Origin of the sequence: Actinoplanes sp. NPDC026619, from assembly GCF_040638295.1 — a bacterium.
GTDB lineage: Bacteria > Actinomycetota > Actinomycetes > Mycobacteriales > Micromonosporaceae > Actinoplanes.
In genome coordinates, this window is the sequence record NZ_JBEZYA010000048.1 from 1 (window position 1) to 54,032 (window position 54,032).

Annotated in this window: 44 protein-coding genes and 1 pseudogene; 13 read left to right on the forward strand and 32 right to left on the reverse strand. The window is 71.0% G+C overall.

Going from position 1 to position 54,032, the window contains the following annotated elements:
• Nucleotides 1-40: 40 nt before the first annotated feature.
• Complete coding sequence (locus AB0E90_RS49005; RefSeq protein WP_360420268.1) at nt 41-604, reverse strand: hypothetical protein; 564 nt, start codon at nt 602-604, stop codon at nt 41-43.
• A 75-nt stretch (nt 605-679) separates the two neighbouring features.
• Nucleotides 680-1,213, reverse strand: a complete 534-nt coding sequence (locus AB0E90_RS49010; protein WP_360420270.1) for a DUF4240 domain-containing protein — start codon at nt 1,211-1,213, stop codon at nt 680-682.
• Nucleotides 1,214-1,267: 54 nt separating this feature from the next.
• On the opposite strand from AB0E90_RS49010, the gene AB0E90_RS49015 reads away from it, so the two are divergent.
• Both AB0E90_RS49015 and rpsT read left to right on the forward strand, forming a co-directional pair.
• Nucleotides 1,268-2,224: a phosphotransferase gene (locus AB0E90_RS49015; RefSeq protein ID WP_360420272.1), complete on the forward strand. Its 957-nt coding sequence runs from the start codon at nt 1,268-1,270 to the stop codon at nt 2,222-2,224.
• Nucleotides 2,225-2,346: 122 nt separating this feature from the next.
• Entirely contained in the window at nt 2,347-2,613 is a 267-nt protein-coding gene (gene rpsT, locus AB0E90_RS49020; protein ID WP_360420274.1) for a 30S ribosomal protein S20, read from the forward strand.
• 1,331 nt (nt 2,614-3,944) lie between these two features.
• Here rpsT and AB0E90_RS49025 read toward each other — a convergent pair.
• The 5 genes and pseudogenes from AB0E90_RS49025 to AB0E90_RS49045 form a co-directional block, all read right to left on the reverse strand.
• Nucleotides 3,945-4,187: pseudogene (locus AB0E90_RS49025) on the reverse strand (hypothetical protein); the annotation flags it as partial.
• A complete protein-coding gene (holA, locus tag AB0E90_RS49030; protein WP_360420344.1) occupies nt 4,184-5,167 on the reverse strand; it encodes a DNA polymerase III subunit delta in 984 nt (327 codons plus the stop codon). The pseudogene AB0E90_RS49025 and the gene holA, both read right to left, overlap by 4 nt.
• 195 nt (nt 5,168-5,362) lie before the next feature.
• Complete coding sequence (locus AB0E90_RS49035) at nt 5,363-5,908, reverse strand: GNAT family N-acetyltransferase (protein WP_360420276.1); 546 nt, start codon at nt 5,906-5,908, stop codon at nt 5,363-5,365.
• 21 nt (nt 5,909-5,929) lie between these two features.
• A complete protein-coding gene (locus tag AB0E90_RS49040; protein ID WP_360420278.1) occupies nt 5,930-8,656 on the reverse strand; it encodes a ComEC/Rec2 family competence protein in 2,727 nt (908 codons plus the stop codon).
• Nucleotides 8,653-9,561, reverse strand: a complete 909-nt coding sequence (locus AB0E90_RS49045; protein WP_360420280.1) for a ComEA family DNA-binding protein — start codon at nt 9,559-9,561, stop codon at nt 8,653-8,655. The genes AB0E90_RS49040 and AB0E90_RS49045 overlap by 4 nt, the downstream gene beginning before the upstream one ends.
• Nucleotides 9,562-10,926: 1,365 nt before the next feature.
• On the opposite strand from AB0E90_RS49045, the gene AB0E90_RS49050 reads away from it, so the two are divergent.
• On the forward strand, nt 10,927-11,694 hold the full coding sequence (locus tag AB0E90_RS49050; protein WP_360420346.1) for a putative protein N(5)-glutamine methyltransferase: 768 nt from the start codon (nt 10,927-10,929) through the stop codon (nt 11,692-11,694).
• A 35-nt stretch (nt 11,695-11,729) separates the two neighbouring features.
• A complete protein-coding gene (locus AB0E90_RS49055; RefSeq protein ID WP_360420282.1) occupies nt 11,730-13,238 on the forward strand; it encodes a hypothetical protein in 1,509 nt (502 codons plus the stop codon).
• 234 nt (nt 13,239-13,472) lie between these two features.
• Here the strand turns inward: AB0E90_RS49055 and AB0E90_RS49060 are convergent, their stop codons facing one another.
• The 7 genes from AB0E90_RS49060 to pepN form a co-directional block, all read right to left on the reverse strand.
• The gene (locus AB0E90_RS49060; RefSeq protein WP_360420284.1) at nt 13,473-14,321 is read right to left on the reverse strand and encodes a DegV family protein; all 849 of its coding nucleotides are present in this window, start codon (nt 14,319-14,321) and stop codon (nt 13,473-13,475) included.
• Nucleotides 14,322-14,384: 63 nt separating this feature from the next.
• On the reverse strand, nt 14,385-14,789 hold the full coding sequence (locus tag AB0E90_RS49065; RefSeq protein WP_360420286.1) for a hypothetical protein: 405 nt from the start codon (nt 14,787-14,789) through the stop codon (nt 14,385-14,387).
• Nucleotides 14,790-14,841: 52 nt separating this feature from the next.
• A complete protein-coding gene (locus AB0E90_RS49070; protein ID WP_360420288.1) occupies nt 14,842-15,471 on the reverse strand; it encodes a histidine phosphatase family protein in 630 nt (209 codons plus the stop codon).
• Nucleotides 15,468-15,857: a ribosome silencing factor gene (gene rsfS / locus AB0E90_RS49075; protein ID WP_360420290.1), complete on the reverse strand. Its 390-nt coding sequence runs from the start codon at nt 15,855-15,857 to the stop codon at nt 15,468-15,470. The genes AB0E90_RS49070 and rsfS overlap by 4 nt, the downstream gene beginning before the upstream one ends.
• Before the next feature lie 39 nt (nt 15,858-15,896).
• A complete protein-coding gene (gene nadD, locus AB0E90_RS49080; RefSeq protein ID WP_360420292.1) occupies nt 15,897-16,502 on the reverse strand; it encodes a nicotinate-nucleotide adenylyltransferase in 606 nt (201 codons plus the stop codon).
• Nucleotides 16,503-16,561: 59 nt separating this feature from the next.
• The gene (locus AB0E90_RS49085; protein WP_360420294.1) at nt 16,562-18,055 is read right to left on the reverse strand and encodes an ATP-binding protein; all 1,494 of its coding nucleotides are present in this window, start codon (nt 18,053-18,055) and stop codon (nt 16,562-16,564) included.
• A gap of 36 nt (nt 18,056-18,091) precedes the next feature.
• Nucleotides 18,092-20,557, reverse strand: a complete 2,466-nt coding sequence (gene pepN, locus AB0E90_RS49090) for an aminopeptidase N (RefSeq protein WP_360420296.1) — start codon at nt 20,555-20,557, stop codon at nt 18,092-18,094.
• 220 nt (nt 20,558-20,777) lie between these two features.
• Here pepN and trpS point away from each other — a divergent pair, with 220 nt between their 5' ends.
• Nucleotides 20,778-21,737 carry a tryptophan--tRNA ligase gene (gene trpS / locus AB0E90_RS49095; RefSeq protein ID WP_360420298.1) on the forward strand — a complete coding sequence of 320 codons (960 nt, stop codon included), beginning with the start codon at nt 20,778-20,780 and terminating at the stop codon, nt 21,735-21,737.
• Here the strand turns inward: trpS and AB0E90_RS49100 are convergent.
• The 11 genes from AB0E90_RS49100 to AB0E90_RS49150 form a co-directional block, all read right to left on the reverse strand.
• Entirely contained in the window at nt 21,718-22,218 is a 501-nt protein-coding gene (locus AB0E90_RS49100) for a GNAT family N-acetyltransferase (RefSeq protein ID WP_360420300.1), read from the reverse strand. The two genes, trpS and AB0E90_RS49100, sit on opposite strands and share 20 nt — an antisense overlap.
• Before the next feature lie 57 nt (nt 22,219-22,275).
• On the reverse strand, nt 22,276-23,772 hold the full coding sequence (gene obgE, locus AB0E90_RS49105) for a GTPase ObgE (RefSeq protein ID WP_360420302.1): 1,497 nt from the start codon (nt 23,770-23,772) through the stop codon (nt 22,276-22,278).
• A 69-nt stretch (nt 23,773-23,841) separates the two neighbouring features.
• On the reverse strand, nt 23,842-24,099 hold the full coding sequence (gene rpmA, locus AB0E90_RS49110) for a 50S ribosomal protein L27 (RefSeq protein ID WP_360420304.1): 258 nt from the start codon (nt 24,097-24,099) through the stop codon (nt 23,842-23,844).
• Nucleotides 24,100-24,113: 14 nt separating this feature from the next.
• Nucleotides 24,114-24,428, reverse strand: coding sequence for a 50S ribosomal protein L21 (gene rplU / locus AB0E90_RS49115; protein ID WP_203733915.1), 315 nt, complete (start codon nt 24,426-24,428; stop codon nt 24,114-24,116).
• A gap of 151 nt (nt 24,429-24,579) precedes the next feature.
• A complete protein-coding gene (locus AB0E90_RS49120) occupies nt 24,580-25,083 on the reverse strand; it encodes a hypothetical protein (RefSeq protein WP_360420306.1) in 504 nt (167 codons plus the stop codon).
• 162 nt (nt 25,084-25,245) lie between these two features.
• On the reverse strand, nt 25,246-28,458 hold the full coding sequence (locus AB0E90_RS49125) for an Rne/Rng family ribonuclease (protein ID WP_360420308.1): 3,213 nt from the start codon (nt 28,456-28,458) through the stop codon (nt 25,246-25,248).
• Nucleotides 28,459-28,617: 159 nt separating this feature from the next.
• Entirely contained in the window at nt 28,618-29,364 is a 747-nt protein-coding gene (locus AB0E90_RS49130; RefSeq protein ID WP_360420310.1) for a TIGR03936 family radical SAM-associated protein, read from the reverse strand.
• Between the two features lie 32 nt (nt 29,365-29,396).
• Complete coding sequence (locus tag AB0E90_RS49135) at nt 29,397-31,340, reverse strand: TIGR03960 family B12-binding radical SAM protein (RefSeq protein WP_360420312.1); 1,944 nt, start codon at nt 31,338-31,340, stop codon at nt 29,397-29,399.
• Between the two features lie 22 nt (nt 31,341-31,362).
• Complete coding sequence (locus AB0E90_RS49140; protein WP_360420314.1) at nt 31,363-31,704, reverse strand: STAS domain-containing protein; 342 nt, start codon at nt 31,702-31,704, stop codon at nt 31,363-31,365.
• Nucleotides 31,701-34,202 (reverse strand): SpoIIE family protein phosphatase, encoded by a 2,502-nt coding sequence (locus AB0E90_RS49145; RefSeq protein ID WP_360420316.1) that lies wholly within the window; start codon nt 34,200-34,202, stop codon nt 31,701-31,703. Before AB0E90_RS49145 ends, AB0E90_RS49140 begins: the two co-directional genes overlap by 4 nt.
• A 16-nt stretch (nt 34,203-34,218) precedes the next feature.
• On the reverse strand, nt 34,219-35,016 hold the full coding sequence (locus AB0E90_RS49150; RefSeq protein WP_360420348.1) for an alpha/beta hydrolase: 798 nt from the start codon (nt 35,014-35,016) through the stop codon (nt 34,219-34,221).
• Nucleotides 35,017-35,189: 173 nt separating this feature from the next.
• Between AB0E90_RS49150 and AB0E90_RS49155 the strand changes: the two genes are divergently transcribed.
• On the forward strand, nt 35,190-36,437 hold the full coding sequence (locus tag AB0E90_RS49155; RefSeq protein WP_360420318.1) for a hypothetical protein: 1,248 nt from the start codon (nt 35,190-35,192) through the stop codon (nt 36,435-36,437).
• On the opposite strand, the gene AB0E90_RS49160 is transcribed toward AB0E90_RS49155, so the two are convergent.
• The 3 genes from AB0E90_RS49160 to AB0E90_RS49170 form a co-directional block, all read right to left on the reverse strand.
• Nucleotides 36,434-37,105, reverse strand: a complete 672-nt coding sequence (locus tag AB0E90_RS49160) for a lysophospholipid acyltransferase family protein (RefSeq protein WP_360420320.1) — start codon at nt 37,103-37,105, stop codon at nt 36,434-36,436. The genes AB0E90_RS49155 and AB0E90_RS49160 overlap by 4 nt on opposite strands.
• Before the next feature lie 145 nt (nt 37,106-37,250).
• The gene (gene ileS, locus AB0E90_RS49165; protein WP_360420322.1) at nt 37,251-40,367 is read right to left on the reverse strand and encodes an isoleucine--tRNA ligase; all 3,117 of its coding nucleotides are present in this window, start codon (nt 40,365-40,367) and stop codon (nt 37,251-37,253) included.
• A 247-nt stretch (nt 40,368-40,614) separates the two neighbouring features.
• Entirely contained in the window at nt 40,615-42,138 is a 1,524-nt protein-coding gene (locus tag AB0E90_RS49170; protein ID WP_360420324.1) for an alkaline phosphatase D family protein, read from the reverse strand.
• Nucleotides 42,139-42,197: 59 nt separating this feature from the next.
• On the opposite strand from AB0E90_RS49170, the gene AB0E90_RS49175 reads away from it, so the two are divergent.
• Genes AB0E90_RS49175 through AB0E90_RS49190 form a run of 4 tightly spaced genes read left to right on the forward strand, consistent with a single transcriptional unit; the run spans nt 42,198 to nt 45,765 of the window.
• Complete coding sequence (locus AB0E90_RS49175; protein ID WP_360420326.1) at nt 42,198-43,208, forward strand: helix-turn-helix domain-containing protein; 1,011 nt, start codon at nt 42,198-42,200, stop codon at nt 43,206-43,208.
• Between the two features lie 30 nt (nt 43,209-43,238).
• Entirely contained in the window at nt 43,239-44,216 is a 978-nt protein-coding gene (locus AB0E90_RS49180; protein ID WP_360420328.1) for an ABC transporter ATP-binding protein, read from the forward strand.
• Nucleotides 44,213-44,983: an ABC transporter permease gene (locus tag AB0E90_RS49185; RefSeq protein ID WP_360420330.1), complete on the forward strand. Its 771-nt coding sequence runs from the start codon at nt 44,213-44,215 to the stop codon at nt 44,981-44,983. Before AB0E90_RS49180 ends, AB0E90_RS49185 begins: the two co-directional genes overlap by 4 nt.
• The gene (locus AB0E90_RS49190; protein WP_360420332.1) at nt 44,980-45,765 is read left to right on the forward strand and encodes an ABC transporter permease; all 786 of its coding nucleotides are present in this window, start codon (nt 44,980-44,982) and stop codon (nt 45,763-45,765) included. Before AB0E90_RS49185 ends, AB0E90_RS49190 begins: the two co-directional genes overlap by 4 nt.
• Nucleotides 45,766-45,830: 65 nt before the next feature.
• On the opposite strand, the gene ndk is transcribed toward AB0E90_RS49190, so the two are convergent.
• Nucleotides 45,831-46,247, reverse strand: coding sequence for a nucleoside-diphosphate kinase (gene ndk, locus AB0E90_RS49195; protein ID WP_360420334.1), 417 nt, complete (start codon nt 46,245-46,247; stop codon nt 45,831-45,833).
• 1,781 nt (nt 46,248-48,028) lie between these two features.
• Between ndk and AB0E90_RS49200 the strand changes: the two genes are divergently transcribed.
• Entirely contained in the window at nt 48,029-48,454 is a 426-nt protein-coding gene (locus AB0E90_RS49200) for a pentapeptide repeat-containing protein (protein ID WP_360420350.1), read from the forward strand.
• Between the two features lie 62 nt (nt 48,455-48,516).
• Entirely contained in the window at nt 48,517-48,861 is a 345-nt protein-coding gene (locus tag AB0E90_RS49205; protein WP_360420352.1) for a VOC family protein, read from the forward strand.
• 3 nt (nt 48,862-48,864) lie between these two features.
• On the opposite strand, the gene AB0E90_RS49210 is transcribed toward AB0E90_RS49205, so the two are convergent.
• From AB0E90_RS49210 to AB0E90_RS49220, 3 genes are read right to left on the reverse strand one after another with little or no spacing between them, the layout of a single operon-like run.
• Entirely contained in the window at nt 48,865-49,251 is a 387-nt protein-coding gene (locus AB0E90_RS49210; RefSeq protein ID WP_360420336.1) for a DUF4233 domain-containing protein, read from the reverse strand.
• The gene (locus tag AB0E90_RS49215) at nt 49,248-50,573 is read right to left on the reverse strand and encodes a folylpolyglutamate synthase/dihydrofolate synthase family protein (protein WP_360420338.1); all 1,326 of its coding nucleotides are present in this window, start codon (nt 50,571-50,573) and stop codon (nt 49,248-49,250) included. Before AB0E90_RS49215 ends, AB0E90_RS49210 begins: the two co-directional genes overlap by 4 nt.
• Nucleotides 50,570-53,200 carry a valine--tRNA ligase gene (locus AB0E90_RS49220; RefSeq protein ID WP_360420340.1) on the reverse strand — a complete coding sequence of 877 codons (2,631 nt, stop codon included), beginning with the start codon at nt 53,198-53,200 and terminating at the stop codon, nt 50,570-50,572. Before AB0E90_RS49220 ends, AB0E90_RS49215 begins: the two co-directional genes overlap by 4 nt.
• A gap of 77 nt (nt 53,201-53,277) precedes the next feature.
• Between AB0E90_RS49220 and AB0E90_RS49225 the strand changes: the two genes are divergently transcribed.
• Nucleotides 53,278-53,901: a hypothetical protein gene (locus AB0E90_RS49225; RefSeq protein ID WP_360420342.1), complete on the forward strand. Its 624-nt coding sequence runs from the start codon at nt 53,278-53,280 to the stop codon at nt 53,899-53,901.
• The last annotated feature ends 131 nt before the right edge of the window (nt 53,902-54,032 follow it).

Below are 54,032 nucleotides of genomic sequence, written 5' to 3' on the forward strand. Positions count from 1 at the left end.
CGCCGGCCTCGCGCACCCCAGCTCCCCGAGAGAGCCTGGATCAACCAGCCAACAACTGAGGCACAAACCGTCTCAATTTGACTTGACAAATTCCGTCTCCCCGATCGCGCTCGGCTGCCGCCGCGATCGCGCCCACCGTGTTCGCATTGCCCGGCGTGAGGCTGGTCGCCGCCGCGACCTCCAGCACTCCCGCCAGCGCCCCGGCCGCCGTCTCCCCAGCGGCCGGCTGCCCAGCGGTCCCTGCTGCGTCCACCCGCCCGCCCGCGCCATCGGGCGAGCCGAACCGGAGGATCGTCCCCCGCGGCAACTCCAGCAGATCGATGCCGCTGGTGGTCACGTTCTCGCCGAGGTTGCCGGCCCCGACGTCGTAGCCCTTCTCCCCGACCTCGTCGAAGAGCTCCCGCTGAATCAGGTGCACCTGCCGGAAGTTCGGCTGCGTCGGGTCCCGCCACACCCGGCCACGGTGCTTGACGAACAAGCCGGAGTGCACGTCCCCCTCCACCCCGATGCCGGCGATCAGGAGAATCTCGTCCCGAACCGGCTTGGTGAACGAGTAGGTGCCGTTACAACTGACTCCCGCGACCGTCCCCTGCATTGCCTCCATGCCTCTGATTCAAGGCGAGCTGCTGCCATCCCCGCGACCCCGTTTCCCACTCATCGAGTCACCGCGCGGCTCGAGTCACTCCGGCGGCGCGAGGAAGAGGGCCGACAAGCGCGGCAGTCGCCTCTGCATCTCCTCCTCGTTGTCGAAATCCCACAGGTCGGCGGAGTCGGGCCTGGTCGCCGGCGCCTCCCAGGCCGGCATCTCGGACCCGGTCGCCTGCCGATAGGCCTCGGCCGCGATGGTCAGCACCTCTTCCGCCTCGAAGACGGCGCCGTTGTCCGCGGCGGCCTGCACGGCCGGCATGTCGGCCAGCGCGTCGGGCGACTTGACCGAGCCCGCCACGGCATCCCGCCCGTGTGCGATCAGCCAGCCGCGGAAGTTGTCGAATCCCTCGTCGGAACACCCGCCATTGATCAGATAGGCCGCCGCCCACAGATCCTGTGTGCCGGAGGCGACCATCACCTTGTCGAGGTGGCGAGCCCAGGCGACGATCTCCTCCGGGTCGTGGGTGGCCAGGTCGGCGGCGGCACGCTTGGCCACCTCGGCCGGAGTGGCGGGCCGATCGGCGGTCGCGCGGCCGATCACCGCCCAGAAGTCGTCGGTTCTCATGGGGAGGATCCTGCCAGCCGGGTACGACAAAAATCGGGACGGCAGGATGGTCCGGTGCGGCCAATTTCACTTCCCGATGTCCCGTACGGCTCGACCGCCGTACGCCCGCTTTGGTCAGATCTGCCGGCCGGCCTCCGGAAAGCGGTGGAAAAGCGCCTCGGCGCGCCGATCGCCGAGGCGCACAGCGCCGGCGGCGGCTTCACCCGGGCCTTCGCCGCCCTGGTCAGGACGGAGGCGGGCGAGAGCGCGTTCCTCAAGGCCGCACCCCGGCAAGATCCGAACTCGCAGTGGTACGCCCGGGAGGCCGCGATCACCGCGGCCCTCCCCCGGGAGATCGACGCGGCCCGCCCGCGCTGGACGATGGAGGATTCCGGCTATTTCGTCCTCTGCCTGGAGGCGATCGACGGCCATGTCCCGGCACTGCCGTGGCAGCCGGCCGAGCTGGCGACGACGCTGGCGGCCTGGTCACATGCCGCCGAGGCGCTGACCACCCCCAGCACTCCGGGTCTGCCACCGCTACCGGCGATCATCCAGGCGGAAATGTCCGAGTGGTCGGAGATAGCGGCCGGACGGGAACGAATGCCGCGTACCGCCCGGAACACCGTCGCGCCCGCCCATCTGCCCGAACTGGCCGCCCTGGAACAACGCCTCCCCGGCCTGGTCGAGGGCCCCGGCATGATGCACGGCGACCTGCGCATCGACAACGTGATGATCGACCGGACCGGCCGCGCCCGCCTCTGCGACTGGACCTGGCCCGTCCTCGGCGCGCCCTGGTTCGACACCATCACGCTGCTGACCAGCGCCTTCGCCAGCGGCCTGGACGCGGACGCCTACCTGGCCCCGTGGGACCCACCGGCCGAGGGGGTCGACGGCGCCCTCGCCGCCCTGGCGGGATACTGGTTGAGCAGAGCGGACGGCGGCCCGAGCAGCGCTTCCCCGCACAGCCGCCAGCACCAACGCTTCAGCGGCGAACAGGCCCTGGCCTGGCTCGCCGACCGCCGCGGCTGGTAGCTCGTTTTGGCGGGTGGAGATGGTGCTGGTAGTCTGGGCCATCGCGTGTGGTGACGCGCTGCTGTTCGCTGCTCCACCGCTAGAGACCAGTTTCCCGAACCTAGTCAGGACAAGGCTGTCGCGTGGCGAACATCAAGTCCCAGATCAAGCGCAACCGGCAGAACGAAAAGGCCCGGCTGCGCAACAAGTCGGTCAAGTCGTCGCTGAAGACCGTTATCCGCAAGCTCAACGAGGCGAGCGAGGCGGGCAACGTCGACTCGGCCACGACCCTTCTGCGTGCCGCCTCGCGTCAGCTCGACATTGCTGTCAGCAAGGGCGTCATCCACAAGAACCAGGCGGCCAACCGCAAGTCGGCCATCGCCAAGCGGGTCGGCGCACTGTCTGCCTGATCCACCAGGCCAGGCGCGGCAGCACGGAAGCCGCCGCGCCACCGCTCGCGAAGCGAGCCGGTCACCGACCATACCCGGGCACCGCCGGACATCTGTCCGAGCCGGTGCCCGAGTCGTTTCCCTGCGCGACCACAGCACAAAAGCGTCAAATTCAAGTTCAAGAACTTGATGTCGTGCCCGGGCGGGTGGCACAGACCGCAGCTCCCGCCGAGGCCGGGCCGGGGCCCAGCTCCGCCGGCCCTGGCCCTTCATTCTGCGTGAATGGCACACCCATGGCCGCTGCGCGCCCACCAATCCCAGCGTCCCCGCCCGGCCCACCCTGCATCGGCCGATGGGCGCAGGGACCCACGCCCCTCGGCCGTAGTGACCGAAGATGGCCGCCCCGACCGGCCACAGAGCTGCTCCCGCGCGAAGGCGCTGGCGCCTCGGCACGGAACAGCCGCACGGCTGTGTGATTACTCGTAGCGGCGGCTGGCGGACTGGCGGACTCGCTGCTGCTGGGCCTCGGCTTCCTCGGCCCAAGGTCGCATGATCGGAGTGCCCTGGTCGCGGTTGATGACGCCCGGGAGACGCGTGGTGGCTTCGCCGGCGATGCCGGTCGGTGGCATGACTCCACTGTTCGCGGAATGTGGATCGCCCAGGCCCGCCGGACCACCCAGAGGCGCCGGACCACCCAAAACCGCCGGACCGACAGGAGCCGCCGGGCCGTATTGAGCCCCCGGGCCGTAGGAAGCCGCTGAGCCGGGTTGAGCCGCCGGGCCGTAGGAAGCCGCTGAGCCGGGTTGAGCCGCCGGGCCGTAGGAAGCCGCTGAGCCGGGTTGAGCCGCCGGGCCATATAGACCGGCCGGGCCATTCTGAACCGCCGCGCCATGCTCAACCGCCGAGCCGCACTGACCCGCTGGGTCATGCTCAGCCGCCAAGCCGTACTGAACCGCCGGGTCATGCTCAACCGCCGCGCCATACTGACCCGCCGCGCCATACTGACCCGCTGGGCCGTGCTGAACCGCCGGGTCATGCTCAACCGCCAAGCCGTACTGACCCGCCGCGCCATACTGACCCGCTGGGCCGTGCTGAACCGCCGGGTCATGCTCAACCGCCAAGCCGTACTGAACCGCCGCGCCATACTGACCCGCTGGGCCGTGCTGAGCCGCCGGGCCGAACTGACCCACCGGGTCATGGTTAGCCGGCAGGCCGTACTGAATCGCTGGGTCGAGTTCGAGCGCCAAGTCGTGCTGGGCCAGGTCGCTCAGCAGGGCGGAATCGCGGAGCCCGGCCGGGCTGGTGGCGCTGGAAGGACGGAACGTCTGCGCTCGGGGGAAGGCGGCGGCCGGTGCGGTCGAGCGGCTGAGTGCGCCGGCGATGACGTCGTTGAGCTTGACCATGGCGGCGACGCAGAGCGGCAGAACCGGGACGCCCCACCAGCTGACCAACTCGGCCAGGGCCAGCAGGATGCCGAGCGCGACCGCGCCCTCGAGGAAGACGAAGCACAGGAAACCGCTGGGCGCGACGTGCCGCAGCCGGAGCAGCCGAGCGTAAAGCGGGCGGTGTGGCTCGTCGGGCCGGCCGGACCTCATCGCGCCCCGTTTCCACGACGGGCCGCGGCGACGGCGAAGACGGCCTGTTCCAGGGCGAATCCGCGGTCCTCGGCGCCGCCCTTGACGGCGGCATTGCAATCCGCGGCCGCGCGCATCGCGTCGACCAGGCCCTCGGGCGTCCACCCGCGGCTGCGCTCCTGGGCTCGCTGGATCTTCCAGGCCGGCATGCCGAGCGAACTGGCCAGCTGATAGGGATTGCCCCGGCCCGCCGCGGCGACCTTGGCGACCGTGCGGACGCCGTCGGCGATCGCGTCGGAGATCGGCACCGGATCGACGCCGACGTGCAGTGCCCAGCGCAGCGCCTCGAGCGCGCCGGGCAGGTCACCGACCATCGCGGCGTCGGCCACGGTGAAGCCGCTCACCTCGGCGCGACCCTTGTAGTAGCGGGCCACGACGCCTTCGGTGATCTTGCCGTCGGTGTCGGCGAGCAACTGCGAGCAGGCCGCCGCGATCTCCCGCAGGTCGTTGCCCACGGACGCGAGCAGCGCGGACGCGGCCACCTCGTCACACCGGCCGCCGTTGCGGCGGAACTCGTCACGGACGAACGCGATGCGCTCCCGATCGCCCTTGAGCTTCGCCGCAGGCACCACGGTGGCGCCGGCCGAGCGCAACCCGTCGGCGAGCGCCTTACCCTTGGCGCCGCCGAGGTGCGCGACGATCAGCGTCACCTCGGGGTCGGGATTCTTCGCATACGCCAGCAGGGCGGTGATCAGGTCTTTTCGGGCATCCTGTCCACTGCGGATCACCAGCACCCGGCGACCGCCGAACAGCGACGGGCTCAACATCTCGGCCACCTCGCCGGCCGCGATGGCGCCTCCCTCATACTCCCGGACGTCGGCGCCGGGCTCGGCCGCCCGGGCCGCATCGACCGTCGCGGTGATCGCGCGGGCGGCGAGAAGCTCCTCGTCGCCGAGGACGAGCACTAGCGGATCGGGAGCTGCCGTGTTCACGTCCAATATCGTCGCACGAAGGGCTGACGTTTCCGCGAGGCTCACTCCTTCGCGCAGATCGCCGATCACCGAATGCGAAAGCAGACATATTGGCGTCTCGCCATGCGCCGGGGAACGTAAAGTCGCTCGATCAGGCTGAATGTCTGCACGGGTCACCGCCCGGGTCGCAACGCCCATCGATCCCACCGAATGCCATCAATCGACCTAAGCCGGGCGTGTCGACAGCTCCCCCGGCAGCATCGATCCGATCCACGCATCCACCCGCACACCTCGGTGCCGCAGGCGGTGCCTCAGCGTCGCCTCGAAGCGGAATCCGGCCTTCTCCGCCACCCGTCGTGAGGCGATGTTGCCCACCTCGGTCCGCCACTCGACGAGATCGAGCCCGAGCCGCTCAAATCCCCACCCGCAAAGCATCAGGACGGCGGCCGTAGCCACCCCACGCCCGCGCGCCGCCGGGTCGAGCCAGTATCCGATCTGCGCCACCCCGCGCCCGTCCAGCCCGAGTCCGGCCCGCCCGAGCCGCTCCCCCGCCCTGCCCTCGATCAGGAACTCGGCCCGCGAGCGGTCGTCCCAGGCCGCGATCGCCATCTGCCGCACGAAGTACTCGGCATCCGCCATCCGATACGGAATCGGGATCTCCAGGAACCGCTGGACGGCCGGGTCGAGCGACACCTCGTACACCCAAGGAATGTCCTCGACCACGAACGGCCGCAGCCTCAGATCCCCGGCGCTGATCGTCTCTCGCTCCATCCGAGCATTCTGATCGACCGGTCAGTGATCCGGCGGATCGCCGCGAGCGACCACCGCGAGGCCGTGCCCGGTGGCGACCGCGGCAAGGTTACCCGCCTGGTCGGTACGCAACACGCGCGCACCGCCACGAACCAGCCGGGCCAGGAGCGGGGCGTTCGGATGCCCATAATCGTTGTCCTTTCCCACCGATACGAGTGCCACCGCCGGATCGGTGGCGTCGATGAAGGTCGGCGACTGGTAGCCGCTTCCGTGATGCGCCACCTTGAGCACGTCGGCCCGGAGCGCCTCCGGGCCCAGGTGGCGCAGGAGTTCGTCCTGCTCCTCGGTCTCCGCGTCGCCAGGCAGCAGCACCACCTCGCCGCGCACTTCGGCCCGCAGGACCAGCGAGTTGTTGTTCGGATCCGAGTTGGTGCCGTGCAGCGGTTCGAACGGACCGATCGCGGTCAGCCGTAGTCCGCCGACCTCGTAGGACCAGCCCGGGGCGATCGCATGCAGCGGCAACGGCGCGGCCGCGGCCGCTACCGAGGCCCGGCCGGCCGGCGGCTCGGGCCAGTCGGGCCCGGCGACCGCACTGACCCTCCGGCCACGGAACACCCCCGCCACCCCGCCGATGTGGTCGACGTGGAAGTGGCTGACCACGAACAGCGCCACCTGCCGCACCCCGAGCCGCCGTAGGCAGTGGTCGACCGGATCGGCCTCCGGCCCGGCGTCGATCACCACGGCCCGCGAGGGCCCGGCCGGCAGCACGATCGCGTCGCCCTGCCCGACCGCGCAGGCCACCACGACCCAGTCAGCGGGCGGCCACCCCGAGGCGAGCAGCCGCACCGGCATCGCGCCCAGCATTCCGGCCAGCGTCGTCACCAGCGCCAGCCGCCGGAGCACCGGGCGGCGCGCCGCGAACAGCAGGGCCACCGTGATCACGGCGAGCAGAAGCGCACCCCAGACACCATCGGGCCAGGGCAGCGCGCCGGCCGGCACCCGAGCGCCGTACCGCGCCACGATCACCAGCCACCTCGCCGGCCAGTCACCGAGCCAGGCCGCGAACTCGGCCCCTCCGGCCCACACCGGCGACAGCAGGGCCGCGCCCACGCCGAGCAGAGTGGCCGGGGCGATGGCCGGCACGACCACGAGGTTGGCCGGCACCGCGACCAGGCTGATCGTGCCGGACAGGCCGGCCACGACCGGGCCGCAGGCCACCTGGGCGGCCGCGGGAACGGCCAGCGCCTCGGCCGCGCCCGCCGGCCAGCCGCGGCGGCGCAGCGCGTCCCGCCAGGCCGGCGCCAGCAGGAGCAGCCCGGAGGTGGCCAGCACGGACAGCGCGAAACCGGGATCGGCCGCCAGCTCCGGGTCGTAGAGAATGAGTGCCGCTACCCCCGCCGCCAGCGCCGGCAGCGCCGCCCGGGGACGGCCGGAGGCGAGACCGATCAGGCCGATCGCGCCCATCGCCGCAGCACGCACCACACTCGGCGACGGCCGGGCCAGGATCACGAAGCCGACCAGCACGACCGCGCAGATCACCGCCTGCAGCACCGGCCCGGCCCGGGCCCGCCGCACCACGAAAAGCACGACACCCAGGATGATCGCCACGTTCGCCCCGCTCACGGCCATCAGATGAGTCATTCCGGTGGTGCGGAAGTCGTCGCTCAACGCCGGATCGAGACGGCTGGTGTCCCCCACGACCAGGCCGGGCAGAAGTCCGCCGGAGTCGTCCGGCAGCGGCTCGCAGGCGCGCTGCAGCCCCGCTCGGAGCACACCGGCCGCCCGCTGCGCCCAGGACGGCCGGCCGATCGGCTCCGGCGCTTCCTTCACCGAGACCACCACGGCCCGCAGATCTCCGCCGCGCGGCGGCATCAGCTTGCCGTGGGCCCTCACCCGCTGGCCGGGCAGCAGACCCTTCCAGCCGGGATCGCCGCCCAGGACGAGGGCGCGCGCCTTCAGCCGCAACGGGGCGGCGTCCTCGGCCCCGACGACCAGCAGGTCGACCGCGACCAGGTAGGTCGGCGGCATCGCCGGCGAGCTACGCAGGGCACGCGGGTCGTCACTGACGATCGCCTCGACCCGCACCGGATCTCCGGCCCGGATCAGGGCGACCAGCGGCCCCGACTCCCGCGCCGTCACCCGAGCCCCGGTCACGACGGCTCCGCACCCGGCCCCGAGCAGTACTGTGATCCCGATCCACCGCGCCGCTGTCATCGCTGCCCCGGAGGACGCGGGCTTCGCCGCTTTCCGCCGTGACTCGAACATCGCCGCAGCCGCCTGCGGCCCCGACGCCGACCTCGCCGCCCGCCCCTCCGAGATCGGCACCGCCTGCGCCCCAGAAGCCCGCACCGCCGCCCGCCCGTCCGAGATCGGTGCCGCCTGCGCCCCAGAAGCCCGCACCGCCGCCCGCCCCTCCGAGTTCAGTGCCGCCTGCGCCCCAGAAGCCCGCACCGCCGCCCGCGCGCCGGCGGGTGCCGCTCTGCTCCGCACCGACACCGGCCACAGCCGGCCGGCAGCGGGAGCCGCGGACGATCCATCGGCCGGCGAGGCCGCCGCCGACCGGCCCGTGGCGGAGGGTGCGGCCGGCCGGGGTGCCGGGGCCCGGGTTGAACGGCGGGCCACGAAAACCGCGACCAGGGCCGCACCTCCGAGTGCGCCGGCGCCGAGCAGGATGCCGGAGCGGGCCGAGAGGTAGAGCGCGGCCAGCGACGACAGCCAGGTCGCCACCGCGAACCCGGCCAGCCGCAGGTCCGGCACTCCGCCGGTCACACCGTCACCAGGTCTTTCAACTGCTCGTAGCGGGCGTCGCCGATGCCGTCGACCTTGCGCAGATCGCTCACCGCCTTGAAACCGCCCTGCGCGTCCCGGGCGTCGAGGATGCGCTGGGCCAGGACCGGGCCGACCCCGGGCAATGTGTCCAGGTCGGCGAGGGTGGCGGTGTTCAGGTTGACCAGGCCGCCCGCCGGCGCGGCGCCGGCGGGACCGGTCACGGCCGGGCCGGTGGGCAGGACGACGCCGGGCGACGGCGTGACGCCGACCAGGATCAACTCGCCGTCGGCGACCTTGCGGGCCAGATTGAGCATGGCCACGTCGACGCCGGGGTCGGCGCCGCCGGCCGCGGCCAGCGCGTCGGCGACCCGAGCACCCGGCGGCAGGCGCACCAGACCCGGTTTGCGGACCTTGCCACCGACGGCGACCACCACCTCGGCCGCCGGGACGCTCGCCGTAGCAAGCGGTCCGGCGCCCGGCCCGCCGCCGTCACCGCCGGGAGCGGCCGGGGAGGCGGTCGTCTCGAACGACGGGGGTGCGACCGTGTCGACCTGCGGCCGGGCCCGCCAGGCCAGGAAGGCCGCGACCGCGATCACCACCAGAGCGACCGCGGCCAGCGCCTTGACCCCACGTCGCCCCGGATCGAAAGCGCCGAGGCCGAACCTCCGGCCGCCATCGGAGCGATCGCCGCCGAACGCACCGGAGGCGCTGAGCCGCGGCTCCTCGTCCTCGGGGTACATGTCCACGCCGGCCGGGCCGGGCGAGATCGGCCAGGCCGGGTCGGTGTCCGGCGGGTCCTCCGGCTCAGGCAGCACCCACGCCGGGGGCGGCAGCGGACGTCGCTCCGGACCTGCGGTCCGGACGGTGGGTGTCCGGTAGGACCGGAACGGCTCGGCGTCGTCCATGAAGTCTCCGAGATGAGCGGGGAACGGGTCGGTATGGCTGTCCAGGGGCGGGCCGCCCGCCGACGGCGGCCGGTAGAACGCCGCAGCTTGCGGCAACCGGCTACCGACCGGCACGGCCTCCACGGGCGTACGCCCGACGGGCGCGGCCACCATTGGCGGACGCCCAACCGGCACCGCCTGCCCGTGCAGACGGCTCGCTGCCGGGGCGTCCGCTGACGGGTGCCCGGCAGAGACTCCGCCGGTCGGCGAAGGACCTACCGGCACAGCCTCGGCAACTGCAGGGCCGCGCGGCTCGGCCTCCGTCGCCGGGCGGCTTGCCGGGATGGCCTCCGCCGACGAAGACCCCACTGGCATTCCGCTCGTCGACCGAAGCCCGAGGGGCACAGCCCCTAGCGGCGTGCGAACCACCGGCGCGGCCGCCGTCGACGGACGGCTCGCGGGCGCTGCGTCCGCCGGCGGGGATCCGGCATGCACTGCACTCGTCAGCGAAGGCCCGACCGACACAGTCGCCGGGGTTGTACGAACTGCCGGCGCGGCCTCCGTCGACGGACGGCCGACCGGCGGGAGCCCGACCGGCAGGAGCCCGACCGGCGGGGATGTGCGAACTGAGGGCGCGGCCTCCGTCGACGGACGACCGGCAGGCGCGGTGCCCACCGGTGGGAGCCCGACCGGCACAGCCGCTGGCGATGTGCGAGCTGCCAGCGCGGCCTCCGTCGACGGACGGGCTGAAGGCGAGGTGCCTACCGGTGAGGGCCCGATCGGCACAGCCGCTGGGGGTGTGCGGACTGCGGGTGCGGCCTCCGTCTGCGGGGCGACTCTTGGCAGAGGCCTCGCGGGCGGGCGGTCTATCGGCACGGCACCTGGCGGCGACGCCCAGGGCGTGCCCAGCTGGTATCCGCCCGTGATCTCCGATGCGGGACTGCGCGGGGTGCTGCCGAGCTCGGTTCGTGAGGTGCTGCCCGGCTCGGTGCGCTCCGGCGGCTCCGTCTCCTCCGGCGGGTCGGGCATCGGGCCGAGATCGACGTCGTCCGGCCAGCCGGTCACGACGTCCGACCAGTTCAGCGGCTCGCCGACCTCAGCGAGATCGCCCAGGGCCGACTCGTATCGAGAGTGGGGCGCTGCGCTCGGCGGCTGTGGGCGGCCACGAATGGCGGCGGTCTGGTCGCGCCCTCGCACTGGCGTCGCGGCCATGACCGACCGCAGCCGTTCCGCTACGACGTGGTCCTCTCGCACGCCAGGCACGCTAGGGATTTCGCCGGGCCGGTGCCGGGCGCCCTGTGGACAACCGCGAACTGTGGATAACTCCCACGGCCGGCCCCGCTGTGCTAAGGACTCCGTGTGACAACGGGAATCTCCGCGCCGGCGATGGCCGAGGCGATCGTGCGGCTGCGGGCCGCGGGCTGCGTCTTCGCCGAGGACGAAGCAACCGTGCTGGCCGGCACCGCGGCCGACGGGACCGAGCTGGCCGCGCTGGTCGGCCGGCGGGCGCTGGGCGAGCCGCTCGAGCAGGTCGTCGGCTACGCCGACTTCTGCGGCGTCCGGGTGCGCTTGCGGCCGGGCGTCTTCGTTCCGCGCGTACGCAGTGAGCTCCTGGTCCGTGTCGCGGCGGACACGGCCGGCCCCGGCGACGTGGTGGTCGACCTCTGCTGCGGATCGGGCGCACTGGGCCTGGCCGTCCGCCACCGGCAGCCGGCAATCGACCTGTACGCGGCGGATCTCGACCCGGTGGCGGTCGCCTGCGCCCGGGACAATCTGGACAGCCACGTGTATCAGGGAGATCTCTTCGACGCCCTGCCCACTTCGCTGCGCGGCCGGATCGCGGTGCTGCTGGCGAACGTGCCGTACGTCGCGACCCGGCATATCTCGCTGCTCCCGGCGGAGGCGCGCGATCACGAGCCACACACCGCGCTGGACGGCGGCGCCGATGGGCTCGACGTCTTCCGGGCCGTGATCGCCGGCGCCGCCGACTGGCTCGCCCCCGGCGGGATCGTGCTCTCCGAGATCACCGAAGCGCAGGCCGGGGCGGCCGCCGCCGCTATCCGGGCCGCTGGTCTCGACGCTGAGCTGCGATCCGATGAGGATCTTGAAGCGAGCGTCGCCCTGGGGCGGAAACTTGTCACCCGGTTGCGATAAGGTCGGCGACCTTCAGGGAGAGAAGAGGCGTCGGGGTGGGCCTGCTGCGGAGGGTTGCCCGGGCACGACTGGCCGGCCTGGTCATCCGGCGGTTACGCCGCGCTGGGTTCACCGACGCCAGATACGACGCGCGCGCATTCCGGGTTCGCTTCACCACGGACGGTCACGAGGCGCCGACGATCCTGGAGCTTGCCCCGCTGCTGGCCACGCGGGGCGGGCGCCGGCGGGAGCGGGTCGATCGGTTCGTCGCCGGCCTGGTGCGGTCGCCCGGGCTGCCGCTGGATTGGGAGCAGGCGCGGCCGTTGCTGCGCCCGGTGCTGCGCGGCTGCACGCCGGGCACACTGCTGCGGCGCCCGGTCCTGCCGTTCCTGTCCGAGTTCGTAGTGGTCGACAGCCCGGACACGATGACGTATGTGGGGCCGGATCAGCCGGCCGGCTGGGGGGTGAGCGCGGAGGAGGTCTTCGAGGCAGCCCGGGCGAACCTGTCCGGGGCGGTGCTGCACGGGGTCGCGAGCGAGCCCGTGGTGGTGCGGTTCGTGGATGACGGCGATGCCTACTGGACGTCGCATCTGCTGCTGCAGCACTGGCTCGAGCGGCTCGCCGGGCAGGTCGGTGGCGCGCCGGTGGCGTTCGCGCCGGAGCGCGGCACGCTGCTGGTCACGGCGGACGGGAGCGACCACCTGGCCGGCTTGTTCGCGCAGGCGGAGGAGATCTACGCGGCATCGTCGCGGCCGATCACCCCGATGGCCTACGCGAGTGACGAGAACGGCTGCACGGTGCCCTACGAAGCGCCACCCGGCCATCCGCTGCACCATGCGGCCGCGCGGGCCGAGCGGCTCCTGGCCGTCCACGAGTACGCCCGCCAGGCCGCCCTGACCACCGCCCATCCCGAGGCGGCCGGCGCGATCGAGGCAGGCGACGCGGCGAGCACGACCGACGACGCGACAGGCCCCGCCGATGGCTCGCCAACCCCGGCCGAAGGCACGGCAGGCACGGCAGATGGCACGGCAGGCACGGCAGATGGCACGACAGGCACGGCAGATGGCACAACAGGCACCGCCGAGGGCACGGCAGGCACGGCAGATGGCACGGCAGGCACGGCAGATGGCACGGCAGATGGCACGGCAGGCACCGCCGAGGGCACGACAGGCACCGCCGAGGGCACGACAGGCACCGCCAAAGACACTCCAAGCCCGGCCCACGGCACGGCAGGCGCGGCCGACCGAACACCAGGCCCGACCTATGGCCCGGCGAGCCCGGGGGTGGGTCGGCTCGGCGGAAAGCGCGGGTCCCGAAAAGGCGGTTCGGCGGATGCTGAGGCGGGACTGCCCGGCTTGGCGGAGTTGCGGCTGGCGGGCTCAGCCGAGCTGGGCTGGCGCACCCGCGCGGTCTGGGAGCGCGACGAGCCGATCCTGCTACCTGCGGCCGACGAGGTGCAGGCCGGCGCGGACATATGCGCTTGGGCGGAATTGGCCGCGCACCTGAGGCTCGCACCGGGATTCGAGCCGGCCCGTTGGGCGGCCGACAGCTGGCCGCGCAGGTAGCGAGTCGTCAGGCAACCGCCAAGACAGCGCGGCCGGATCACTGCCGCACGAGGACTGCCGGGTCGCGACCGCACGAGCACCGCCGGATCACTACCGCACGAGCGCGGGAGATTGCCACCGCACGAGCACCGCCGGATCACCACCGCACGAGCGCGGACGATCGCTGCGGCGCGGGCGCTCACTGATGCGCGGGCTCGGATGCGGCGCTTCTGCCGTGGGTGGCGGGGGCGGTGGTCAGGAGCGGCGGTGGACCACGACGCCGGCCAGGCCGGGGCCGACGTGGGCGGCTACCACGGCGCCGATCTCGGTGATGTAGCAGTCGCGCAAGCGGTCGGCCAAGCGCATCGAAACCGCGTCGGCCAGGGCGGTGGCGCGGTCCGGAGCTTCCAGGTGGTGCACGGCTATGTCGACCTCGCCGTCGCCGCTTGCCTCCACCGCCAGGTCGACCAGCTTGGCCAGGGCCCGGCCGGCGGTGCGCACCTTGTCCCGCACGACGATGGCGCCGTCCACCACGTGCAGGATCGGCTTCACCGAGAGGGCGGTCCCCAACAGGGCCGAGGCGGCGCCGATCCGGCCGCCGCGACGGAGGAACTCCAACGTGTCGACGTAGAAGAGCGTGCTCACGCGGGCGGCGTGGTCGGCTGCTTCACGGCGTACGTCATCGAGGTCTTTGCCGTCGCTTGCGGCCTTGGCCGCGGCCAGCGCCGCGAACCCCAGCCCCATGCCGGTCGTTTCGCTGTCCACCACCCGGACTTGATCGCCTACCTCGGCCGCCGCCAGGCAGGCCGCCTCGAACGTGCCGGAGAGTTTCGCGGACAGGTGCACCGAGACGATGCCGTCGGCGCCCTCGGCGAGGAGGCGGCGGTAGGTCTCGGCGAACTGGGACGGCGCCGGACGGGACGTGCTCACCGCGGACCGGCGGGCGGTCAGCGCGCGGGCCACCTCGGCCGGCTGGATCTGCAGACCCTCCAGCCCTTCGGCGCCGTTGATCACCACGGTCAGTGGCACGACGGTCAGGTCATACGAGCCGCTCAGTTCGGCGGGCAGGTACGCGGTGGAGTCGGTGACGACCGCGACGGGCATGCGGGCACGTTAACCGATCGGCGCCCGTCCGGCCGCACAGGAGCCGATCAAGCGGCAAAACAATCAGCCGGCGGTCACCGACGTGACGATGAACGGGATGCCCTGCTGGCAGGTGGACATCTGGCTCGGCTCGGAGCGGCCGGTCAGGGTGACCTTCTTGCCGACCGTGGCGTCGGCGCGCATCGAGGCATCGTCGAAGACCAGCAGATGGGAGCCCTTGGTGTCCTGCAGGAGCAGGCAGTTCGGCTCGACGCCGGCCTCGACCGTGCCGGTGATCGTCTCCGCGCCGGTGGCGGTGGGCTTCGCGCCGCTCGGCTCGGCAGTGGGCGCGGCCGATTCGGCTGAAGAGGAAGCCGAAGAGGAAGGCGCGGAGGAAGCCGGGGAAGACGTGGAAGTGGAGCTCTGGTTGGCGCAGCCGGCGAGGCACACCATCAGGGCCAGGCCGGCGGCAGATCGACGGATCAGCATGATGGTTGGACGCTACCGGATCAAGGAGGGTTCCGACGCCCGCGACAAAGCCTCAGACCGGGGGCGGAACCGGGTGGTCGGTGAACGGGCCGACGTTGTACGCCGCCACCTGCCAGCCCCGCTCCCGGTCGTGGGTCAGCTCGACCCAGTGGCAGTTCTGCAGCGCCCGCAGCGTGCGCAACTGCTCCAGCGGCCACCCGAGCAGATGCCCGATGCCCTGGCGGGCCGCCGCGCCGTGCGTGGCCACCACCACCGTGCCGCCGGGTGGGGCGACAGCAGCCGCCGCACTCAGCGCTTCGGAGACGCGTTTCCCCAGGTCGTGCAGGGTTTCGACCTCACCGCCGACTTCCTGGCCGTGCGTCCACCGATCGTATTGATCGGGGTAGAGCTCGGCCACCTCGGTCATGGTGAGGCCCTGCCAGTTGCCGAAGTAACGCTCGCGGAGCCGCTTGTCGTAGCTGATCGACAGCCCGCTAAGCGCGGCGAGCGACGCGGCCGTGTCGGCGGCCCGATGCAGGTCGCTCGACACGATCGCGTCGGGCTTCATCTTGATCAGCAGCTCGGCCGCGTCGACGGCCTGCTGCCGGCCGAGCGCGTTCAGCGCCACGTCGGTCTGGCCCTGGACGCGGTGGCCGGCGTTCCAGTCGGTGTTGCCGTGGCGCCAGACGATAAGCCTGCTCACGACGCTTCGGCGTCGACCATGTCGCGGTCGACGAACGGAATCGTCGGGCAGTCCTTCCACAGCCGGTCGAGCGAGTAGAACTCCCGCTCCTCGGTGTGCTGGATGTGCACGACGATGTCGACGTAGTCGAGCAGCACCCACCGGCCCTGCCGTTCGCCCTCGCGGCGCACGGGTTTGGCCTTCTCCGGCAGGTTGGTCAGCGCTTCCTCGACCGCGTCGACGATGGCGATGACCTGCCGCTCGTTCGACGCGGAGGCGATCACGAAAGCATCGGTGATGTAGAGCTGCTCGGCGACGTCGATGACGACGATGTCCTGAGCCTTCTTGTCGGCGGCGGCCTGAGCGGCTGTCATCGCCAGTTCAAGAGCGCGTTCGGTGACGGGCAAGAGCGTCCCCTCGATCGGTGTTCCAGGACCACAAGCGTCTCACACCGGTGTGACATTTCCCGAGCCGCGATAGAGGCCCCGCTTGTTGATGTACTGCACAACACCATCAGGCACCAGGTACCAGACCGGATCGCCGGCGGCCACCCGGGCCCGGCAGGCGGACGAGGAGATGGCCATGGCCGGCACCTCGACGAGGGTGACCGAGTCGGCCGGCAGATGGTCGTCGGTGAGCTCGAAGCCCGGCCGGGTTACCCCGACGAAGTGCGCCATGGTCAGCATCTCGAGCGCGTCCTTCCAGCCGAGGATGCGGGAGAGCGCGTCCGCGCCGGTGATGAAGAACAGCTCGGCCGACGGGGAGGAGCCGTAGATCGCCCGCATGTCACGCAGGGTGTCGACGGTGTAGGTGGGGCCGTCGCGGTCGACGTCGGCCCGACTGACGTGGAAGCGCGGGTTGGACGCGGTGGCGATCACCGTCATCAGGTAGCGGTCCTCGGCCGGCGAGACGCGGCCCTTCTCGTACGGCTGGCCGGTGGGCACGAAGACCACCTCGTCAAGGTTGAACCGCGCCTGCACCTCGCTGGCCGCCACCAGGTGCCCGTGATGGATCGGATCGAAAGTTCCACCCATGATCCCGATCCGGCGCATCAAAGAAATATAGATCGCATTCCGGTTAAGGGTGGCGGGCGGGGCGGCCTGGACGTAGATCAGACATCAAGGCGATTGCGTACGGCGGCGAGCAGGTCCGACGCCGTGAACGGCTTCTCCAGCAGCGCCACGCCCGGGTCGAGCGTGCCCTGCGAGTGCAGCACCGGCTGGGCGTACCCGGACATGTAGAGCACCCGAGTGCCGGGCCGGGCGTCGACGAGCCGCTCGGCGAGCTCCTTGCCCAGCATCCCGGGCATCACCACGTCGCTGACCAGCAGATCGATGACGCCGTCGTGCCGCGCGACCAGTTCCAGCGCCTCGGCCCCGCAGGAGGCGGAGAGCACCCGGTAGCCGGCCCCGGCGAGGATCCGCCCGGCCACCTCGCGCAACGCCTCCTCGTCCTCGACGACCAGGAGCGTCTCGCCACGCCCGGGCGCGGGCTCGGAAGGGTCCGACGAGTCCGGCAGGCTGCCGGATGACATGGGCAGAAGCACCGTCACGGTCGTGCCGACGCCCGGCGTCGAAGCGATGCTCACCTCGCCCCCGGCCTGGGTGACGGTGCCGTAGACGGTCGCCAGGCCCAGCCCGGTCCCGCCGCCCTTCGTGGAGAAGAACGGCTCGAAGACCCGCTCGACCACGTCCGGCGGCATCCCCGATCCGGAATCGGAGACGCGGAGCCGCACCTGCGACCCGTGCCGCGAGGTGTCGACCACCAGCTCGCCGCCGTCCGGCATCGCGTCCCGGGCGTTCAGAGCCAGGTTGACCAGCACCTGCTCGATCTGCCCGGGGTCGCAGAGCACCGGCGGCAGTTCCGGCGCCGGCGCGACGATCAGATCGATGTGCGACCCGATGGTGCGGCGCAGCATCTCCTCCACGTCCGCGATGACCTGGTTGAGGTCGAGGACCTGCGGCCGCACCACCTCGCGCCGGGCGAAGGAGAGCAGCTGGTGGGTGAGGTCGGTGCCGCGCTTCCCGGCCCGGACGACCTGCTCCGCGTCGGCCGCGATCGCCGCGACGTCCGGCGCATCGGACGACGCCTCCTCGATCACGAAGTTCGCGTAGTTGACGATCACGCCGAGCATGTTGTTGAAGTCGTGCGCGATGCCGCCGGCCAGTTGCCCGAGGCTCTCCAGCCGCTGGTTGCGGTCCACCTGCGCCTCGGCCCGCAGCCGGGCCTTCTCCTGGTCGGCGCGGGCGCGCTCGCTGAGGTCGCGGACGACGCAGACGGCGAGCCGCCCCTGCGGGGTGTCGACGAGCGAGACCGACGACTCGACCGGGATCTCGGTGCCGTCGGGCCGGCGGAGCGTCGTGGTGACCGCGCCGATCGGCCCGGGGCGCCCCTCCTCGATCTTGCGGCGGCGGGCGGCCATCATGATCCGCGCGTCGGCGGTGACCAGCATCTCGATCGATTTGCCGAGCAGCTCGTCGCGGGCGCGGCCGTACAACTCGACGGCCCGGTCATTGGCGAGCACGATGGTCTCGCCGTCCATGACCAGGATCGCGTCCGGCGCGGCCTGCAAGAGACCGCCGGCGAGTTCCTCGGACCACTCCACGCACGAAGGATAAGTCCGAAAAAGCGCGAGGAACCCCTAAAAGCGGGCTGAAAGGGCGCGACGCATGTCGTCGTCCGCGTCCTGCACCACGCGGCGCAGAATCGGCTCAAGATCTTCGCGGGCCAGCAGGTCAGCGGCCAGCTGCCGGGTCTGTGCAGCAACCGCGAGCTCCGGGTACGCGTACCCGACCGTCTTCTCCGCGCTCATCCCGGACCGGACCCGCATCATCTCCGGCATCTCCGCGAAGTACCGGGACACGTACGGCGCGGTCAGCTCGATCTGCTCGGGGTGCCAGAAACCCGACGCGGTCATCTCGACGAGCCGGTTGGACAGCTTCACGTCCGACACGATGGCCCGCCAGGCCGCGGCCTTGGCCTCCGCAGTGGGCACGGCGGCGCGCGCCCGGGCCGCCCACTGCTGCCCGCTCGCGCTGCGGTCCCGGGCGAACTCCTCGTCGATCTCGGCGACACCGGCCCCGCCCAGCACGACCAGCCGGTAGAGGATCAGCCAGCGCAGGTCGGCGTCGATGGCCAGCCCGTCCGGCACCTCCGCGCCGGCGAGCCAGCCACGCAGCCGCGCGGTGTCGACGGTGGCGCCGATCAGGCCACGGGCGGCGGCCAGTTGCCGGGAACCGCCCGGCTCGGCCACGGCGAGCAGGCGGTCGGCGGCCTGGGTGACGAGTTCGAGCGCGGCCGGCCGGGTCTCCGGGGTCGAGTAGCGGTCGACCAGGCTGCGGGTGGCCCGCAGCACGTCCTCGATGATCACCACCTCGGATTCCACCGGCAGCGCGGTCAGCACGAGCGTGACCAGCTCGGCGACCGGCCGTTCGCCGTCGACCACGGCGTCGAGGGTGGCGGCCCAGAGCACGGCCCGGGCCAGGGAGTCGGAGATCAGGGGCAGGAGGGTGGGCACGGCGGCGGTGGAGACCTCGTCGAGACGGATCTTCGCGTACGTCAGGTCGCCGTCGTTGAGCAGCACGAGGTCGGCGGTGAGATCGGCGTCGACGGCGGTGTTCTCGACGGCGTCGACATCGACGAGGACCGACGAGCGCCGCACCACCATGCCGTCCGCGGCCTGGTCGAACAGCCCGATGCCGATCTTGTGCGGGCGCAGCGTCGAGTAGGCGTCCGGCGCGGTCTGGATCACGGCGGGGGCCGGCGACAACGACAGGCGCAGCGTGTTGACCTGCGCGCGGCGCAGCCACACCTCGGCCCATGCGGCGAGATCGCGCCCGCTCGCCTTGGTCAGCGCGCGGAGCAGGTCGGCGAGCGTGGCGTTGGCGTACGAATGCGCGGTGAAATGCTCGTTGAGCCCGGCCAGGAACGCCTCGTCACCGACGAACGCGACCAGCTGCTTGAGGGTGGCGGCGCCCTTCGCGTACGAGATGCCGTCGAAGTTCAGCAGCGCCTGATCGGTGTCGCTCACCTCGGCCGGGGCGACCGGATGGGTCGAGGGGTGCTGGTCGGCGCGCAGGCCCCAGGCCTTGCGCTGCATCGCGAACGTGGTCCACGCGCCGGCGAAGCGGGTGGCCTCGGCCGCGACCCGGGTGCCGAGGTATTCCGCAAACGACTCGTTCAGCCACAGGTCGTCCCACCAGGCCATGGTGACCAGGTCGCCGAACCACATGTGCGCCATCTCGTGCGCGATCACGGTGGCCCGGCTCTCCCGCTGGCTCTCGGTGACCGCCGAACGGTAGATCATCTCGTCGCGGAACATGACCAGGCCCGGGTATTCCATGGCGGCGAAGTTCAGCTCCGGGGCGAACGCCTGCTGGTAGTGCCCGAAGGGGTACCGGATGTCGAACATCTCGTGGAAGCGGTCCAGGCACTGCTTGGTGACCGTGAAGATCTCCGCGGCCTCCCGGTCCAGGTGCTCGGCGAGGGCGGCGCGCACGTACAGCGCGAGCGGGATGCCGTCGTGCGAGTCGGTGACCGCGTGGAACGGCCCGGCGAACAGCGACGCGAGGTACGTGGAGATCGGTTTCGTCGCCGCGAACCGCCAGACGCCGTCGGCCGCGGACACCAGCTCGCCGTTGGTCGCGACCTTCCAGTGCGCCGGCGCGGTGACCGTGACCTGCCACGACGCCTTCAGGTCGGGCTGGTCGAAGCAGGGCAGCACCCGGCCGCCGTTGTTGATGAACAGGTGCTGGTAGAGATATACGTTCCCGTCGGCCGGGTCGATGTACCGGTGCAGGCCCTCGCCGTCGTTCGAGTACCGCATCGTGGCCGCCACGACCAGCTCGTTCTCCTCGGCCAGCCCGGTCAGGGCGAGCCGGCCGCCGGAATCCGCGCCCGGCGCCACCGATGATCCGTTCAGCGTGACCGAGGCGACCGCGACCGGCTCGAACTCGAGGAACGTCGACTCGCCCGGCCGTGCCCCGAACCGCACCACGGTGCGCGACTCGAAGGTCTCCCCCTCCGCGGTCACGTCGAGGTGCACCTCGTAGGAACGGACTTCGACGGTGGCGGCGCGGGCGGTGGCCTCGGCACGGGTCAGCGGCATGTTGACCATCATGCCGGTCCGCCGGGTCGGGCACATGGCCGCCCCGCGGTACCATTACCCGCATGCGCGTAGCGAACCTTTGCTGGTGGCTGCCCTGACGGGCGGCTCACCCCAACGCGCATGACCTCATCGCGGCCGCCCCTTCCGGGCGGCCGTCGTGCTTTTCACGGCCGGTTTCCGGCGGGGCGCCACACCCACCCCGTACGGAAGGAAAATCGCCATGATCAAGCAAATCTCCGGCTTCCAGCCGACCGGAAACCTGCATCTCGGCAACCTGCTGGGCGCCATCCGCCCGCTGGTCGAGGCGCAGGCGACCGCCGACTCGATCGCCATGATCGTCGACCTCCACGCGCTGACCATGGAGCATGATCCGGCGGCGGTGCGGGCCAACACCCTCGAGGTGGCGACCCTGCTGCTGGCCGCCGGCGTCGATCCGCGGCGCACTGCGATCATCGCGAACTCGCAGGTCCCCGAGCACACCGAGCTGCATTACCTGCTGGAGTGCACGACCGGCTTCGGCGAGGCGGCCCGCATGATCCAGTTCAAGGAGAAGTCGGCGGGCGGCGGTCCGGTGCGGCTCAGCCTGCTCACCTACCCGGTGCTGATGGCGGCCGACATCCTGGTGCACGGCGCCGATCATGTGCCGGTCGGCGAGGACCAGAGTCAGCACCTGGAGCTGGCCCGCACGATCGCGATACGCTTCAACGCACGCTACGGGGAGACCTTCACCGTGCCCGAGGGCATTCGCCCCGAGTCGGCCGCGCGGATCATGGACCTGTCCGATCCGACCCGGAAGATGAGCAAGAGCGCGCCGTCGGCGGCCGGTCGCATCGGGCTGCTCGACCCGCCCGAGACCATCCGCAGGGCGATCTCCCGCGCGGTCACCGACACCGCAGGCGTCGTCCGGCACGACCCGGAGCACCAACCCGGCGTGACCAATCTGCTCGAGATCCTGGTCGCGTGCACCGGCGAGAAGCCGGGCGGGTTCAGCTCCTACGGCGCGCTGAAACGCGAAGTCGCGGATGTGGTCGTCGCGCTTCTCGAGCCGATCCGGGCGCGCTACCGGGAGCTTGATCCCGGCTACGTCCGCGAGACCTTGGCGGAGGGCAGGACCAGGGTGCGGCCTGCGGCGCTTGCGACGGTACGGCGTGCCAGAGCGGCTATCGGACTCTGTCTTTAGTCCGGTCAAGGGCGGCGGGGTGGTTGGACGGGTGGACTAACGCCGCCAGCCTTTTCTCGAAGCACACGCTGTAGGGGTTACCCACGTACGGCCCGTAGGCCGGGATCTGGTGGTAACCCGACGATTGGTAGAGCGCGATCGCCGCGGGCAGGTAGTTGCCGGTCTCGAGCCGGATGACGGGCCGGCCCGCGGCCAGCGCCTCCTCCTCGATCGCGACGATCAACTGGCGAGCGATGCCCCGGCCCCGGAAGGCCGGCCGCACGTACATCCGCTTCAGCTCGGCCGCTCCCGACTCCATGCCCTGCCACGCACCACACGCCACGACTCGCCCGTCGACAACCGCCACCATGAACGCAGCGTCATCGCCGGGCACGAACGCCGCCGCGTTCGTGCCCCCGTCGATCTCCCTGATCTCGTGCTGCTGGGCCGTGATCAGCGCAGCCAGTTCCGGGTCCAGGGAGGGGCGGGATTCGATGAGCACGGCGGTGACTCTAAGCGAGGACCATTTCCGGATGGTTGCGACAAGCTGGACGACGTCCTATTCGCCGGTGTCGTCCTCGTCGGTAACAAGGACCGGCCGGGACGCGTTCGCGAGGCTGCTGACGGTGCCGTCCGGCGCCATGTGCAGCAGTTCGTCGTCGGAGCGGACCCGGCGGGACTTGCGGGCCGCGAGCCGCTGCGACGCGCTGGCCCGGCCGCTCTCGTCCTCGAGCCGGGCGTCGGCGCCACGCGGTCCGGCGACGAACTCGCCCGCGTTGGGCTGCCAGTCGAACTCCATCTCGCCGATGCGCACCGGGTCACCGGGCTTCGCGCCCTTCTTGCCCAGTTCGCCCTCGACGCCGAGCCGCTCGAGCCGGTCGGCAAGGTAGCCGACGGCCTCGTCGTTGTCGAAGTTGGTCTGCTTGATCCAGCGCTCGACCTTGGTGCCGCGCACCACGAACACGCCTTCTTCGTCCTGCTCGACGGTGAAGCCGCTCTCGTCGACCGCCTTGGGCCGCACGATGGCCCGGGTGGCCTCGACCGGCGGGTTCGCAAGCCGGTGCTCCTTGACGGTGCCGGCCAAGGCGTACAGCAGCTCCTTGAGCCCTTCCCGGGTGATCGCGCTGACCTCGAACACGCGGTAGCCGCGCGCCTCGAGGTCGGGCCGGACCATCTCGGCCAGGTCCCGGCCGTCCGGGATGTCGATCTTGTTGAGCACCACGAGCCGCGGGCGGTCCTCGAGACCGCCGTACGCGGACAGCTCGGCCTCGATCGCGTCCAGGTCGGCGAGCGGGTCGCGCTCGATCTCCGGCGTCGCCGCGTCGAGCACGTGCACCAGCACCGAGGTGCGCTCGATGTGCCGCAGGAACTGCATGCCGAGGCCCTTGCCGGTGGCCGCGCCCGGGATCAGGCCGGGCACGTCGGCGACGGTGAACGTCAGGTCGCCGGCCTGCACCACGCCCAGGTTGGGCACGAGCGTGGTGAACGGGTAATCGGCAATCTTCGGCTTGGCCGCGGAGATCACCGAGATCAGCGACGACTTGCCGGCCGACGGGAAACCGACCAGGCCGACGTCGGCCACGCTCTTCAGCTCGAGGACCACGTCGAGGTGGTCGCCGGGCTCGCCCAACTCGGCGAAACCGGGCACCTTTCGCCGGGTGTTGGCCAGCGAGGCGTTGCCCCGGCCGCCGCGGCCGCCGCGGGCCACCTCGAAGGTGGCGCCCTCGCCGATCAGATCGGCCAGCACCTCGCCGCCCTCGCCGTGCACGACCGTGCCGGCCGGCACCTGCACGATGAGGTCCTTGCCGTTGGCGCCGTCGCGGTTGGCGCCCGCGCCGCTGACGCCGTTGGGCGCCTTGACATGCGGGTGGAAGTGGAAGTCGAGCAGAGTGTGCTGCTGCGGGTCGACGACCAGCGTGATGCTGCCGCCGTGCCCGCCGTTGCCGCCGTCGGGGCCGCCGAGCGGCTTGAATTTCTCCCGGCGCACCGAGACGCAGCCGTGCCCGCCGTCACCCGCCTGCAGGTGCAGCACGACCCGATCGACGAACGTGGTCACTTGCTCAACTCCTAAAAACAACAGCGGGCCAGCGGACCCAAAGGGTCCGTGGCCCGCTGAGGTAAAGAACTACTTGGAGACCGGGACGATGCTGACGGTCTTGCGGCCACGGTTCGTGCCGAACAGCACGTTGCCGTGGGCCAGCGCGAACAGCGTGTCGTCGCCGCCACGGCCGACGAGCTCGCCCGGGTGGAACTTCGTGCCGCGCTGGCGGATCAGGATCTCGCCGGCGTTGACCAGCTGGCCGCCGAACCGCTTGACGCCGAGCCGCTGAGCGGCGGAGTCACGGCCGTTGCGCGAGCTTGACGCACCCTTTTTGTGAGCCATGAGTGATCCGCCCCTTACTTCCCGCTCTTGATTCCGGTGACCTTGATCTTGGTCAGAGGCTGACGGTGCCCCTGGCGCTTGTGGTAGCCGGTCTTGTTCTTGAACTTGTGGATCCGGATCTTCGGACCCTTGGTGTGCTCGGCGATCTCGCCGGACACCGTAACGTTGGCAAGCTTGGCCGCGTCGGTCACCAGGTTGTCACCGTCGACGAGGAGGACTGCGGCGAGCGTGAGCGCATCGCCGGGCACGCCCGCGAGCTTCTCGACCTCGATCACGTCGCCCTCGGCAACCTTGTACTGCTTGCCGCCGGTCTTGACGATCGCGTACATCGGACGCGGACTCCCTGAGACTTACGCAGCGATGACCGCTGCTTGGCGGATGGTGCTCTCCCGGGCCAGGATCTCGCACCGGGGTAGGACGCAAGAAAAGCGCCGTCGGCAAGCGTACTTCATGCGAGTCGCCCAACCCAAATTGGGTAGCTCAGCTCTTTCCGCAGGCCTTGTCGAGCGTAGTCGTGAGCTCCGACATCTTGTCCGCGTTGAGTTTCGTGACGTCACCCTTGAGCGCCTTGACCTGCTTGCTCATCTGGGTGAGGGCAGACTTGAGCGCCTTGTCGTCGGCCAGGCCGGCCATCTGCGACAGCGCGACCGAGTAGTTCTCCACATCCCGGTCGATCTTCTGCTGCGCCTCGCTCTTGGCGGCTGCGTCCTTGGCCGCCGCGTCGATCTGCAGCTTCAGGTCGGCGATGAAGGTCTGGCCGAAGCTGGTGCTCGCGCGCCCGGCCTGGTCGCAGATCGCCTTGGTGTTGCCGGTGAGCGCCTTGTCACCGGCGGCCGCGGCCGACGGGTCGACCGGCGTGGATGACGCCCCATCACCGACGACCGGGGTGGCCCCACCGGACGTGGTCGAGGTGTCGTCGCTGCTGGAGCAACCGGCAGCGATCGCGAGGAAGGGCAGAACTATGAGGGCGGCGAGGCGTCGCACGGGAGGTATCTCCTCAGGGGAAAGCCGACAGCCTTCAGTCCGCTCAAGGGCGGCGGCGGGGCGGTCGGAAGGGCGATCCCAGGGAGGGTAGCCGACTTCGATGAAGATGAGCGGATCAGCTTTTAACTTTGTTTACTGATCCGCTCACCGTCACGTCAAGACCTACGGACGCGTACGCCGCCGGGCGCCACCGCGTCGCGACCGCCGGCGGCCCGCACCCGCGCCCACCGGCTCGTCGTCCCCGTCCCCGTCCTCGGCCTCGTCCTCGTCATCCTCGTCGTCGTCGACCGCGTCCGGGTCGTCCGTGCCGGTCAGCCGCAACGGCTCGGCCGGCGGCTCGGGCTCACCCGGAGACTCGTAACGGGACAGGTCGTAACCGCTGATGTCGTAGTCGCCGGTGTCGGACTTGCTCGCCACCACCGGGGTGATCGACACGATGCCCGAACCGACGACCGGCGGCAGGTCCGCCGCGATCGCGATCGGGCTCTCCACCTCGATCACCGTTTCGACCACCGGCTCGAGCGGCGCGATCGGCGCCCCGTCGGCAACGACGACGGCGGCGGCCTCGGCCGCGGCTGCCTCGATCGACGCCGCCTCGGCGCCGCCACGACGCCGGCGTGACCGCGACGACGTCTGCGGCTGCGGCTGCGGCTGCGGCTGCTGCTGCTGCTGCTGGACCGGCGGCTGCTCGGTCCGCGTCGCCGCCGCCACCGCCTTCACCTGAGTGCTGGCCGCGTTGCCATTGCCGTTGCCGTTACCGTTGCTGCGCTTCTCCGCCACCGGCTCGGTGTGGATCAGCAGGCCCCGGCCCTTGCAGTGGTCACAGGTCTCGCTGAACACCTCGAGCAGGCCCGACCCGATCCGCTTACGGGTCATCTGCACCAGGCCGAGCGACGTGATCTCGGTGACCTGGTGCTTGGTGCGGTCGCGGCCCAGGCACTCGGTGAGCCGCCGGAGCACGAGCTCGCGGTTGCTCTCCAGCACCATGTCGATGAAGTCGATCACGACGATGCCGCCGAGGTCGCGCAGCCGCAGCTGCCGGACGATCTCCTCGGCCGCCTCGAGGTTGTTACGGGTGACCGTCTCCTCGAGGTTGCCGCCCGCGCCGGTGTACTTACCGGTGTTGACGTCGACGACCGTCATCGCCTCGGTGCGGTCGATGACCAGGTGGCCGCCCGAGGGCAGGAACACCTTGCGGTCGAGACCCTTGAGGATCTGCTCGTCGATCCGCTTGTCGGCGAAGACGTCGGCGACCCCGGTGTACCGGTGCAGGCGCTCGACCAGGTCCGGCGACACCGAGTTGAGGTAGTTCTCCACCTCGGCGTACGCCTGGTCGCCCTGCACCACCAGCTCGCGGAAGTCCTCGTTGAAGAGGTCCCGGACCACTCGCAGGACCAGTTCGGGCTCCTCGGAGAGGGCGGCCGGCGCGTGGCCATCGGCGGCCCGGCGCTGGATCTCCTCCCACTGCGCCTGCAGCCGCTTGACGTCGCGGGCCAGCTCGTCCTCGCTGGCGCCCTCGGCGGCGGTGCGCACGATGACCCCGGCGCCGTCCGGCACCATCTTCTTCAGCACGTCACGGAGCCGCTTGCGCTCGTTGTCAGGCAGCTTGCGGCTGATCCCGGACGCGTTGCCGTTGGGCACGTAGACCAGGTGCCGGCCGGAGAGCGCGATGTGGCTGGACAGCCGGGCGCCCTTGTGCCCGATCGGGTCCTTGGTCACCTGCACCAGCACCGAGTCACCGGACTTGAGCGCCTGCTCGATCGAGCGGGCACGGCCCTCCAGGCCGGTCGCGTCCCAGTTGACCTCACCGGCGTAGAGCACCGCGTTGCGGCCCCGGCCGACGTCGACGAACGCGGCCTCCATGCTCGGCAGGACGTTTTGCACCTTGCCGAGGTAGACGTTGCCGACCATGGTGCCGGAGGTGGCCCGGGCCACGTAGTGCTCGACCAGGATGCCGTCTTCGAGCACGGCGATCTGGGTGCGGTCCGACTTCTGCCGCACGACCATGACCCGGTCGACCGCCTCGCGGCGGGCCAGGAACTCCGACTCGCTCAGGATCGGCGGGCGGGTCCGGCGCTGCTCGCGGCCATCCCGGCGGCGCTGGCGCTTGGCCTCGAGCCGGGTCGAACCGGAGACGCCCTGCACCTCGTCGCTGGTGCGGCGCGGCTCGCGCACCCGCACGACGGTGTGCACGCCGTCCTCGATGCCGCCGGTGTCCGCGTCGCCGCTGGACCCCTTGCGACGCCGGCGACGACGACGGCGGGTCACGCCGTCACCCTCGTCGGGCTCGTCCTCGCCGTCCTCGGCGTCGTCCTCGGCGGTCGCCGCGATCGGCTCCTCGTCGCCGTCCTCGTCGCCGTCCTCGGCCGGGCCCTTGCCGCGACCACGGCCACGGCGGCCACGACGGCGGCGGCGACGGCCGGCGGCCAGGTCGTCCTCCGACTCGTCCTCGATGCCGTCCTCGACGTCATCGGCGGTCTCGTCGGCCTCGTCCACGAGCGGCTCGGCGACCTCGGCCACGGCCTCGAGCGGCTCGGCGGTCTCCTCGGCAGCCCCGCCACGACGGCGGCGACGGCTGCGACGACTGTTGTCCGCGGGCTCCTCGGCAGGCAGTTCGGCGACCTCGGCCACGGCCTCGGAGATCTCCGGCTCGGCCTCCGCGACCGGAACGATCGACGGAACGGCGACGGCCGCCGCGCGCCGCGAGCGGCGGTTGGTGGGCGCCGGCTCCTCGGTGGCCTCCGGCGGCATGAAGAGTACGGCGGGGGGCAGTGCCGCCCGGCGGCCACGCCGAGCCGGCTTCTCCTCCTCGACGAAGTCGTCGTCCAGGGGCAGCACGCCGATGATCGGCGCCGCCTCCCCGTCCGGCTCCTCTTCCTCCTCGACGACCGGCTCCTCGGCGACCGGCACGGCCGCGACCAGGTCGGCGACCGGCACGGCCTCGACCACCGCCGCCTCGACCGGCTCGGGCAGGGCGGCGGGTGCCGCGGCCTTCTTCCGGCGGGCCCGGGTCGCCTTGACCGGGGGAACCTCGGCCTCGGCGTCGGCCGTGGGCTCGGCAGCCGCGGGCGCGGCGGCCGGAGCAGCAACCTTGCGGCGGCTACGGGTCGCCTTGACCGGCGGAACCGGGGCGTCCTGGGTCACCGCGTCCTGAGTCACCGCGTCCTGGGCCGCGACGGCCTCGATCGCGGCGCCCGGCTCGGCGGTCGCGCCCTCGGCCGATGGCTCGGCTGAGGGCTCGGCGGCCGGTGCGGCCGTCTTCCGGCGAGTGGTCCTCGTCCGGCGCGCAGGGGTGGTTGGGGTGCTATCGGCGGTATCGGCGGGCGGCGTAACCGCACCGTCCAACTCACCGCCCTGTGGCTCGTTATCGAGCATGGGCGCTCTCCATTTTCTGGCGGCCCCGGGCGCGTGTGAGCGCTGCCACGCAGGGTCGCCGCAAGTATTTCGGTCCCGGCCGATGGTCGGACGGGCGGCCGAAGTCTGCCGACGGGCGCAGGCCGTGGTGCAGCTAGCGCCCTCCGATGACGCCCGCTCCTAAATCGGAACAGGCCCGCGGTCCGCGTCCAACGGATCGACGATTTCCCCCTGCGCGGTGAGCGTGCCCTGGGCCAGCCGGGTTACCCGAGGGGGCACCGGCGGCTCCAGGCCAGCCACTACACGCAGGCCGGAAAGGACGTCATCGGGTCGCACGGCGGGCGTAACCAGTCGTACGACAAGGTCGATTATCGCACACGGTGTGCCGTCCGCCCCGGAAGGTAGGTCGGACTGCTCGGTCACAGCGATGTATGTCACCGCGGAGCGGGCGTCGAAGGAGCGTTTTCCCTGCTTCGTCATGCGCTCGACCAGCACTTCGTCGGCGTCGAGGAAGCCCTTGACCGCGGCGGCGGCCAGCGCCGGGTCGATCTCGGGCAGTTCCAGCCGCCACCGCGAGGCGTCGATCCGGTCGGCGAGGCTGCCCTCGCCGGCCACGACCGCCTCGAGGACGTCGAGGCCGGGCGAGAGCGCGGCGTCCAGCGCCACCCGCAACTGCTCCGGGTCGGTCTGGAGCTGAAGGCCGATCTCCAGGTACTCCGCCTCGCTGCCGACGCCGGTGGGCGCGGCACTCGCGTACGAAATCTTGGGGTGTGGGGTGAAGCCCTGGGAGAACGCGATCGGCACGGCGGCACGGCGCAGCGCCCGCTCGAACGCACGGGCGAAGTCGCGGTGCGACGTGAAACGCAGCGGGCCGCGTTTGGCGTACCGGATGCGAATGCGCTGGACAACCGGGGCCTGGCCGCCCACCGGTTGGTTCTTGGGGGGAATCGTCGCCTCCTCTAGGCCGGGATGCGCAGATTGTTCACGGGGGTCAGCGGCAGCAGTTTCTTGCCCGTGGGGCCGATCTGGATCTCGGTGTCCATCGACGGGCAGACACCGCAGTCGAAGCACGGGGTCCAGCGGCAGTCTTCCTGCTCGTACTCGCTGAGCGAGTCCTGCCAGTCCTGCCAGAGCCAGTCCTTGTCAAGCCCGGAGTCGAGGTGGTCCCAGGGCAGCACCTCGGCCTGCTCGCGCTCGCGGGTGGTGAACCAGTCGATGTCGACGCCGAAGCCGGGCAGCACTTCGGCGGCCGCCTCGATCCAGCGGGCATACGAGAAGTGCTCGCTCCAGCCGTCGAAACGTCCGCCTTTTTCCCAGACGCGCCGGATCACTGCCCCGACGCGGCGATCGCCCCGGGAAAGCAGGCCTTCGATCAGTGACGGCTCGCCGTCGTGGTAGCGGTAGCCGATCGCCCGGCCCAGTCCCCGGTCACTGTTGATCTCGTTCTTCAGCAGCCGGAGCCGGTGGTCGATCACCTCGGGCCGCACCATCGGCGCCCACTGGAACGGGGTGTGCGGCTTGGGCACGAACCCGCCGATCGACACCGTGCAGCGGATGTCCTTGGTGCCGGTGGCGATCCGGCCCGCCTTGATCACCTCGTGCGCCATCCGGCCGATCTGCAGCACGTCCTCGTCGGTCTCGGTGGGCAGGCCGCACATGAAGTACAGCTTCACCTGCCGCCAGCCGTTCGAGTACGCCGTGACGACCGTCCGGATCAGGTCTTCCTCGGTCACCATCTTGTTGATGACCTTGCGGATCCGCTCGGAACCGCCCTCGGGCGCGAAGGTGAGGCCGGTGCGGCGCCCGTTCTTCGACAGCTCCTGGGCAAGGTCGATGTTGAACGCGTCCACTCGGGTCGACGGCAGCGACAGCGAGACGTTGGTGCCCGCGTACTGCTCGGCGAGGCCGGAGCACATGTCGCCGATCTCGGAGTGGTCGGCGGACGACAGCGACAGCAGGCCGACCTCGTTGAAGCCGGAGAACTCCAGCCCCTCCCGCACCATCTGGCCGACGGTAGTGATCGACCGTTCTCGCACCGGGCGGGTGATCATGCCGGCCTGGCAGAACCGGCAGCCCCGGGTGCAGCCGCGGAAGATCTCCACCGCGTACCGCTCGTGGACCGTCTCGGCCAGCGGGACCAGCGGCTTCTTCGGGTACGGCCATGCGTCCAGGTCCATCGTCGTGCGCTTGGACACCCGGAACGGCACGTCCGGGCGGTTCGGCACCACGCGCTGGATGCGGCCGTCGGGCAGGTAGTCGACGTCGTAGAAGCGCGGCACGTAGATGCTCTCCGTGCGGGCCAGACGCAGCAGCAGCTCGTCGCGGCCGCCGGGGCAGCCCTCGGCCTTCCACTCCCGGATGATGCCGGTGATCTCGAGGACGGCCTCCTCGCCGTCACCGAGCACGGCGGCGTCGATGAAGTCGGCGATCGGCTCCGGGTTGAAGCTCGCGTGGCCGCCGGCCAGCACGATCGGGTCGTCGACCGTGCGGTCCTTGCTCTCGATCGGGATACCGGCCAGTTCGAGCGCGGTGAACATGTTGGTGTAGCCGAGCTCGGTCGAGAACGAGATGCCCAGCACGTCGAAGTCGCGCACCGGGCGATGCGCGTCGACGGTGAACTGGGGCACGCCGTGCTCGCGCATCAGCGCCTCGAGGTCGGGCCAGACCGCGTACGTGCGCTCGGCGAGCACGTCCTCCTGCTCGTTGAGTACCTCGTACAGGATCTGCACGCCCTGGTTGGGCAGGCCGACCTCGTACGCGTCCGGGTACATCAGCGCCCAGCGGACGGTGGTGGCGTCCCAGTCCTTGACTACGGCGCCCAGTTCGCCCCCCACGTACTGGATCGGCTTGCTGATCTTCGGCAGCAGCTGTTCGAGCTGTGGAAAGACGGAGCGTCCAGTCATGGAAGTCAAGGGTACTTGGGCCCTACGTCAGCTCGGCCGCCGCCCGTTCAAGATCCGTTGTGAGGATGTCCTCGCGAAACGCGCAGAGCCGCAGAGTCATCCGCGCGGCGCCCCGCTCCCCCACCACCAGGCGGGTCCGGGTGCCGTGCACCAGGAGATCGCCGACCAGCGCATCGAGCAGCCGCACCCCGGCGCTGTCCAGGAACGAGACGGTGGTCAGGTCGATAAGCACCTTGCCGGCCTCGTTGATCCGGGCGACGATCGCGTGCCCGATGTCGCCCGCGTTCGCCAGGTCGATCTCGCCGGTCAGGCTGACCAGCTCGGCGTCGCCGAACTTGGAGAACGTCACCCACTGATCAGTCATATTGGAGTCTCCCGGCTGCGCCGCATGGTCACGATGGTGCCCTCGCCGCGGTCGATGAGCACCTGGTCCATCGACTCGCGGATCAGCTGGAGCCCGCGGCCACGCGCCACGTCGGCCACCGCGCCCTGCCACGTGCCGTGGTCGGCGACACGCACCTCGACGGCGTCGCCGGTCACCGTGGCCACCACGTTGATCTGGCCGAACGGGTCGTCCCGGTAACCGTGCTCGATCGCGTTCGCCACCGCTTCCGAGCAGGCCAGCAGCACCGCGTCCCGGGTTTCCGGCTCGATGCCGTGCGCCACCAGCCAGGCGCGCAGTTCGGCCCGCAGCAGGGCGATGTGCGACCGGTCGGCCCCGAGGCTGCGCTCCATCCGCTCCTCGCTGCCCAGCGACAGGCAGAGCAGGCAGACGTCGTCGGCATGGTCGCGGCCCACCAGCAGGTCGGCGAGGCCGCCGGTCAGGCCGGGCAGCGGCGAGTCCCGCCGCCGTGCGAACTCGCGGGACAGCAGCTCGAAACCCTTGTCGATCGGCCGGGTGCGCCGCTCGATCAGCCCATCGGTGTAGAGCAGCAGGCGGCTGCCGGCCGGGAGCGGCACCCGGTGCTCGGTGCGGCGGGTGTCGCCGGCCTTCGAGCCGAGCGCGGCCGACCGGCCGTCGAGCAGGAACTCCGGCGGGCCCATCGGCGCCTGCAGCAGCGGGGGCAGGTGGCCGGCGCAGGAGTACGTCAGTTCGCCGGTGACCAGGTCGACCTCGGCGTACGCCACGGTCGCCATGTGACCGGTCTCGACCCGCTCGACGAACCGGTCGAGGCCCTCGATCAGCCGGGCCGGCCCGACCCCGTCGCCGGCGAGAGCCCGGATCGCGCTGCGCAGCTGACCCATCGTGGTGGCCGCATCGATGCCCCGGCCCACCACGTCGCCGACCACCACGGCCAGCCGGTCGGGGTTGATCAGGAACGCGTCGAACCAGTCGCCGCCGACCTCCAGATCCTGGCCGGCCGCCTGGTAGTGGGTCTCCAGCGCGAACCGGGGGTCGCCGCCGGGCAGTTCGCCGGCCAGCAGGCTGCGCTGCAGGGTGCGGGCGATCTGCCGTTCCTGCTCGTAGAGGCGGGCATTTTCCAGCGCCAGCCCGGCCCGGTCGGCCAGGTCGATGAGGAAGATGCGTTCGGCCTCGGCGCCGCGGCGGTCGGGCGCCATCCGCATCGACAGCGTGCCGAGCACCCGGCCCCGGGCGGTCAGCGGCAGCACCACGCAGTCCAGGGCGTCGCCCGGCTGCGGGAAGACCGGCACGCACGCCACGCTTGCCCGCTGCTCCGCCTGGGCCAGCAGGGTGGCATCGGGCGCCGGGCCGCCGGCGTCCTCCAGGATGCCGGGCGTGCCGATCGCCAGGCGCAGCCGCGCCCAGTCGGCGATCTCCGGCACCGCCCGCTCGACCAGCCGGCGGGCCCGGGGCACGAGCCGGTGCAGCTCGTCGAGCACCCGGGTGGTCCGGGCCAGGAAGATCGCGCGCTCCTCACGGCGGCGCAGGTCGTCGTAGAGCCGGGCGCGGTCGAGCGCCTGACCGGCCTGCTGGCCGAGCAGTCGCACCACGCGCAGCTCGCCGTCGGAGAGCTTGCGCTCGCCGGTGAAGCTGAACGCCAGCACGCCGAGGGTCTCGGCGCCGGCGTGCTCGTCGGTGGGGCCGGTGGTGAGCGGCAGCAGGACCACCGTGTTGCGGCCCGACCGGCGCATGTTGTCGACCAGGTCGGGGAAGTGCCGCTTGGCCTCGGTGAGCGAGCCGACCACGTGCAGGTCGCCGCGCTCGGCCACCCGGGCCACCGCCCGGGGCGACGACCGCGGCATGTCCTCCCAGTCGCCGGTCGTGGGATCGGTCGAGGAGACCGCGACGACCAGGTCACGTTCCTGATCGACCAGGTAGATGCTGCTGCTGGCGGCGCCGAAGGCCGACTCGGGCGCGCGCACCACCGCCTCGGCGACCTCGGCCTCGGTGGGCGCCGCCGCCAGGTCGGCCACGATCTCCTGCAGCACCTTGACGCGGCGTTCCGAGTCCTCGGCGAACTTGCGGGCGTCGAGCAGCTCGTTCTCATAACTGCGCCGCTCGGTGGCGTTGAAGACGGTGGTGCGGATGGCCCGCGGTTCCTTGGCCGGTCCGCGGGACAGCACCGAGTTGATCAGCGTGGGCAGCGTGCTGCTGTCCGCGCAGACCATGTCGAAGGCGAGCTCGTGCACCTCGTCCTGCATCCGCAGCAGAGGCGCGTAATGGGTCTCGTGGAAGATCTGCCCGCCGGAGCTGAGCAGGTCACGGAACCGGCGATGCCCGACCAGCTCCCCGCGGGTGTAACCGGTCCAGGCCAGGAAAGTCTGATTGACCTTGACGATGGTTCCGTCGGGGAGCGTGGTCAGATACCCGCACGGCGCATGCTCGTACAGGTCGTCCGGGTCGTCGTCCCAGGGCAGCCGTAACTCCTGCGTCACGTCCGGCCCACCAGAGTCACTCACGTCCGCTTCTACGCTTCTAAAGCCAGGCCTTCATCGCGTCGATCGTCTCTTCCGGGGCACTGAGATTGGGGCAGTGCCCGGTCGCGTTCATCTGCACCAGCGTGCTGCCCGCGGTGTGCTTATGAACGTAGTCACCCACGACGGTCGGCGCGATCACATCGTCCGTGCATTGCAGGATCAATGCGGGCGTACGGAGTTTTAGCAGGTCGTCGCGGTTGTCGGAGAGGAACGTGACGCGCGCGAATTTCTTGGCGATCTCGGGGTCGGTGCGGCAGAAGCTGTTGGTCAGCTCCTCGCCGAGCTCGGGACGCTCCGGATTGCCCATGATGACCGGGGCCATCTGGCTGGACCAGCCGAGGTAGTTGCTGTCCAGGGAGTCGAGCAGGGAGTCGATGTCGGAGTGGTTGAACCCGCCGACGTAGTCGTCGGCCGGCTCGTTGATATACCGCGGCGACGGCCCGACCAGGACCAGCTTGGCGAAGCGCTCGGGCTCCTTGTTCGCGGCGAGCACGCCGATCATGGAGCTCACCGAGTGACCGACGAAAACCACGTCCCACAGGTCGTGCTCGTGCAGGATCTCGAGGATGTCGTCGGCGTAACCGTCGAGGGTGGAGTAACGGTCGTCGTGGTAGGCCGACAGATCGGATTTGCCGTTGCCTACGTGGTCGAAAAGAACGAGCCGATATGTGTCTGCGAAGGCGGGAGCGACGAGACGCCACATGTTCTGGTCGCAGCCATAGCCATGCGCGAACACCATCGGCTGACCGAGATCATTCCCGGTCGACGTGACGGCATTTCGCTGTGTCGTTCTCATGTCTCGGTAACCATACGGCTCCAGACCGTCCGGCACATCGCCCAGGTTGTCCGGCATTTGAGCGCGGAATCCGGAACGCACCGTTCCCGATTGGTGGCGCACCGGCTCTAGCCTGGAATGCGGACCGGCGGTGCTGCTCAGCGAGTTGGCCGGCAAGTGAAGGAGATCGACGGATGGGCGACCAGCAGCCGGGAGAAAATATTCCGGCGGCCGAGCTTCCCGACTCCACCCGTGTCGAGGGCGGCGAAGATCCCTCGACGGTGGACGCCCCGGCGCGCTGGAGCGGGTCGGCGGCCGTGCCTCCGCCGGCGCCGAAGAAGTCGAAATGGAACCGGCGGCGGATGGAGCCGGACGACGAGCGGGCCGCGATCCCGGCGGTCGACCCGTGGGCCGGTCAGGACACTCCGTGGGACGCATTCCCCGCCGTACCGGAAATGCCGGAGATAGACCCCACCAAGCCGGACCCGTTCGTCGCCCTGCCACCCACCCGGATCGAGCCGCCGGAGGCCGCCGCGGCGCCCGCGCCAAAACCTGCCGCCGCGGCGCCCGCGCCAAAACCTGCCGCCGCTCCCCCGCCTGCGCCGCCGTCAGCGGCGCCCTTGGGGCAGAGCCCGGCGGCGCAGAGGCCACCGGCGCCCGCCAAACCGAGCCGGCGCGAGCGCAAAGCGCGTGAGCAGGCCAACCGAGCCGCCCAAGCCGCCGCCCAAGCCGCCGCCCAGGCCGCCGCGGCCCGGGCCGCACAGGCGCAGGTCAATCGCCTGCCGGTGCAGAACCGGCCCCCGGCGCCGGTCAAGGGTCAGCTTCCGCCGGCGCCCCCGTGGGCGGCCCGGCCGCCGCAGCGGCCGATGCCGCCGCCGCGCCGCAAACGCCGGTGGGGCCGCCGCCTGGCTCTACTCACCGTGCTCGGCGTCTTCTGCTGCTGCGGCCTGCCGTTCGCCTGGTTCCAGTTCCCGGCGGCGCGGCAGTTCCCGGTCAGCGCCGCCCTGCCGACGTCCTTCTCCGACCTGCAGCTGCGCGACGACGACGCCAGCAAGCGCGCCACCGAGCGGCTCGCCGAGCAGTTGCGCTCGTCCGACGCGAGCAGCGGCACCCCGTTCGCCGGGGTCTACGGCGACAGCCGCGGCAAACGGGTGACCGTCTTCGGCGTCACCGGCTGGCGGTTCCGCCCGGAGGCCGACGTGCGGGCCCAGCTCGACAACCTGACCGGCCAGCTGAACCTGAAGCAGGCGCAGTCGTTCGACCTGGCCGAGAGCGGCGCGCACGAGAGCTGCGCAGTCGGCCGGGTGGAGGGCAACGCAGTGGTGGTGTGCGCGTGGGCCGACCACGGCAGCCTGGCCACCGTGCTGCTGACCCGCCGCTCGATCACCGACAGCGCCGAACTGGTCGGCCGCCTGCGCAGCGAGGTGCTGAGCCCCGGTTAGGAGGCCGGCTTCGCGGGGGCGTAGCGCGGAACGTATTCCTGGCCGGTCAGCTTCTGGATCTCGCCCATCACCTCGTCGGTGAGCGCGCGCAGCGAGGTGCGGTCGTCGGCCCGGCCGGTGGTGTCGATCGGCTTGCCGAACTTCACCGTGATCTTGCCGCGGAACGGCATCGGGTACGGCTGACCGATGGGCTGCACCTTCTCGGTGCCGAGCGTGCCGACCGGGATGATCGGGACGCCGGCCGCGACGGCGAGCCGGGCCACGCCGGTGCGGCCGCGGTAGAGCTTGCCGTCGGGCGAGCGGGTGCCTTCGGGGTAGACGACGACGCAGTCACCGGCCTTGAGCACCGGGATGGCGCCGTCGAACGCGGCGAGCGCGTCCCGCCCGCCGGCCCGTTGAACCCGGATCGCGCCGAGCCCGTTGAGCAGGTTGCGGGTGAACCAGCCGGACAGGCCGGTGCCGTCGAAGTAGTCGGACTTGGCCCAGAAGGCCAGGTGCCGGGGCACGACCGCGCCGAGGAACAGCTCGTCGGCGACCGAGAGATGGTTGCCCGCGAAGATCGCGCCGCCGACGCGCGGCACGTAGTCGAGACCCTCGATATGCGGACGCCAGCCGAGCATCAGCGTCGTGCCGACGGTGACTTTGCCGATGGAGTAGAGCAGCGGCAACTTGGGGATCCTCCGGAACGGGGTGGTGCAGTGGGGGTGGCACGCTGAGGTTATCGGACGTCAACCCGGAAGTCCCCGCCGAGCTTGCTACCCGGCCCGGACATTCACCGCGAAGGCGGCAAATGCCCGGACCGGGTTAACAGATTCACACCCGGGCGACCGAAACCGTGACCTGCTCGCCGTCTCCGACCTCGCCGGCGAACCCGCCGGCGGCGGCTGGGCCGAACGCGACCGACGTCGCCAGGGTCTCCCCCGCCACGAAGTCGCGGTGCGTCTCGACCGCCGCGCGCACGGCGTCCGACGCCGAGACGGTCAGCGAGATCCGGTCCGAGACGTCCAGGTCGGCGTCCCGGCGGGCCTGCTGGACGACCCGGATCAGGTCGCGGGCCACCCCCTCGGCCGCCAGCTCCGGGGTGACGACGGTGTCGAGCACGACCACACCGGCCCCGGCCGGCAGCGGCGCCGAGTTCTCGACATCCGCGGCAACCAGCTTCAACTCGAACTCGCCGGGAGCCAGGGTGACGCCGGCCGCGACCGGCGCGCCGTCGACGAGCTGCCAGTCGCCCTTCTTGACCGCCTGGATGACCTGCTGGACCTGCTTGCCGAGACGCGGGCCGAGAGCTCGCGGCACGACCGTCAGGACCTGCTCGCAATAGGCGGCCACATCGGCGGTGAACACCACGTCCTTGACGTTGACCTCGTCCTTCAGCAGATCGGCGAGATCGGTCAGCGCGGTCGCGTCGGCGGTCGCCACGGTCAGCCTGGCCAGCGGCAGCCGCACCCGCAGGGCCCGCGCCTTGCGCAGCGACAGCGCCGCCGACGCCACGTCACGGATGGCGTCCATCGACGCCACCAGCTTGTGGTCGGCCGGGAACGTGTTCGCCGACGGCCACTCGGTCAGGTGCACCGAGCGGCCCCCGGTCAGGCCGCGCCAGATTTCCTCGGTGGTGAGCGGCGCGAGCGGCGCCAGCACCCGGCAGAGGGTCTCCAGCACGGTGGCCAGGGTGTCGAACGCGTCCCGGTCGCCGGCCCAGAAGCGGTCCCGGGACCGGCGGACGTACCAGTTGGTGAGCGCATCGAGGTACGACCGCACCGAGGCGGCCGCGCCCGAGATGTCGTACTCGTCCATCTGGCGCTGGACGTCGTCGACCAGCTCCCCCGTCTTGGCGAGGACATACCGGTCGAGCAGATCACCGGAATCGGTCCGGAATGACGCTTCGTACCCCGACGCGTTGGCGTAGAGGCTGTAGAAGTACCAGACGTTCCAGAGCGGGAGCAGCACCTGGCGCACCGAGTCGCGGATCGCGGTCTCGGTGACCGGCATGTCCCCGCCGCGCAGCACCGGCGACGACATCAGCATCCAGCGCATCGCGTCCGAGCCGTACGAGTCGAAGACCCGGTAGACGTCCGGGTAGTTCCGGAGCGACTTCGACATCTTCCGGCCGTCCTCGCCGAGCAGGATGCCGTGGCTGAGGCAGTTGCGGAACGCGGGGCGGTCGAACAACGCCGTGGCCAGCACGTGCATGGTGTAGAACCAGCCGCGGGTCTGCCCGATGTACTCGACGATGAAGTCGCCCGGGTAGTGGTGCTCGAACCAGTCCTTGTTCTCGAACGGGTAGTGCACCTGGGCGAACGGCATCGAGCCGGACTCGAACCAGCAGTCCAGCACCTCCGGCACGCGTCGCATCATCGACTTGCCGGTCGGGTCGTCCGGGTTCGGGCGGACCAGATCATCGACGTACGGCCGGTGCAGGTTGTCGACCTTGACCCCGAAGTCCGCCTCGAGCTCGGCGAACGAGCCGTAGACATCCACCCGCGGGTAATTGGGGTCGTCGGACTTCCACACCGGGATCGGCGAGCCCCAGAAGCGGTTCCGGGAGATCGACCAGTCGCGGGCGTTGGCCAGCCACTTGCCGAACGAGCCCTCCTTGATGTGCGCCGGCGTCCAGGTGATCTCCTGGTTGAGCTCGACCATCCGGTCCCGGAACTTGGTCACCGCGACGAACCACGACGACACCGCCTTGTAGATCAGCGGGGTGTCGCAGCGCCAGCAGTGCGGGTAGGAGTGCGTGTAGCCCTCCTGCTTGAGCAGCACGCCCTTCTCCCGCAGCACCGCGATGATCGGCTTGTTCGAGTCGAAGACCTGCACGCCCTGCCACGGCGGGACCAGCGAGGTGAACTGGGCGTGCTCGTCGACGGCCACCACGGTCGGGATGCCGGCCGCGTTGCAGACGTTCTGGTCGTCCTCACCGAACGCCGGCGCCTGGTGCACGACCCCGGTGCCGTCCTCGTCGGTGACGTAGTCGGCCGCGAGCACCTGGAAAGCGTTGGGCCCACCCTGCTCGACCAGGAAGTCGAACAGCGGCGTGTACCGGCGTCCGGCCAGGTCACGGCCCATGACCGTGCCGACCTTTTCAAAGCCTTCAAGATCTTTTGCGTACGCCGCCACGCGCGAGCTGCCCATGATGAGCTTCTCGCCGTCCTTCTCCAGCACCGAGTACTCGATGTCCGGCCCGACGGCCAGCGCGAGGTTCGACGGCAGGGTCCACGGCGTGGTGGTCCAGACCGCGATCTTCTCGCCGGTCTCCAGCTGGAACGTCACGGTCACGGCCGGGTCGGTCCGGTCGCGGTAGACGTCGTCCATCCGGGTCTCGGTGTTCGACAGTGGCGTCTCGCACCGGAAGCAGTAGGCCAGCACGCGGAAGCCCTCGTAGACCAGGCCCTTGTCGGACAGGGTCTTGAACGCCCACATGACCGACTCCATGTAACTGGGGTCGAGGGTCTTGTAGTCGTTCTCGAAGTCGACCCAGCGGGCCTGGCGGGTGACGTACCCCTCCCAGTCCTTGGTGTAGGCGAGCACGGAGGTGCGGCAGGCGTCGTTGAACTTGTCGATGCCGAGCTCGACGATCTGCGCCTTGGTGGTGATGCCGAGCTGCTTCTCCGCCTCGATCTCGGCGGGCATGCCGTGGGTGTCCCAGCCGAAGCGGCGCTCCACGTGCTTGCCGCGCATCGTCTGGTAGCGCGGCACCAGGTCTTTCACGTACCCGGTGAAGAGGTGTCCGTAGTGCGGCAGGCCATTGGCGAACGGCGGTCCGTCGTAGAAGACGTACTCGTTGCTGCCGTTCTCGCCGGCCGGGTTGCGCTCGACGGACGCCTCGAACGTGTGGTCGGCCGCCCAGTGGTCGAGCACCGCGCGCTCGACCGCGGGCAGATCCGGGCTGGCCGGTACGCCCGTGGCGTCGGTGTGCTTGGGATAGGCCATGTCGGCGGTTCTCCTCGAGGCAGTCTTCAGATCGACTGCGAGGACGAGCCTGGTTGCGGCCCGCGGTACCACCTCGCTTGACGACCCGAAGGCCGCCCGCTCATTCGTCGGCGCACGCGTGTGCCGATCCACCCGGTTCTACTGAAGCCGCGAGCGGCTCGTTCTTCCGGAGGCTCCCCGGTGATGGCCGGTTCAGTGCCTGCGTGGGCACAACGATACCGGCCACCCCGGGATTCCTACATCCGGATTACCTCTGCCGGAGCGTCGTGGACCAGAGTGAGACGCCGTCGCGGTCGCGTAGGTAGACGGTCAGGTCGCCGGAGTGGCCGTCGATCTCGACCTCGCCGAAGTGCTGGTAGCCGTCGGCCGGTGAGGTATTGGCGACCGGCGGGGCGTGCACGAACTCGGCCTTCGGGCCGAACGTGCCGTCCAGGACGTTCGGGCCGAACGCGCCCGCGTGGGCCGGCCCGGAGACGAACTCCCAGAACGGCGTGAAGTCCTGGAACGCCGCCCGGGACGGGTCGTAGTGGTGCGCGGCGGTGTAGTGCACGTCCGCGGTGAGCAGCACGATGCCGGTCACGTGATGCCGGTGCGCGTCCTGCAGGACCTGGGCGAACTCCAGCTCACGGCCGAGCGGCGCGCCGTTGTCGCCCTGCGCCACGCCCTCCTGGCCGACCGGGCTGTCCGGCACGATCAGGCCCAGCGGCAGGTCGTTCGCGATGATCTTCCAGGTCGCCGTCGACTCACGCAGGCCCTTGATCAGCCACTCGCGCTGGTCGCGACCGAGCATGCCGCGCTTCGGATCGGCGTACACATCGTCGGTGTTGGGGTCCTTGAATGTCCGCATGTCGAGGATGAACAGGTCGAGCAGCGGGCCGTGCGAGATCTTGCGATAGACCGGGCCGGTCTGCGACGGAATCGGCACCCACTCGTGATAGGCCTGGTGAGCGCGGGCGGCCAGCACGTCCACCCGCTTCTCGGTGTAGCGGGCGTCGTCGAGGATCTCCCCCGGGTACCAGTTGTTCAGCACCTCGTGGTCGTCCCACTGGTTGATCTGGGGAACCTCGGCGGCGAACCGCTTGTAGTTGTCGTCCAGCAGGTTGTAGGCGTACTGGCCGCGGTATTCCTTGAGGGTTTCGGCGACCTTCGTCTTCTCCTCGGTCACGAGGTTGCGGTAGATCCGCCCGTCCGGCAGCGTCACGGTCTCGGCCAGCGGCCCGTCGGCGTAGACGGTGTCGCCCGAGTGCAGCAGAAAGTCCGGGCGCCTGCGGCGCATCGATTCAAAGAGCTTCATTCCGCCGTACGCCGGATCAATGCCCCACCCCTGGCCGACCACGTCACCGGTCCAGACAAACCGCACATCCCGCTTTGTCGACGGCGCCGTCCACAGTGAGCCGTCGAGCGACGAGCCGTAGAGGCCGGGCCGGTCCAGGCTTTCCGCGCGCACCCGGTAATAGATCTTGGAGTCGGACGGCAGGTTGTGCAGCCGCACCTTGCCGGTGAAGTCGGTGTCCGGCGTGACGACCGGGCCGCGCAGCAGGCGGGCGCCGCGCAGGTCGGGGCGGCGGCTCACCTGCACCCAGAGGCGGGCCGGGCGGTCGGCACGACTCCACACGACCGCCGAGCCGGCGGTGGCGTCGCCGCTCTGCACACCGTGCGTGAGCAGCGGCCGGATTCCCGCCGAGGAGAACGCGGGGGCTTCGAGGAACGCGCTTCCGGCCAGGCCGACGGCACCGGCGCGCAGCAGATTGCGTCGCGAGATCGAGGTCATACCCTGATGCCTATCGATCGGACGTGGCTTGCGCGTGTCCGTTCCCTAAACTTCACCACGTGATCCGCATCGAGATCGATGAACCGACGCTGGCTCGCACCCGGATCGCGATCAGCCCGTTCGCCGAGGCCGTCTGCAGCCTCTACCTGCTGCAACGGAACCCGGACGGCGCACCGTGGCCGTACGACGGGTGGGCGCGGCAGGCGCGGGAGATCCTGCGGACTGTCCCGGCCGTCGCGCCGGCGTCGTTCTATTTCCATGCGCCGTCGAGACTGCCGGACTTCCTCGATCCGATCCCGGAGACGCCGGTCTCGACCATCACCGAGCAGCTCGACCGCTTCCGGGCCACCCCGGCCGAGATCATCGAGGAGCAGTTCGCGACGTACTACCCGTCGGGCGATCTGCCGGATTCGATGCGCCCGTTCCGGGACGACCGCGAGGCGGCGCTGAACCGGCTCGCGGACGGGCTGGCGGCCTACTGGGAGGCGGCCATCGCGCCGCACTGGCCGGCCATGCGGGCCGCGCTCGACGAAGAGGTGCTGCTGCGGGCCCGGGCGCTGGCCGCCGACGGGCCGGACGCCCTGCTCGCCCGGCTGCACGAACGGATCCGCTGGGAGCGGCCGGTGCTCACCCTGGTCAAGGCGCTGGAGCACTCGTTCGAAGCGGTCGACAAACGGCTGCTGCTGGTGCCGCTGATCTTCTCGCGGGGCGCCCTGACCTGCTCGACCGACCACGCCGAGGTGGTCATGGTGACGTACCAGTCGCGCGGCGCCGCGCTGCTCGCCGCCGCGCCGGTGCCGCACGCCGACGACCGCCTGGCCATCCTGGTCGGCCGGGGCCGCGCCGCGGTGCTGCGCGCGCTGACGGTGCCGGCCTCCACGACCGGACTGGCCACCACGCTCGGGCTGGCCCCCAGCACGGTGTCCGAACACCTGGCCGGCCTGCAGGCGGCCGGGGTGGTGCACCGCCGCCGGGCCGGCCGGCGCGTTCTCTACGGCCTCGAACCGGCCGGGATCGCGCTGGTCAACCTGCTCGGCGGAGATTCGGCCCCGGCCGAATTCGTTTCCTAGCGCTGCGTCTTCCGCCTAGCGTTTCGGCCCATGGGGAGCGAGTACGCCATCGAGGCCGATCAGTTACGCCGCACTTATCGGGGGCGCACCGGCTGGCTACGCCCGCGCCGCACCGAGGTCGACGCGGTGCGCGGAGTGTCCTTCACGGTGCGTCGCGGCGAGCTGTTCGGCCTCCTCGGACCGAACGGGGCCGGCAAGACCACCACCATCAAGATGCTGAACACCCTGCTCATCCCGACCTCAGGCACAGCGACGGTGTGCGGCTACGACGTGGAGAAACAGACCCGGGAGGTACGCCGCCGGATCGGTTACGTCTTCGGCGGCGACCGCGGCCTCTACGAACGGCTGTCCGCCCTGGACAACCTGCGTTACTTCGCCGAGCTGTACGGGGTGGCCCCGCGCGACCAGAAACGCCGCATCGCCGAGCTGCTCGACCTGGTCGGCCTCACCGGCCGGGAGCGCGAGCGGGTCGAGGGCTACTCGCGTGGCATGCGCCAGCGGCTGCACATCGCTCGCGGCCTGCTGCACTCCCCGGACGTCCTCTTCCTCGACGAGCCGTCGATCGGGGTCGACCCGGTGGCCGCCCGCGAGCTGCGCCGCATGGTCGCCGATCTCGCCGCCAACGGCACGACGGTGCTGCTCACCACGCACTACATGGTCGAGGCCGACGAGCTGTGCGACCGGATCGCGGTGATCGCCGACGGCCAGATCCAGGCCCTCGGCACCCCGGCCGAGCTGCGGCACCGGGCGGACGGGCGCCGGGTGGTCGAGGTGGAGGCGTACGGGGTGCCGGACACCGCCGTCTCCGCCCTCCGCGAGCTGCCCGGCGTGCGGGAGACCGCCATCGAGGAGCGCGGGGCCCTGCAGCTGCTCACCGTCCAGTCCGACGCCCACGTGGACGTGCAGGGCGACATCCTGCGCGAGCTGACCGGCATCCGGCTGGGCCGGGTCTCCAGCCGCGAGCCCACCCTCGAGGACGCGTACGTCGCGATCGTGAACGCCTCATGAGGACGCTGCGCATGCTGCTGCTCGGCACGCTGCTCCACGTCAAGCAGATCAGCCGTTCGCCGTTCGAGGTGGCGATCGCCATGGTGGTGCCGATCGTCCAGGCCACCCTCGCGGTCTACCTGTTCCGCGCCGGCGGCGAGCAGCACCGGCTGATCGAGGCCGCGGTCGGCGCGGGCGTGATGGGCGTCTGGTCGTCAGTGCTGTTCGGCTCGGGCGGCGCCATCCAGAACCAGCGCTGGCAGGGCACCCTCGAAATGATCATGCTGGCGCCCCGGCGGCCCGTGCTGGTGCTCCTGCCGATCACCGTGGCCACCGGCCTGACCGGCGCGTACTCCCTGCTCGCGACGCTGGCCTGGGGCCGGCTGCTCTACGGCATCCGCCTGGACTTCGCGCACCCGGTCGTCTTCCCGATCGCCGCGGTGGTCTGCGTCGTGGCGCTCGGCATGTTCGGCCTGCTGCTGGCCTCCACCTTCGTGCTGATGCGCAACGCCAACGCGCTCACCAACGCGCTGGAATACCCGATCTGGCTGGTCTCCGGGATGCTCGTGCCGATCACCGTGCTGCCCGCCTGGACCGGCCCGATCGCCGACGTCCTGCCCACCACCTGGGGCGCCCGCGCGCTGCGCGAGGCCACCACCGGCGGCCCGGTGTGGCCCTCGGTCGGGATCTGCCTCGCGATCAGCCTGGTCTGCCTGATAGCCGGCGGCTTCGCCTTGACGTACGTCGAACGCCGCGCCCGCGTGGCCGCCACCCTGGCGCTCGCATGAAGACGCTCCGTCTGATCACCGTCGGCGGGGTGATCGCCTACCGCGCCCTGTTCAACTGGACCCGGCCGAGCATCTTCATCGGCACGCTCCTGATCGGCCCGCTGTTCCAGCTGCTGTTCTTCGCCTACCTGGGCCGCCAGTTGCAGGTCGAGGACGACCGCTTCTTCATCGTCGGCAACGCGGTGCTGACCGCCACGCTGGCCTGCGTCTTCGGGGGCACCCTCGCGGTCGGCAACGAGCGGCGCTACGGCACGCTCGGCCACGTGCTGCTGTCCCCGCGCAGCCGCACCGTCCTGTTCCTCGGGCGAGCCCTGCCGTACGCGGGGAACGGCCTGCTCATCGCGGTCTTCACGCTCAGCGCGAGCGCGCTGCTGCTCGGCCTGCGGATCCCGCTGAGCGCCGTGCCCGGCCTACTCGCGGCGATGGCGGTCGGCTCGCTGGCCTGCAGCTTCTTCGGCCTCACGCTGGGCGCGCTGGGCCTGCGCTTCCGGGACGTCTGGGTGATCTCGAACGTCGCGGTGGCCCTGCTGATGCTGCTCACCGGCGTGAACGTGCCCAGCTCCGGGCTGCCCGGCTGGATGGCGGCGATCGGTGATTACCTGCCGATCACGCACGCGGCCGAGGCGGCCCGGCGGTTCGCCGGCGGCGAGGGCTGGCACGCGGCCGCACCGCAACTGGGCCGGGAAGCGCTGGTCGGGCTCGGCTACGCCGTACTCGCCGCGGCGCTCCTCAAGATTTTCGAACTCGAGTCGCGCCGGTCGGCGAGCCTGGAAACGCTGTAATCAGATCTTCGGGCCAGATCTTCGGGCCAGATCTTCGGGCCAGATCTTCGGGCCAGATCTTCGGGCTAGATCTTCGGGAACCAGAGGGCGAGCTCGCGGGCCGCGCTCTCCGGGGAGTCGGAGGCGTGCACCAGGTTTTCCCGGTTCGACAGGGAGAGGTCGCCGCGGATCGTGCCGGCGGCCGCCTTGCGGCCGTCGGTCGTGCCGATCATCGCGCGGACCACCTCGATCACCTGGTCGCCGGCGAGCACCAGCGCCACCAGCGGACCGCTGGTCATGAACTCCTTGAGCGGCGGGTAGAACGCCTTCTCCACATGGTCGGCGTAGTGCTGGTCGGCGAGGCTCGCGTCCATCGTCCGCAGCTCCATTGCCTCGATCACCAGGCCCTTCTGCTCGAAACGCGAGATGATCTCGCCGAGCAGGCCACGACGCACCGCGTCGGGCTTGACGAGCACGAGGGAACGCTCGATGGGGCTGGTCACGAAATCCTCCAGATCGTGCGGGTGGGACGACACGCGCGAGGTTCAGCCTATCGGTACCTCGGTGGCGGCAAGCGACTACCGCACTTTCGCTGAGACCCGGCCGGGCAATAACCTGACGGTATCGAGCGGGAGGTCCACATTGGCAAACCAGACCGGCCGTCCCATCGCACCGGCGCGCAAGCTGGTGGCGGCCGTCATGGGCACCATCGCCGTCTTCGTCGTGGCGCTCGGCCTCGGCATGTCGAGCTGGGGGGTGGTGGTGTTCGGCTTGGCCGTGCTCGCCCTCAGTATCGCCCTGGGCATGGTCAATGTGGTGCGCCGCGGCGCCCGCGCCTGGGTCACCGGCACCGCCGAGGTCAAGGCGATCTCGCCGCCGCCCACCTCGTCGGCGGTCTACGGGCGCGCCGAGATCCAGGCCGTGGTGGTCGCGCCCGGGTTGCCCACCTCCGAGGTGGTCCTGCGGGAACCCCGCGTGCCGGTGGTGAAATGGCCGATGATCGGTGACACGCTCCCGATCACCGTCGATGTCGACGACATGCGCCGGGTCCGGATCAACTGGGACGAGGCGGCCCCGCACGAGCGGGGCGCGGACCCGCCGCCGCCACCGGCCACCATCTACGACCAGGCCGCCGACGACGAGGACGACCTGCTCGACAACGACCTGCTGGGCGACCCGGAACCACCGCCGTGGGCGAGCCGCGACCGGCAGTGGTCCGCCGACGAGCCGCCGCCCCCGCCCTCATCGGGCGCCGTGGAGACGGTCGTCGTCCACCACACGCCCGAGGGCACCATCGTCGAGGGCGAGCTGGTCGACCACGACGACACCCCGCAGCCGCTGCCCCGGCGCGCGCCGGGCGCGGCGACCGCCGCTGCCGCGGCTACCAAGCCCGATTCCACCGCCAGCAATGCCCCCGCGTCCACCGCCAGCAATGCTCCCGCGTCCACCGGCAGCAATGCTCCCGCGTCCACCGGCAGCAATGCTCCCGCGTCCACCGCCAGCAATGCTCCCGCGTCCACCGCCAGCAATGCTCCCGCGTCCACCGGCAGCAATGCTCCCGCGTCCACCGGCAGCAATGCCCCTACGGACACGGCGGCGGAATCCGCCGCCGGCCGGCCGGCCGGCACGCGGCCGCGGCCGCACCGGCGCGGAGGCACTGCGACCGCCACTGCCGAGCCGGAGACCACCACCGCCACCGCGGGGGCCGCGCCCCTGGTCGACGACGAGATCCCGACCGCCCCGGCGCAGCGCAGCGCTCCCCCGGCCGACGTGTTCACCGAGCCCGAGACGCGTGGCTCGGTGCGGCACGACGATCCGCCGGTCGACCTGCCGCTCGAGGACCCGGAGCCGGAGCCCGAGCCGCGCGGGTGGCGCCGGCCGGAGCCGACCGCCACCGCGACGACCGCGGCGCCCCCGCCGGCAACCACGTTCCCGACCGCCCCGGAGCCGGTGACGCCGCCGCCGGTCGCGCCCGAGCCGGAAACGCCGCCCCCCGCCGCCCGCCCGGCGGACTTCGACGAGTTCGACCTGCCGCTCGACGGCGACCCGGACCCGGCGCCCGAGACCACCGACCCGGCCGCGGCCGACGCCATTGACGAGGGCCTGATCGCCCCGCCGGTCGAGCACGAATACCGGCGGCCGCCGGCCCCCGACGTGGTCGATTCCAGCGATCGGCCGACTACCCAGTTCATGACCAACGCGGCCCACGACGCCGAGTCGGCCGCGGGCGCCGGCCCGGCGCGAACGGCCGAGGGCCGGTCCGGCGCGAGCGGTGTGGTCGCGGGTGCGGCCGCCGCCATGGGCGCCGCGGCGGCCTCGGTGTTCGCCGCCGTCAAGAAGGTCGGCCGCGATCACCGGGAAGACACCCCGCCGGACGACACCGCTCCCGAGCCGGTCGCGCACGCAACCGCTGTTCCCGAGCCGGAGCCGACCATCGCTCCCACCCCGGAGCCGGTCGCGGCTGAGCCGGTCGCGGCTGAGCCGGTCGCGGCTGAGCCGGTCGCGGCTGAGCCGGTCGCGGCTGAGCCGGTCGCGGCTGAGCCCGGCGCGGCTGAGCCAGAGCCGCCGGTTGCGCACTCCTCACGGGTGGAGGCCGAGCCGGTCGTGGCCGCGCCGGCGACCAGGGACGAGGTGGACACTCCCGACGTCGGGCCGTGGTCGGAGCCGCCGACGAGCGCCTCCGAGCCCGACGCACACGCCGACGACCTGATCACGGCGTATCCCAGCGCCCGGCCCGGCCCGGCCGGGGCGATCTACGGGGTGGGCATCACCGTGCTGGTCACCGATCTGGCCCGCTCGGTCTCGTTCTACCGGGACACGCTCGGCTTCTACGAGATCGACAGCGGCGACGGAAGTGCCGTGCTGGCCTCCGGCGACACCCGCCTGGTGCTGCGCACGGTGACCGACCTGTCCGCCGCGGCGGGCCGGCTGATCTACCTCAACCTCGAGGTGGGCGACGTCGAGGCGGTCTACGCCGAGCTGATCGCCAAGGGCGTGACGTTCCAGCACGCGCCGCAGCCGGTCAACCGGGGTGACCGGCTCGAGCTGTGGTCGGCCACGTTCAGCGACCCGGACGGCCACAGCGTGGCCATCACCCAGTGGCGCGCGATCAGGTAAGACTCAGCCCAGGATGCGCCGGCGCACATAGGCGGCGTAGCCCCAGGCGGCGCCGAAGATGATGCCGAGGACGGCCAGGGACCAGTGCAGCAGGCCGCACGCGACGAGCAGCGCCTGCAGCACCGCCCCGGCCGTCCATGCCCAGCGGCGCTTCATCACGCCGGCCAGCAGGATCGCCAGGACGGCGAGGCCGACCACCGCGCCGACACCCCAGCCGCTCAGATGACCGCCCATGATCCGGATCGGCTGGATGGCCAGGAGCAGGACGATCGCTTCGAGAATGAGCGTGCCCGCGCCCAGACCGCGTACGGCTGCCTGGGGGTTGCGCAAACCGGAGCGCGGCGCCGCCGCACCCGGCTCGCCCTCGGCCGAGGTTGCGTTCTCGGTCATCGCTTGAGCAGTTTCCGCGCGTCGGCGACCGTCACAACCGAACCGGTGATCAGCACCGCGACCCCGCTGAGCTCGCCCGACGTGTCCTCCTCGGCCAGCACCACGGCCTCCTGGATCGCGTCCGGCATGTTGTAGGCGACCGTCACCCGGTCCTCGCCGAAGAATTCGACCGCGAGCTCGGTGAGCTGCTCGACCGGCATCGAGCGGGGCGAGCTGTTCTGAGTGACCACGATGCGCGCCGCCACCGGCTCGAGCAGGTCGAGCAGGCCGGACACGTCCTTGTCGCCGAGCACCGCCACCACGGCCACCAGGTGGCGGAACGAGAACTCCTCCTCGAGAGCGGCGACCGTGGCGGCCATCCCGTGCGGGTTGTGCGCGCCGTCCAGCAGGATCGTCGGCGCGCTGCGCACCCGCTCGAGCCGGCCCGGCGAATCGACCTGGGCGAAGCCCTCCCGGACCAGCTCGATCTCGAGCTGCTTCTCCCGGCCGGCGCCGAGGAACGCCTCGACCGCGGCGAGCGCCAGCACGGCGTTCTGCGCCTGATGCGCCCCGAACAGCGGCAGGAAGATCTCGTCGTAGACCCCGCCCAGCCCCTGCAGGGTGAGCACCTGGCCGCCGACCGCCTGGGTGCGCTCGACCACGCCGAACTCGCGGCCCTCGCGGGCCACGGTCGCGCCCATCTCGGCGGACCGCTCGAGGATCGGCCGCATGGCCTCCTCGGTCTGCAGCGCGCTGATCACGGTGGCGTCCCGGTGGATGATGCCGGCCTTGGCCCAGGCGATGTCCTCGATGGTGTCGCCGAGCCACTCGGTGTGGTCGAGACCGATCGGCGTCATCACGCAGACGCCGGCGTCGATCACGTTGGTGGCGTCCTCCTCGCCGCCCAGCCCCACCTCGACCACGGCGATGTCGACCGGCGCGTCGGCAAACGCGGAGTAGGCCATCGCGGTCGTCAGGTCGAAATAGGTCAGCGGCTCGACGTTCCGCTCGTCGATCAGGTCGGCGAGCGGCGCGACGTCCTGATAGGTGGCGACCAGCCGCTCCTCGCTGATCGACTCGCCGTCGAAGCTGATCCGCTCCCGGATCGTCTCCAGGTGCGGGCTGGTGTAGCGGCCGGTGTGCAGGCCGTGCGCTCGCAACAGCGCGTCGATCATCCGGGCCGTGCTGGTCTTGCCGTTGGTTCCGGTCAGGTGGATCGCCGGGTAGGCCCGCTGCGGGCTGCCGAGCAGGTCCATCAGGTCCCGGATCTTCTGCATGTCGAAAACCATCCGGGTGAAGCCGCGCTTGTCCAGCGCGGCCACTACCTCGTCGTACTCACTCATGCTGTTGCCAACGCCGAAAGAGCCGCGCCAATTCTCGCCAGGTCGGCCTCGGCCGTGGCCAGGCGGTCCTTGATCTTCGCGACCACCTGCTCGGGGGCCTTGCCGATGAAGGACTCGTTGCCGAGTTTGGCGCGGCACTGTGCCGCTTCCTTCTCGGCGGCGGCCTTGTCCTTCTCCAGCCGGGCCCGCTCGGCGGCCACATCGATCGTGCCCCGGGTGTCCAGGTCGACGGTGATGCCGCCGGTGACCGCGAGGGTCGCGGTCGCGGTGAAGCTGTCGGTCGGCCGGTCGAGCCGGGCCAGCGAGCGGATCAGCTGCTCGTGCGTGTCGATCCCGACATTGCCGAGGCCGGTCAGCGCGGCGGTCACCCGCTGGGTCGGCTTGAGGTCCTGGTCGGAACGGAAGCGCCGCACCTCGGTGACGACCTTCTGCAACGCGGCCAGCTCCTCCTCGGCGGCGTCGTCGATCAGCGCCTTGTCGGCGGACGGCCACGCGGCCCGCACCAACGTCTCGCCGCCGGTCAGCGCGATCCACAGCTCCTCGGTGACGAACGGGATGACCGGGTGCAGCAGGCGCAGCAACTGGTCGAGCACGTGGCCCAGGACCCGCTGGGTCGGCGCGCTGCCCTCGGCCAGCACCGGCTTGCTCAGCTCCAGGTACCAGTCGCAGACGTCGTCCCACGCGAAGTGGTAGAGGGTGTCGCAGACCTTGGCGTATTCGTACGTCGCGAACTGCTCGTCGACCTCGCCGATCACATGCTGCAACCGCGACAGGATCCACTTGTCGATCGCCGACAGTTCCTCCGGCGCCGGAAGCGGACCCTCGACGGTGGCGCCGTTCATCAGCGCGAACCGCGTGGCGTTCCACAGCTTGTTGCAGAAGTTGCGGGAGCCCTGGCACCACTCCTCGCTGATCGGCACGTCCGAGCCCGGGTTGGCGCCACGAGCAAGCGTGAAGCGGGTCGCGTCGGCGCCGTACCGCTCGATCCAGTCGAGCGGGTCGACGACGTTGCCGAACGACTTCGACATCTTCTTGCCGTGCCCGTCACGGACCATGCCGTGCAGGTTGACCACGTTGAACGGCTGCACGTCATCCATCGCGTACAGGCCGAACATCATCATCCGGGCGACCCAGAAGAAGAGGATGTCGTAGCCGGTGACCAGCACACTCGTCGGGTAGAACTTGGCCAGCTCGGCGGTCTGCTCCGGCCACCCCATCGTCGAGAAAGGCCACAGAGCAGAAGAAAACCATGTGTCGAGTACGTCTTCGTCCTGGTGCCAGCCATCACCCGTCGGAGGCTGCTCGTCCGGTCCGACACAGACGACCTCGCCGGCCGGCCCATACCACACCGGGATGCGGTGACCCCACCACAGCTGACGCGAGATGCACCAGTCATGCATGTTGTCGACCCAGGCGAAGTAGCGCTTGGACAGCTCGGCCGGCTCGATGGCGACCCGGCCGTCGCGAACCGCGTCACCGGCCGCCTTGGCCAGCGGCCCGGTGTTGACGAACCACTGCAGCGACAGGCGCGGCTCGACGGTCGTCTTGCAGCGCGAACAGTGCCCCACCGAGTGCACGTAGGGCCGCTTCTCGGCGACGATCCGCCCCTCCTCGCGCAGCGCCGCCACGATCGCGGGCCGCGCCTCGTAACGGTCCAGGCCCTCGAACGGCCCCGGCACCGTCACCACCGCACGCTCGTCCATGATCGTGATGCTGGGCAGGTTGTGCCGCTGCCCGATCTCGAAGTCATTGGGGTCGTGCGCCGGCGTCACCTTGACCGCACCGGTCCCGAACGACGGGTCCACGTGCTCGTCGGCCACGATCGGGATGCGCCGCCCGGTCAGCGGCAGCTCCACCTCGGTGCCGACCAGGTGCTTGTACCGCTCGTCGTCGGGGTGAACGGCCACCGCGGTGTCGCCCAGCATCGTCTCGGCTCGGGTGGTGGCGACCACGATCGCGTCGGCGCCCTCGCCGTAACGGATCGAGACGAGCTCGCCGTCGTCGTCGGAGTGCTCCACCTCGATGTCACTCAGCGCGGTGAGACAACGCGGGCACCAGTTGATGATCCGGTTGGCCCGGTAGATCAGCTCGTCCTCGTACAACCGCTTGAAGATCGTCTGCACCGCGCGCGACAGACCCTCGTCCATGGTGAATCGCTCGCGGCCCCAGTCGACCGAGTCGCCGAGCCGGCGCATCTGCCCGAGGATCGCGCCGCCGGACTCCGCCTTCCACTCCCAGACCTTCTCCACGAACTTCTCGCGGCCCAGGTCGTGCCGGGAAAGCTGCTGAGCGGCAAGCTGGCGCTCCACCACGTTTTGGGTGGCGATGCCGGCGTGGTCCATGCCGGGCAGCCACAGCACCTCGAAGCCCTGCATCCGCTTGAGGCGGGACAGGGTGTCCTGGATGGTGTGGTCGAGGGCGTGGCCGACGTGCAGCGAGCCGGTCACGTTGGGCGGAGGGATGACGATCGAGAAGGCCGGCTTGTCGCTCGCCGGGTCGGCCGTGAAGTAGCCCGCCGAGACCCACGTCTCGTACCGCCGCTGCTCTACCTCGCCCGGCTGGTACTGGGCGGAGAGGCCACCGGTGGGCCGGCTGTCGGGGGTGCGGGTCTGGGTCGTATCGGTCACTCGACAAGTCTACGGAGCCGCGTGTGGAACACGAATTCGCACCTCCTACGGTGGGGGCGGATTGCTACGCTCGCGCAATGTCCGACGCCCCGATCGACATCGGCCCCGTCGACCTCATCGAGGAACAGCCTGAAGAGGCTCCTCGCCCGAAGTCGAAGGTGCGCACGATCGTCCTCTCGTCCCTGCTGGTCGTCGCCCTGGGCGGCACCGGCGTCCTGGGCTGGACCGCATGGCAGATCTCGTCCCAGAAGGACGCCAAGCTGACCACGCCGGACACGATCGGCTCACTGACCCGAGACCAGTCGGAAGACGCACAGTCCACCGCCGACTATCTGCAGACCGCGCTGGCCGCCGAGGTCGACCTCGACAAGACCGTCGCCGCGGTCTACACCTCCGCCGGCGAGAAGAACGTCCTCTTCTTCGGGGGCACGACCCTCTTCTGGACGCCGGAGGACGACCTCGAGACGGCCTTCAACCTGATCGCCGACAACCAGGGCGCCGTCACCGGCATTCATGATGTGCCGGCCGGCGATCTGGGCGGCGCGATGAAATGCGGAACGACGAAGTCGGACACGGGCGAGCTGCCGGTCTGCGGCTGGGCCGACCACGGGAGTCTCGCGCTCGCGATGTTCCCGAACCGCACCGCCGCCGAGGCCGCGCCGCTTTTCCAGCAGATTCGCAAGGCCTCGGAAAGCCGCTGAATTGCTTCGGAAATGCAGAAAGGCCCACCCCTCACGGGGTGGGCCTTTCTGTCACGTTGAGTCCGGCGGCGTCCTACTCTCCCACACCCTCCCGAGTGCAGTACCATCGGCGCTGGAGGGCTTAGCTTCCG

Bases quoted from the DNA above. Each gene is read 5' to 3' on its own strand.
- AB0E90_RS49005 (WP_360420268.1), bottom strand. From the start codon at position 604: ATGGAGGCAATGCAGGGGACGGTCGCGGGAGTCAGTTGTAACGGCACC.
- AB0E90_RS49010 (WP_360420270.1), bottom strand. From the start codon at position 1,213: ATGAGAACCGACGACTTCTGGGCGGTGATCGGCCGCGCGACCGCCGAT.
- AB0E90_RS49035 (WP_360420276.1), bottom strand. From the start codon at position 5,908: ATGGAGCGAGAGACGATCAGCGCCGGGGATCTGAGGCTGCGGCCGTTC.
- AB0E90_RS49045 (WP_360420280.1), bottom strand. From the start codon at position 9,561: ATGGACGACGCCGAGCCGTTCCGGTCCTACCGGACACCCACCGTCCGG.
- AB0E90_RS49050 (WP_360420346.1), top strand. From the start codon at position 10,927: ATGGCCGAGGCGATCGTGCGGCTGCGGGCCGCGGGCTGCGTCTTCGCC.
- AB0E90_RS49060 (WP_360420284.1), bottom strand. From the start codon at position 14,321: ATGCCCGTCGCGGTCGTCACCGACTCCACCGCGTACCTGCCCGCCGAA.
- AB0E90_RS49065 (WP_360420286.1), bottom strand. From the start codon at position 14,789: ATGCTGATCCGTCGATCTGCCGCCGGCCTGGCCCTGATGGTGTGCCTC.
- nadD (WP_360420292.1), bottom strand. From the start codon at position 16,502: ATGCGCCGGATCGGGATCATGGGTGGAACTTTCGATCCGATCCATCAC.
- pepN (WP_360420296.1), bottom strand. From the start codon at position 20,557: ATGCCGCTGACCCGTGCCGAGGCCACCGCCCGCGCCGCCACCGTCGAA.
- trpS (WP_360420298.1), top strand. From the start codon at position 20,778: ATGATCAAGCAAATCTCCGGCTTCCAGCCGACCGGAAACCTGCATCTC.
- rpmA (WP_360420304.1), bottom strand. From the start codon at position 24,099: ATGGCTCACAAAAAGGGTGCGTCAAGCTCGCGCAACGGCCGTGACTCC.
- rplU (WP_203733915.1), bottom strand. From the start codon at position 24,428: ATGTACGCGATCGTCAAGACCGGCGGCAAGCAGTACAAGGTTGCCGAG.
- AB0E90_RS49125 (WP_360420308.1), bottom strand. From the start codon at position 28,458: ATGCTCGATAACGAGCCACAGGGCGGTGAGTTGGACGGTGCGGTTACG.
- AB0E90_RS49135 (WP_360420312.1), bottom strand. From the start codon at position 31,340: ATGACTGGACGCTCCGTCTTTCCACAGCTCGAACAGCTGCTGCCGAAG.
- AB0E90_RS49140 (WP_360420314.1), bottom strand. From the start codon at position 31,704: ATGACTGATCAGTGGGTGACGTTCTCCAAGTTCGGCGACGCCGAGCTG.
- AB0E90_RS49150 (WP_360420348.1), bottom strand. From the start codon at position 35,016: ATGAGAACGACACAGCGAAATGCCGTCACGTCGACCGGGAATGATCTC.
- AB0E90_RS49155 (WP_360420318.1), top strand. From the start codon at position 35,190: ATGGGCGACCAGCAGCCGGGAGAAAATATTCCGGCGGCCGAGCTTCCC.
- ileS (WP_360420322.1), bottom strand. From the start codon at position 40,367: ATGGCCTATCCCAAGCACACCGACGCCACGGGCGTACCGGCCAGCCCG.
- AB0E90_RS49170 (WP_360420324.1), bottom strand. From the start codon at position 42,138: ATGACCTCGATCTCGCGACGCAATCTGCTGCGCGCCGGTGCCGTCGGC.
- AB0E90_RS49180 (WP_360420328.1), top strand. From the start codon at position 43,239: ATGGGGAGCGAGTACGCCATCGAGGCCGATCAGTTACGCCGCACTTAT.
- AB0E90_RS49185 (WP_360420330.1), top strand. From the start codon at position 44,213: ATGAGGACGCTGCGCATGCTGCTGCTCGGCACGCTGCTCCACGTCAAG.
- AB0E90_RS49190 (WP_360420332.1), top strand. From the start codon at position 44,980: ATGAAGACGCTCCGTCTGATCACCGTCGGCGGGGTGATCGCCTACCGC.
- AB0E90_RS49210 (WP_360420336.1), bottom strand. From the start codon at position 49,251: ATGACCGAGAACGCAACCTCGGCCGAGGGCGAGCCGGGTGCGGCGGCG.
- AB0E90_RS49215 (WP_360420338.1), bottom strand. From the start codon at position 50,573: ATGAGTGAGTACGACGAGGTAGTGGCCGCGCTGGACAAGCGCGGCTTC.
- AB0E90_RS49225 (WP_360420342.1), top strand. From the start codon at position 53,278: ATGTCCGACGCCCCGATCGACATCGGCCCCGTCGACCTCATCGAGGAA.